Source organism: Lysobacter brunescens, assembly GCF_042677005.1.
GTDB lineage: Bacteria > Pseudomonadota > Gammaproteobacteria > Xanthomonadales > Xanthomonadaceae > Lysobacter_I > Lysobacter_I brunescens.
Map to the genome: position 1 here is coordinate 1 of NZ_JBHTIF010000007.1, position 54,330 is coordinate 54,330.

The 54,330-nt window shown below is 68.7% G+C and carries 53 protein-coding genes and 1 tRNA gene (1 of these 54 only partly in view); 12 read left to right on the plus strand and 42 right to left on the minus strand.

All coding sequences use genetic code 11. The annotated features are described in order from the left end of the window. The 6 genes from ACFQ0E_RS18720 to ACFQ0E_RS18745 form a co-directional block, all read right to left on the minus strand. The coding region (locus tag ACFQ0E_RS18720) for a sensor domain-containing diguanylate cyclase (protein WP_386826474.1) at positions 1-2,260 on the minus strand (2,260 nt) is incomplete at its 3' end. A gap of 194 nt (positions 2,261-2,454) precedes the next feature. Next, the gene (locus ACFQ0E_RS18725) at positions 2,455-5,355 is read right to left on the minus strand and encodes an EAL domain-containing protein (RefSeq protein WP_386826476.1); all 2,901 of its coding nucleotides are present in this window, start codon (positions 5,353-5,355) and stop codon (positions 2,455-2,457) included. Positions 5,356-5,629: 274 nt separating this feature from the next. Beyond that, positions 5,630-6,853 (minus strand): endonuclease/exonuclease/phosphatase family protein, encoded by a 1,224-nt coding sequence (locus tag ACFQ0E_RS18730; RefSeq protein WP_386826478.1) that lies wholly within the window; start codon positions 6,851-6,853, stop codon positions 5,630-5,632. Continuing rightward, complete coding sequence (locus ACFQ0E_RS18735; RefSeq protein ID WP_386826578.1) at positions 6,850-7,638, minus strand: arginyltransferase; 789 nt, start codon at positions 7,636-7,638, stop codon at positions 6,850-6,852. Before ACFQ0E_RS18735 ends, ACFQ0E_RS18730 begins: the two co-directional genes overlap by 4 nt. A 134-nt stretch (positions 7,639-7,772) precedes the next feature. Continuing rightward, positions 7,773-8,942 (minus strand): RNA polymerase sigma factor, encoded by a 1,170-nt coding sequence (locus tag ACFQ0E_RS18740; protein ID WP_386826480.1) that lies wholly within the window; start codon positions 8,940-8,942, stop codon positions 7,773-7,775. 10 nt (positions 8,943-8,952) lie between these two features. Next, positions 8,953-10,161 carry an RNA polymerase sigma factor gene (locus tag ACFQ0E_RS18745; RefSeq protein ID WP_386826482.1) on the minus strand — a complete coding sequence of 403 codons (1,209 nt, stop codon included), beginning with the start codon at positions 10,159-10,161 and terminating at the stop codon, positions 8,953-8,955. Positions 10,162-10,346: 185 nt separating this feature from the next. Here ACFQ0E_RS18745 and ACFQ0E_RS18750 point away from each other — a divergent pair, with 185 nt between their 5' ends. Further along, complete coding sequence (locus tag ACFQ0E_RS18750; RefSeq protein ID WP_386826484.1) at positions 10,347-11,147, plus strand: EF-hand domain-containing protein; 801 nt, start codon at positions 10,347-10,349, stop codon at positions 11,145-11,147. 281 nt (positions 11,148-11,428) lie between these two features. On the opposite strand, the gene ACFQ0E_RS18755 is transcribed toward ACFQ0E_RS18750, so the two are convergent. Together ACFQ0E_RS18755 and ACFQ0E_RS18760 are read right to left on the minus strand one after the other, a co-directional pair. Beyond that, positions 11,429-12,238 (minus strand): putative signal transducing protein, encoded by an 810-nt coding sequence (locus ACFQ0E_RS18755; protein WP_386826486.1) that lies wholly within the window; start codon positions 12,236-12,238, stop codon positions 11,429-11,431. A gap of 4 nt (positions 12,239-12,242) precedes the next feature. Further along, complete coding sequence (locus ACFQ0E_RS18760; RefSeq protein WP_386826488.1) at positions 12,243-13,145, minus strand: acyl-CoA thioesterase; 903 nt, start codon at positions 13,143-13,145, stop codon at positions 12,243-12,245. Positions 13,146-13,307: 162 nt separating this feature from the next. Here ACFQ0E_RS18760 and ACFQ0E_RS18765 point away from each other — a divergent pair, with 162 nt between their 5' ends. After that, the gene (locus ACFQ0E_RS18765; RefSeq protein WP_386826490.1) at positions 13,308-14,168 is read left to right on the plus strand and encodes a pirin family protein; all 861 of its coding nucleotides are present in this window, start codon (positions 13,308-13,310) and stop codon (positions 14,166-14,168) included. Positions 14,169-14,310: 142 nt separating this feature from the next. On the opposite strand, the gene ACFQ0E_RS18770 is transcribed toward ACFQ0E_RS18765, so the two are convergent. Beyond that, entirely contained in the window at positions 14,311-14,889 is a 579-nt protein-coding gene (locus ACFQ0E_RS18770) for an N-acetylmuramoyl-L-alanine amidase (protein WP_386826492.1), read from the minus strand. Between the two features lie 23 nt (positions 14,890-14,912). Between ACFQ0E_RS18770 and ACFQ0E_RS18775 the strand changes: the two genes are divergently transcribed. From ACFQ0E_RS18775 to rlmKL, 3 genes are read left to right on the plus strand one after another with little or no spacing between them, the layout of a single operon-like run. Further along, positions 14,913-15,413 (plus strand): MOSC domain-containing protein, encoded by a 501-nt coding sequence (locus ACFQ0E_RS18775; protein WP_386826494.1) that lies wholly within the window; start codon positions 14,913-14,915, stop codon positions 15,411-15,413. Positions 15,414-15,469: 56 nt separating this feature from the next. Further along, on the plus strand, positions 15,470-16,000 hold the full coding sequence (locus ACFQ0E_RS18780) for a YqiA/YcfP family alpha/beta fold hydrolase (RefSeq protein WP_386826496.1): 531 nt from the start codon (positions 15,470-15,472) through the stop codon (positions 15,998-16,000). An 11-nt stretch (positions 16,001-16,011) separates the two neighbouring features. Then, positions 16,012-18,198 carry a bifunctional 23S rRNA (guanine(2069)-N(7))-methyltransferase RlmK/23S rRNA (guanine(2445)-N(2))-methyltransferase RlmL gene (gene rlmKL, locus ACFQ0E_RS18785; protein WP_386826498.1) on the plus strand — a complete coding sequence of 729 codons (2,187 nt, stop codon included), beginning with the start codon at positions 16,012-16,014 and terminating at the stop codon, positions 18,196-18,198. 188 nt (positions 18,199-18,386) lie between these two features. On the opposite strand, the gene ACFQ0E_RS18790 is transcribed toward rlmKL, so the two are convergent. From ACFQ0E_RS18790 to ACFQ0E_RS18865, 16 genes are all read right to left on the minus strand, one after another. Beyond that, positions 18,387-18,947, minus strand: coding sequence for a lipocalin family protein (locus tag ACFQ0E_RS18790; protein WP_386826500.1), 561 nt, complete (start codon positions 18,945-18,947; stop codon positions 18,387-18,389). 10 nt (positions 18,948-18,957) lie between these two features. Beyond that, positions 18,958-20,031 (minus strand): SAM-dependent methyltransferase, encoded by a 1,074-nt coding sequence (locus ACFQ0E_RS18795; RefSeq protein ID WP_386826580.1) that lies wholly within the window; start codon positions 20,029-20,031, stop codon positions 18,958-18,960. Between the two features lie 14 nt (positions 20,032-20,045). Continuing rightward, entirely contained in the window at positions 20,046-20,618 is a 573-nt protein-coding gene (locus tag ACFQ0E_RS18800; protein WP_386826502.1) for a DUF2878 domain-containing protein, read from the minus strand. Between the two features lie 23 nt (positions 20,619-20,641). Continuing rightward, the gene (locus ACFQ0E_RS18805; protein WP_386826504.1) at positions 20,642-21,946 is read right to left on the minus strand and encodes a class I SAM-dependent methyltransferase; all 1,305 of its coding nucleotides are present in this window, start codon (positions 21,944-21,946) and stop codon (positions 20,642-20,644) included. Continuing rightward, positions 21,943-22,737 carry a DUF1365 domain-containing protein gene (locus ACFQ0E_RS18810; protein ID WP_386826506.1) on the minus strand — a complete coding sequence of 265 codons (795 nt, stop codon included), beginning with the start codon at positions 22,735-22,737 and terminating at the stop codon, positions 21,943-21,945. The genes ACFQ0E_RS18805 and ACFQ0E_RS18810 overlap by 4 nt, the downstream gene beginning before the upstream one ends. After that, positions 22,734-24,026 (minus strand): NAD(P)/FAD-dependent oxidoreductase, encoded by a 1,293-nt coding sequence (locus ACFQ0E_RS18815; protein WP_386826508.1) that lies wholly within the window; start codon positions 24,024-24,026, stop codon positions 22,734-22,736. Before ACFQ0E_RS18815 ends, ACFQ0E_RS18810 begins: the two co-directional genes overlap by 4 nt. 2 nt (positions 24,027-24,028) lie before the next feature. After that, positions 24,029-24,997 (minus strand): acyl-CoA desaturase, encoded by a 969-nt coding sequence (locus ACFQ0E_RS18820; RefSeq protein WP_386826510.1) that lies wholly within the window; start codon positions 24,995-24,997, stop codon positions 24,029-24,031. 156 nt (positions 24,998-25,153) lie between these two features. Next, positions 25,154-25,990, minus strand: coding sequence for an anti-sigma factor (locus ACFQ0E_RS18825; protein ID WP_386826512.1), 837 nt, complete (start codon positions 25,988-25,990; stop codon positions 25,154-25,156). Next, positions 25,987-26,574: a sigma-70 family RNA polymerase sigma factor gene (locus ACFQ0E_RS18830; RefSeq protein WP_137853632.1), complete on the minus strand. Its 588-nt coding sequence runs from the start codon at positions 26,572-26,574 to the stop codon at positions 25,987-25,989. The genes ACFQ0E_RS18825 and ACFQ0E_RS18830 overlap by 4 nt, the downstream gene beginning before the upstream one ends. Positions 26,575-26,929: 355 nt before the next feature. Further along, entirely contained in the window at positions 26,930-29,041 is a 2,112-nt protein-coding gene (locus tag ACFQ0E_RS18835) for a M13 family metallopeptidase (RefSeq protein ID WP_386826515.1), read from the minus strand. Between the two features lie 168 nt (positions 29,042-29,209). Further along, on the minus strand, positions 29,210-29,737 hold the full coding sequence (locus ACFQ0E_RS18840) for a hypothetical protein (protein ID WP_386826517.1): 528 nt from the start codon (positions 29,735-29,737) through the stop codon (positions 29,210-29,212). Further along, a complete protein-coding gene (locus tag ACFQ0E_RS18845; protein ID WP_386826519.1) occupies positions 29,734-30,915 on the minus strand; it encodes a mechanosensitive ion channel family protein in 1,182 nt (393 codons plus the stop codon). Before ACFQ0E_RS18845 ends, ACFQ0E_RS18840 begins: the two co-directional genes overlap by 4 nt. Positions 30,916-30,918: 3 nt before the next feature. After that, positions 30,919-31,419, minus strand: coding sequence for a DUF456 domain-containing protein (locus ACFQ0E_RS18850; RefSeq protein ID WP_386826521.1), 501 nt, complete (start codon positions 31,417-31,419; stop codon positions 30,919-30,921). Positions 31,420-31,624: 205 nt separating this feature from the next. Continuing rightward, positions 31,625-32,719, minus strand: coding sequence for a M35 family metallo-endopeptidase (locus ACFQ0E_RS18855; RefSeq protein WP_386826523.1), 1,095 nt, complete (start codon positions 32,717-32,719; stop codon positions 31,625-31,627). Between the two features lie 168 nt (positions 32,720-32,887). Continuing rightward, a complete protein-coding gene (locus ACFQ0E_RS18860) occupies positions 32,888-33,988 on the minus strand; it encodes a M35 family metallo-endopeptidase (RefSeq protein WP_386826525.1) in 1,101 nt (366 codons plus the stop codon). A 234-nt stretch (positions 33,989-34,222) separates the two neighbouring features. Then, positions 34,223-34,663, minus strand: a complete 441-nt coding sequence (locus ACFQ0E_RS18865) for a hypothetical protein (RefSeq protein WP_386826527.1) — start codon at positions 34,661-34,663, stop codon at positions 34,223-34,225. A gap of 89 nt (positions 34,664-34,752) precedes the next feature. On the opposite strand from ACFQ0E_RS18865, the gene ACFQ0E_RS18870 reads away from it, so the two are divergent. Further along, positions 34,753-35,568 (plus strand): tRNA threonylcarbamoyladenosine dehydratase, encoded by an 816-nt coding sequence (locus ACFQ0E_RS18870; RefSeq protein ID WP_386826529.1) that lies wholly within the window; start codon positions 34,753-34,755, stop codon positions 35,566-35,568. Between the two features lie 111 nt (positions 35,569-35,679). Next, a complete protein-coding gene (locus ACFQ0E_RS18875) occupies positions 35,680-36,555 on the plus strand; it encodes a pirin family protein (RefSeq protein ID WP_386826531.1) in 876 nt (291 codons plus the stop codon). Positions 36,556-36,634: 79 nt separating this feature from the next. Here the strand turns inward: ACFQ0E_RS18875 and ACFQ0E_RS18880 are convergent, their stop codons facing one another. The 4 genes from ACFQ0E_RS18880 to ACFQ0E_RS18895 all read right to left on the minus strand — a co-directional run bounded on the left by ACFQ0E_RS18880 (position 36,635) and on the right by ACFQ0E_RS18895 (position 39,530). Further along, positions 36,635-36,946 carry a hypothetical protein gene (locus tag ACFQ0E_RS18880; RefSeq protein WP_137852497.1) on the minus strand — a complete coding sequence of 104 codons (312 nt, stop codon included), beginning with the start codon at positions 36,944-36,946 and terminating at the stop codon, positions 36,635-36,637. 351 nt (positions 36,947-37,297) lie between these two features. After that, positions 37,298-38,020 carry an aquaporin Z gene (aqpZ, locus tag ACFQ0E_RS18885; protein ID WP_386826582.1) on the minus strand — a complete coding sequence of 241 codons (723 nt, stop codon included), beginning with the start codon at positions 38,018-38,020 and terminating at the stop codon, positions 37,298-37,300. 83 nt (positions 38,021-38,103) lie between these two features. Beyond that, on the minus strand, positions 38,104-38,574 hold the full coding sequence (locus ACFQ0E_RS18890; protein ID WP_386826594.1) for a hypothetical protein: 471 nt from the start codon (positions 38,572-38,574) through the stop codon (positions 38,104-38,106). Positions 38,575-38,741: 167 nt separating this feature from the next. Next, the gene (locus ACFQ0E_RS18895; RefSeq protein WP_386826533.1) at positions 38,742-39,530 is read right to left on the minus strand and encodes a cytochrome C assembly family protein; all 789 of its coding nucleotides are present in this window, start codon (positions 39,528-39,530) and stop codon (positions 38,742-38,744) included. A gap of 74 nt (positions 39,531-39,604) precedes the next feature. Between ACFQ0E_RS18895 and ffh the strand changes: the two genes are divergently transcribed. The 5 genes from ffh to rplS all read left to right on the plus strand — a co-directional run bounded on the left by ffh (position 39,605) and on the right by rplS (position 43,408). Next, positions 39,605-40,981 (plus strand): signal recognition particle protein, encoded by a 1,377-nt coding sequence (ffh, locus tag ACFQ0E_RS18900; RefSeq protein WP_386826535.1) that lies wholly within the window; start codon positions 39,605-39,607, stop codon positions 40,979-40,981. Between the two features lie 260 nt (positions 40,982-41,241). Next, positions 41,242-41,508, plus strand: a complete 267-nt coding sequence (rpsP, locus tag ACFQ0E_RS18905) for a 30S ribosomal protein S16 (protein ID WP_386826583.1) — start codon at positions 41,242-41,244, stop codon at positions 41,506-41,508. 53 nt (positions 41,509-41,561) lie between these two features. Continuing rightward, positions 41,562-42,074 (plus strand): ribosome maturation factor RimM, encoded by a 513-nt coding sequence (rimM, locus tag ACFQ0E_RS18910; RefSeq protein WP_386826537.1) that lies wholly within the window; start codon positions 41,562-41,564, stop codon positions 42,072-42,074. 14 nt (positions 42,075-42,088) lie between these two features. Then, on the plus strand, positions 42,089-42,883 hold the full coding sequence (gene trmD / locus ACFQ0E_RS18915) for a tRNA (guanosine(37)-N1)-methyltransferase TrmD (protein WP_386826538.1): 795 nt from the start codon (positions 42,089-42,091) through the stop codon (positions 42,881-42,883). Positions 42,884-43,021: 138 nt separating this feature from the next. Beyond that, positions 43,022-43,408, plus strand: a complete 387-nt coding sequence (gene rplS, locus ACFQ0E_RS18920; RefSeq protein ID WP_137852490.1) for a 50S ribosomal protein L19 — start codon at positions 43,022-43,024, stop codon at positions 43,406-43,408. 82 nt (positions 43,409-43,490) lie between these two features. On the opposite strand, the gene ACFQ0E_RS18925 is transcribed toward rplS, so the two are convergent. The 13 genes from ACFQ0E_RS18925 to ccmE all read right to left on the minus strand — a co-directional run. After that, complete coding sequence (locus tag ACFQ0E_RS18925; protein WP_386826539.1) at positions 43,491-44,276, minus strand: DUF3667 domain-containing protein; 786 nt, start codon at positions 44,274-44,276, stop codon at positions 43,491-43,493. 74 nt (positions 44,277-44,350) lie between these two features. Continuing rightward, positions 44,351-45,376, minus strand: coding sequence for a patatin-like phospholipase family protein (locus tag ACFQ0E_RS18930; protein ID WP_386826541.1), 1,026 nt, complete (start codon positions 45,374-45,376; stop codon positions 44,351-44,353). A gap of 122 nt (positions 45,377-45,498) precedes the next feature. Then, entirely contained in the window at positions 45,499-46,107 is a 609-nt protein-coding gene (locus ACFQ0E_RS18935) for a hypothetical protein (protein WP_386826543.1), read from the minus strand. A gap of 105 nt (positions 46,108-46,212) precedes the next feature. Continuing rightward, positions 46,213-46,299, minus strand: a tRNA-Leu gene (locus tag ACFQ0E_RS18940). A gap of 58 nt (positions 46,300-46,357) precedes the next feature. Then, positions 46,358-46,960: a cysteine dioxygenase family protein gene (locus ACFQ0E_RS18945; RefSeq protein WP_386826545.1), complete on the minus strand. Its 603-nt coding sequence runs from the start codon at positions 46,958-46,960 to the stop codon at positions 46,358-46,360. A gap of 154 nt (positions 46,961-47,114) precedes the next feature. Next, positions 47,115-47,291, minus strand: coding sequence for a hypothetical protein (locus ACFQ0E_RS18950; protein ID WP_386826547.1), 177 nt, complete (start codon positions 47,289-47,291; stop codon positions 47,115-47,117). A gap of 173 nt (positions 47,292-47,464) precedes the next feature. Then, positions 47,465-48,580: a homoserine O-acetyltransferase MetX gene (gene metX / locus ACFQ0E_RS18955; RefSeq protein ID WP_386826586.1), complete on the minus strand. Its 1,116-nt coding sequence runs from the start codon at positions 48,578-48,580 to the stop codon at positions 47,465-47,467. 97 nt (positions 48,581-48,677) lie between these two features. Further along, a complete protein-coding gene (locus ACFQ0E_RS18960) occupies positions 48,678-49,679 on the minus strand; it encodes an endonuclease/exonuclease/phosphatase family protein (protein ID WP_386826549.1) in 1,002 nt (333 codons plus the stop codon). Positions 49,680-49,689: 10 nt separating this feature from the next. Next, a complete protein-coding gene (locus ACFQ0E_RS18965; RefSeq protein WP_386826550.1) occupies positions 49,690-50,727 on the minus strand; it encodes a tetratricopeptide repeat protein in 1,038 nt (345 codons plus the stop codon). Continuing rightward, positions 50,727-51,155: a cytochrome c-type biogenesis protein gene (locus tag ACFQ0E_RS18970; protein WP_386826588.1), complete on the minus strand. Its 429-nt coding sequence runs from the start codon at positions 51,153-51,155 to the stop codon at positions 50,727-50,729. Before ACFQ0E_RS18970 ends, ACFQ0E_RS18965 begins: the two co-directional genes overlap by 1 nt. 140 nt (positions 51,156-51,295) lie before the next feature. Further along, entirely contained in the window at positions 51,296-51,841 is a 546-nt protein-coding gene (locus ACFQ0E_RS18975; RefSeq protein ID WP_386826552.1) for a DsbE family thiol:disulfide interchange protein, read from the minus strand. Then, positions 51,841-53,904, minus strand: a complete 2,064-nt coding sequence (locus ACFQ0E_RS18980; RefSeq protein WP_386826590.1) for a heme lyase CcmF/NrfE family subunit — start codon at positions 53,902-53,904, stop codon at positions 51,841-51,843. Before ACFQ0E_RS18980 ends, ACFQ0E_RS18975 begins: the two co-directional genes overlap by 1 nt. A gap of 10 nt (positions 53,905-53,914) precedes the next feature. Beyond that, positions 53,915-54,330: the 3' portion of a cytochrome c maturation protein CcmE gene (gene ccmE, locus ACFQ0E_RS18985; protein WP_386826554.1), read on the minus strand. It continues 109 nt past the right edge of the window; 416 of the gene's 525 nt are visible here — the last part of the coding sequence; the start codon falls outside the window, past its right edge; it ends in the stop codon at positions 53,915-53,917.

Below are 54,330 nucleotides of genomic sequence, written 5' to 3' on the forward strand. Positions count from 1 at the left end.
CGGCGAGCCGCAGGATCGGCTGGAAATGCGGCTCGAAGGCGTCGTGCATGATCGCGCGGCGCAGGTCGGCTTCCAGATCGAGCAGGCGCATGGCCTCAGCGCGCATCTCCTCGCCGAAGACCTCGCTGCGGTTGCGGCCGAGGCGCTTGGCGCGATACATCGCCGCGTCGGCATCGCGCAGGAGTTCCTCGCTCTTGCGGTAGCGCGGATGCCACAGGGCGATGCCGATGCTGGCGGAGGGAAAGATCTCGCGGCCTTCGATCCACAGCGGCTGTCCGATGGCGCGGAGGATGCTGCTCGCGTAGTGCCGGGCCTGGTCCGCGCTCTCGACGTTCTCGACGAGGAGGGCGAACTCGTCGCCGCCGAGTCGTGCGACGAGATCGTCGCGGAGGATGAGCTGGGAGATGCGCCGGCTGCACTCGACCAGCAGTTCGTCGCCTGCGACGTGTCCGACCGAATCGTTGATGAGCTTGAACCGGTCGATGTCGAGGAAGAGGACGGCGAAGGGTCGGGCATCCGCACTCGTGACGCGCATGATCGCGTCGTCGAGGCGTTCCTGGAGCTGGGCGCGGTTGGGCAGGCCGGTGAGCGAGTCGTGGCGGGCCTGGTGGCGCAGTCGCTGTTCGGCGCGGAGTCGCTCGGCGATCTGCTCGCGCAGCTCGCGGTTGGCGTCGGCGAGTTCGCGTGTGCGGGTCTGGACGCGGGTTTCGAGCTCGGCGTGCGCGGCGACGAGGGTGTCCTGCGCACGCTTGCGGGCGAGGGCGGCGTCGATGTGGTGGGCGACGAAAGTGAGCAGTTCCTGGTCGCGGTCGATGAAGCCGATGCTCTCCGTGTAGCTCTGCACGCCGATCACGCCGCTGACGACGCTGTCTCGTGTCAGCGGTACGCCGAGCCAGCAGCAGGCCATCGGACCGGGGCCGAGGTTGTGCACCAGTCCACGGGCTTCGAGCGTGAGGATGTCCTCGCGTCGCGCGAGCAGCGGCTTGCCGGTGTCGATCACGTACTCCGTGAGACCCTTGCCGCGCGGGCGATCGTGGACGGTGCTCGTGTCGATCTCGTCGGCGACGTAGGGAAATTCGATGCGCTTGCCGTCCGCGCTCTGCAGCGCGATGTACAGGTTCTTCGCGTAGAGCAGTTCGCCGATGACGCCGTGCAGCGCCGCGTAGAAATCCTCGAGGCTGGTCGTGCCGACCGACAGTTCGGTGATGCGGAACAGGGCCTTCTGCAGCTTCTCTGCGCGTTCGCGCTCCAGCACTTCGTTCTGCAGTTCCTGGTTCGCCTGTTCCAGCGCGAGGGTGCGTTCGCGCACGCGGCGTTCGAGTTCGACCTGGGCGGTCTTGCGGTCGAGCGCGGTGAGGATGTGCTGGCCGACGTATTCGAGCAGGGCCTGCTCCTCGCTGCCGTAGCAGTTGGGACGCAGGTAGTCCTGGACCACGATCGCGCCGCAGACGCTGGCGTCGCGCAGCAGTGGCACGCCCAGCCAGTCTTCGCTGACCGGGCCGCCGGTGCCTTCCTGGTAGGGGATACCCAGCGATTCGAGGATCTTCAGCGGTCGCCCGATCAGCGGTTTGCCGTGGCGGATCAGCACCGACGTCAGCGGCGTGAACGACAGGGGATATTCGACCTCGGGATTGGCGATGAATTCATGCCGATGATCGGCGAAATAGAGGAAGCGGATGCGATCGTGGGCTTCGACGTACTGGACGATGAAGAAGTTGTCCGCAGGCATCAGCTCGCCGACCACGCCATGGATGCGCGCGAGCATCTCGCGCATTTCCAGGTTCGAGCCGGCGAGGTCGGAGATCTCGTACAACGCGTGCTGCAGGCGCTTGGACTTCTCCAGCGCCTCGATCCGTGTATCGGCATCGGCCAGGCGCAGGCAAGCGGCGACGAGGTCGGCGGCGAGCGGCGTCCAGTGGCGATCGATCCAGTCGCTGTCGGCATCGGGGCGTCGGCGCAGGCCGATGCAGACGATCCCGTTCGCGCGTTCGAAGCGCTCGACCTGCAGATCGCCTTCCACCGCGTGGGCGTTGCCGTCGAGCGCGGCGCGCGTGCGATCGCGCAGGACATCGTCGCCGCCTTCGTCCAGTCCGCCTTCGCCCAGGACCCGGTGCCGCCATGCGATCGCCACGCGTGCATCCGGTGGCGCCGCGCGCAGCAGCGGTGCGAGTGCCGCTTTGAGGCCGCCGCCGACGGTCGGCGGCGGGACCTCGATCGCGTCCACCGTGGTGTCAACCGTTTCATTCCTGCTCAGGATCATGGTGATGTGCCCGTACGGCTGCCATGTCGACCTGCGAACGCAGAATGTCGGGAAAAAGCCCAAATACCGCCAAGGTCGCTCCCTGACAGTCGCCTGGCGCCGTCCCTGTCGCGCGCCCCTGACACGCAAGCATCATCCATGCCATTCCTGATGGCATCCCTGCCGACACCGCGTCCCGCAAGACCGGACTCCGCTCAGTGCAGCCCCTGGCGATGGCGGAAGGACGATGGGTTCCGGTCGAGCATCCGCGGCTTGCCGAACAGATAGCCCTGTCCGAACTGGCAGCCCTGCTCGACGAGGATCTCGCGCTGGGCCTCGGTCTCGATGCCTTCGGCGATCGTGTCGATGCCCAGGGTCAGGGCCATCGCCAGGATCGCGCGCACCAGCGCCAGGCTCTCGGTCCGGGTCTCGCCCTCCAGCCCCGAGACGAAGCTGCGGTCGATCTTCAGGCCCTGGATCGGGAAGCGGTGCAGGTACGACAGCGCCGAGAAGCCGGTGCCGAAGTCGTCGAGCAGCGCCTCGATGCCGTGGCCGCGCAGGTCGCGCAGCACCTTCAGCGCCCGGCTCGCGTCCTCGATCAGCGCCACCTCGGTGATCTCGATGCGCAGCCGGCGCGGGTCCTGGCCGGCTTCGTCGAGCATGCGCAGCAGCCGATCGGAGAAGTTGTCGGAGAGGAAATGCCGCGGCGACACGTTGATCGAGACGTAATCCTTCGGGTACTCGCCCATCGATGCGACGACGTGGCCATACATCAGCCAGTCGACCTGTTCGATCAGGGCGCTGTCCTCGCCGACACCGATGAACTCGGCGGGCGTGAGCAGGCCTCGTTGCTCGTGGTTCCAGCGCACGAGCGCTTCGTAGCCGACCTGCTGGCGGTCGGCCAGGCGCAGGATCGGCTGGAAATGCGGCTCGAAGGCGTCGTGCATGATCGCGCGGCGCAGGTCGGCTTCGAGGTCGAGCAGGCGCATGGCCTCGGCGCGCATCTCCTCGCCGAAGACCTCGCTGCGGTTGCGGCCGAGGCGCTTGGCGCGATACATCGCGGCGTCGGCGTCGCGCAGGAGTTCCTCGCTCTTGCGGTAGCGCGGATGCCACAGGGCGATGCCGATGCTGGCGGAGGGAAAGATCTCGCGGCCTTCGATCCACAGCGGCTGTCCGATGGCGCGGAGGATGCTGCTGGCGTAGTGCCGGGCCTGGTCCGCGCTCTCGACGTTCTCGACGAGGAGGGCGAACTCGTCGCCGCCGAGTCGTGCGACGAGATCGTCGCGGAGGATGAGCTGGGAGATGCGCCGGCTGCATTCCACGAGCAGTTCGTCGCCTGCGACATGTCCGACCGAATCGTTGATGAGCTTGAAGCGGTCGATGTCGAGGAAGAGGACGGCGAAGGGGCGGGCATCGGCACTCGTGACACGCATGATCGCGTCGTCGAGGCGTTCCTGGAGCTGGGCGCGGTTGGGCAGTCCGGTGAGCGAATCGTGGCGTGCCTGGTGGCGCAGTCGCTGCTCGGCGCGGAGTCGCTCGGCGATCTGCTCGCGCAGCTCGCGGTTGGCGTCGGCGAGTTCGCGTGTGCGGGTCTGGACGCGGGTTTCGAGCTCGGCGTGCGCGGCGACGAGGGTGTCCTGCGCACGCTTGCGGGCGAGGGCGGCGTCGATGTGGTGGGCGACGAAGGTGAGCAGCTCCTGGTCGCGGTCGGTGAAGGCCACGCCTTCGGTATAGCTCTGCACACCGATCAGGCCCTCGACGACACCGTCGCGGGTCAGCGGCACGCCCAGCCAGCACCAGGCCAGCGGCCCGATGCTGCGCACCAGTCCCTGCGCCTCCAGCGCCTGGATGCCTTCGCGCATCGCCAGCAGCGGCTTGCCGGTGTCGATCACGTATTCGCTCAGACCGCGCGCGCGCTTGCGGCGGGTCAGGGTCTTGGTCTCGATTTCGTCGGCAGCGTAGGGGAATTCGACGTAGTCGCCATCGGTCGAAAGGAGCGCGACGTAGAAGTTCCGGGCGTACAGCAGTTCGCCGATGATCGAATGCAGGTCGGCGTAGAAATGTTCGAGGCCGGTGGCGCTGACCGACAGTTCGGTGATGCGGAACAGGGCCTGCTGCAGCTTCTCGGCGTGCTGGCGTTCCAGCACTTCATTCTGCAGTTCCTGGTTCGCGCGCTCCAGCGCATGGGTGCGTTCGCGCACGCGGCGTTCCAGCTCGACCTGCGCGGTCTTGCGATCGAGCGAGGTGAGGATGTGCTGGCCGACGTATTCGAGCAGGGCCTGTTCTTCGCTGCCGTAGCAGTGGATGCGATCGTAGTCCTGGACCACGATCGCTCCGCAGACGCGGCCGTCGCGCAGCAGCGGCACGCCGAGCCAGTCTTCGCTGAGCGGACCGCCGGCGTACTCCTCGTGCGGGATGCCGAGCGATTCGATGATGTCGCGTGCCGAGCCCACCAGCGGCCGGCCGTGGCGCAGCAGCGCGGCGGTCATGCTGTGCAGGCCTTCGCCGAGCGGATACACCGTGTCGGGATCGGGGTCGAACCGGTCGCGGCTGTCCGCGAAATACAGGTATCGAATGCTGTCGTCTTCGTCGTCGTAGTGGACGATGTAGAAGTTCTCGGCCGGCATCAGGTGACCGACGACGCGGTGGATGCGCGCGAGCATCTCGCGCATTTCCAGGCCCCAGCCGGCGAGGTCGGAGATCTCGTACAGGGCCTGCTGCAGGCGCTTGGATTTCTCGAGGGCTTCGATCCGGGTGTCGGCATCGGCCAGTCGCAGCATCGCCCAGACCAGGTCGCCGGCGAGCGCGAACCAGGTCCGCTTCACCCCGGCCCGTTCCCCGCCGGCCTGTTCCGTCCAGCCTTCCGGCGGCGCATCGTCGAAGGCTACTCCGACAGCAACGCGTTCGGCGCCGCGATCGGAGCGGCCGAGCCAGGTTCCTTCACGAAGAGCGGTGTCGCCGTCGCCGGGAGCGGCATCGAGATGGGCGACCACTGCGCGCTGCAAAGCGTCGTCCGCGCCCGGGCAGCGATGGCTGCCGAGGCCGAGCTGGGCATGATGCCAGGCGATGGCGATCCGGGTCCCCGCGGGCAGTGCGCGCTGCAGCGCATCGACCACCGTGCGAGCGGCGGCTTCGGCTGTCAGAGTCCCCCCGACCCTTCCCCCCGTCCCTGCATCCACATCGTGTTTGCCAAGGATCATGGCCTGAGCATATACCCAAAACCGGGCGTTGGAAGCGCTTCGCAACGGATGCCGGTCACTTTTTTCCGCGACCGTCGGAGATGGCCGGGCGGTGCCGCGAATCGCGTCTGCGACAGGATGGGCCGTGTCCCGGGACAGTCCCGTGGACGCTGTCGTGGACCTGGCCGCGATGCGGTTTCAGCCTCCCGCTTCAGTCATCGAAGAGCAGGTCGACCCACACCGCATGATGGTCGGAGGCATGTGCGATCGCGGCGTCCGCGCTGTCCGGCGCGGGCCAGAACACACCGCCGCTGCGCCAGCGCAGCCCGGTCGAGGGCAGCACGTAATCTAGGCGCAGGTTGCCGACCCTCGGGCCGAAGTCGCCGGTGTCCTCGGCCGGGTCGCCGACGTGTTGGGTATTGGCGCCGCCGGCGCGGCCTGCGGCGATCGCCGCGCCTTCGCTGCGCGGCGCTGGGTGGCGCAGCACGCGCGGGTGGTCGATCAGGGCGCGGATCGCGTCGTGGCGGCCGTCGCCGTCGTTCGGATCGTTGTTGAGGTCACCGGCGATCACGAAGCGTTCGCCTTCGGCCAGGCCGCCGCAGCGTCCCTGGTCGTCGCAGAGCCAACTGTGGTCGGCCGGATCGTTGTCGAGGTATTCGCGCCACAGACGCAGTTCGTCGGCGTTGCGCGCGCCGTTGCGGTCCTCGGGGCCGTCGAACACCGGCGGCGTCGGGTGCGAGACGAGGAAATGCAGCCGTCCCAGCGGCGTGCGCACCGGCACGTCCCAGTGCGATTTCGACGACAGCCGCAGCTGCTGCCAGATCTCGTCGCGGTGGAAATAGCCGCGCTGCGTCGGATGGTAGGGCCGGATCGCATCTGGCATCGCGCTCCAGCGCAGCAGTCGGAAGCTGCGCACGGCATCGCGTTCGATCGGATAGCGCGACAGCACCAGCATGCCGTACTGGCCCGGGTGCAGGCCGTAGCCCCAGGCATCGTTGCCGCGGTCGCGCCCCGCGCCGCCGCTGCTGCCGTTGCCGTCCAGGTCGAGGCCGCTCGGCTCGCCGGTGTTGACCGGCGCGAAGTAGCGATGCGGATAGTGCAGGGCATCGCCGCCGCCGGTCTGCGGCACTTCGAGGTAGCGCTGCTGGAACAGGTCGGCCGCACAGCCTTCCGCGTCGTGGTCGAATTCGTTGAGCAGCACCAGGTCCGGGCGCAGGCGCTGCAGCACCGCCGCGACCTTGCGCGCGCCCTCGTCGCCGGCTTCCAGGCGGCGGATCACGCCGCCGTCGGCATCGTCGTAGAGCGAGACGTTGTACGTGGCCACGCGCAGCGGTGTGTCTGCCGCCTGCGCCAGCGTGCGCCCGGACGTCGCGCAGGCGGTGGCAAGGATGGCGGCGATGGGAAGTGCGGCGAGGCTGGCGTGGCGTGCGGTCATCGGTCGTCTGCGGGCAGGGGCGGGGCGTCGTGGAGGTCGAGCCGCCAGCGCTGGCCGTCGAAGGCTTCGAGCGGCCTGTAGCGGCGCTTGTAGGCCATCTTGTCGTGGCCGTCGATCCAGTATCCGAGATAGAGATGACGCTTGCCTTCGCGTCGCGCCCAGGCGATCTGCTGCAGGATCGCGAAGGTGCCGAGGCCGCGATCGGTCGCATCGGGGTCGTAGAAGGTGTAGACGGCGGACAGGCCGTCCTCGACGACATCGGTGACCGCCGTGGCGAGCAGCGGGCCCTGGCCGTGGTCGCGGTGCGCGCGGATTTCGAGGAAGCGCGATTCCGCCCAGGTGCTGACCAGGAACTGGTCGAACTCGGCCTCGCCGTGGCCGTCCATGCCGCCGTTCGGATGCCGCGCGCCCAGGTAGCGCTGGTAGAGCGTGAAGTGTTCGTCGCTGCGCATGGCCGGCAGCACGCGGGCGTCGAGGTCGGCGTTGCGTTCCAGGCAGCGTCGCTGGCTGCGGCTGGGCTTGAAGTCCGCGACCGGGATCCGCACCGCGACGCAGGCCTGGCAGGCGCGGCAGTGCGGCCGGTAGATCAGGTTGCCGGAGCGGCGGAAACCCCACTGCAGGGCCATCGCGTACTTGCGTGCGAGGCGGGGATCGCCCGGGTCGAACACCAGGTCGCGGGCCTTGCGCTCGGGCCAGTAGCCGCAGGGATGTTCCGAGGTGTGGAACAGACGCAGCGGTTCGTCGAGGTCGGCGCCGGAGTTCGTCACGCTGCGGTGCCTCCGCAGGTGGCGCAGTTGGACAACAGGAGGCGGAGCATCGGGGCGGATCGCGGCATGCGTGCAGGATACCCGCCAGGCCGGGAACCGAACACGCCGATCCCCGCTGCCGCCGCGCATGCCGTGCAGGACGCCGTCTGTCGTTACAGCCGTCCCGAGGCCACGAGCCCGGCGATCAGTCCGCCCAGGCCGCAGATCAGGCCGATGCCGGCGCCGAGCCAGCACTGGATGCGCTCCTTCCGCCGCTGTCGCGCGGCGCCGACGGGGTCGCGCTGCGCTTCCAGCGCATGCCGGCGCGCCAGCACGCGCGGCTGCACGACCATCGACTGGTGGAAGACCACGGCCATGAACACCAGCGTCGCCAGCACCGGCAGCAGCCAGCCGTCGTCGAAGCGGGTGAGCAGCAGGATCGAGACGAGGAAGCCCACGGTGGCCAGCGAGTTGACCACCGCGCTGCGGATCAGGCCGCGACGCTCCTCCTCGTCGATCGCGCCCTTGAGCTGCTTGCGCGTGCCCAGCCAGATGCCGGCGAATGCGGCCAGCATGCCGATGCCGATGCTGCCTGCCGCGCCGAGCGCGATCTTCGACAGGCTGTTGGCGCCGCCGACCGCGCCGGCGGTGAGGATCGCTTTCGCGGCCACCGGCGGCGCGGCGGTCGCCAGGGCGGTCGCGACCACGGCGGTGAAAGCCGCGCCCGGTGCGCTGGACGCGGCGAAGTCGCCGAAGCGCCGCAGCAGGTCGTCGCGCAGGCTCTGTCGCGCGCGCGACAGGCGCTTGCGCACGGCGGCATCGGACAGGCCCAGCAGCATCGCCACCTGCTGCGAACTCTGGCCTTCGCGGTAGTACAGCAGCAACACCTCGCGGCTGTCCTCGGGCAGGCTGGAGATCAGATCGGCCGCCGCGCGCTCGCGCTCGTCCGCTTCCAGCCACTCCGACGGTGTCGGCGACGGATCTGCGGCCAGTTCGATCGCCAGTTCGGCGCCTTCGCCGTCCAGCGGGCGATGCCGTCCGGCGCGCAGGTGGTCGCGGGCGAGGTTGCGGGTGATCTGCCGCAGCCAGGGCAGGAAGCTGGCGGGATTCTGCAGGCGCTTGATGTGCTGCCAGGCGCTGAGGAAGGCATTCTGGGCGATGTCCTCGCTGGCCGGCACGTCGCGGGTGATCGCCAGCGCGACGGCGGTGACGGTGTTCTGGCAGGCGGCGACGATGCGACCGTAGGCGACGCGGTCGCCTGCGCGGGCGGCCGGCAGTTCGCGGCCGATCAGGGCATCGATGGCGGTGAGGTCGGTCATGGCGATGCCGGTGTCGTTCTGCATGGCGGCCACCTCAGGAGAACACGCGCCACAGGGCCTGCACGGTGGTCGCCATGCCCGATCCGCCGTAGTGCAGGGCGATGTGGAACAGCGGCATCGACAGCACGTAGAAAATGCCGGTCCACACGATCGCGGTCGGCCCGTAGCTGTAGTCGTAGGCCTTGTAGCGCTTGGCTGCGCCGTCCGGGTCGCGGCCCCTGTCGCGTGCGATCAGCGGCAGCAGCGTGCGCCGGATCGCCAGCAGGGTGCGCAGCGAGACGGCTTCGGCCACGATGGTCAGCAGCGTGGTCAGGGCGAGGCTGTAGCCCCAGATCGCGACCGCGAACACGATCGTCATCCACAGCAGCGTCCAGCGCAGGTAGCGGTGGTACGCCGCGAGGATCGCGTCGCGTTCTTCCAGGGTTTCGGCATAGGCCAGGATGAACCGCCGGGTGAGGTGCGCCGCCAGCCAGCCGCCGGCGATGCTGCCGCCGATCACGCTGCCCACGCCGAGCATGCCGGCCAGGCTCTTGCCGGCGACGCCGCTGCCGACCGCGCCCGCGCCGAGGGTGGTCGCGGCCACGGCCGCCGCCGGCTTGGTCGCGATGCCCAGCCCGGTGATGACCGCCGCCGTGAACGCGGCCGAGGGCGCGGAATTGCGCGCGAATTCGCCGAAGCGTGCGAGCAGGTCGTCGCGGATCTGCTGGCGTGCCCGCGACAGGCGCTTGCGCACGGCGGCGTCGGTGATGCCCAGCAGCGTCGCTACCTGCTGCGAACTCTGGCCCTCGCGATAGAACAGCAGCAGGGTTTCGCGGCTGTCCTCGGGCAGGGCGGCGATCAGCTCGGCGGCGGCGGCCTCGCGTTCGCCGTCGAGCACGTGGTCCATCGGCTGCGGGCCGGGGTCGGCGGCGACCGCCAGCACCAGTTCGGCATTCGCGCCGTCCAGCGGCTGGTCGCGGTAGCGGCGCAGGTGGTCGCGGGCCAGGTTGCGCGCGATCTGGCGCAGCCAAGGCAGGAAGCTGTCCGGGCTGTGCAGGCTGTCCAGCCGCTGCCAGGCGTTGAGGAAGGCCTCCTGGGCGATGTCCTCGCTGGCGGCCACGTCGCGGGTGATCGCCAGCGCCACGGCGGTCACCGTGTTCTGGCAGGCCGAGACGATGCGGCCGTAGGCCACGGCGTCGCCGCCCCGGGCGGCGGGCAGGTCGCGCTGGATGAGTTCGTCGAAGGTGAGGGCGGCGGCGCTCATGGTCGGAATGGTCTCAGTCGTCGTGCAGCAGGTTCAACCCATGACGCGGCAGCGCGGCGGATGTGACCAGGGCGCAGATCGCGACCTGCCGCCGGTCAACCCGGGCGCCCGGCACGCGTTGATCCGGATGTGCGCATGCATGCAGCATCCAGACATTCACTCCCGACTCCTACACAGGAACCCTCATGAAACCCATCGTACTGCTCGGCACAGCGCTGATCGTCGCGACGACCGGCATGTCCGTCATTGCCCAGACCGGCCCGGCCGGCCAGCGCGGCGAGCGCATGGCCCAGCTCGACACCAACAAGGACGGCGCGATCGACCGCAGCGAAGCGGCCAAGGCACCGAAGCTGCTGGAACACTTCGACCGGATGGACGCGAACAAGGACGGTCGCATTTCCGCCGAGGAACGCCCGCAGCGCGGGCGCCAGGGTGGTCGCCAGGGCGGCCGGGGCGGCGATCGCATGGCCCAGCTCGACGCCAACAAGGACGGCGCGATCGACCGCAGCGAAGCGGCCAAGGCACCGAAACTGCTGGAACATTTCGACCGGATGGACGCCAACAAGGACGGGCGCATTTCCGCTGAGGAGCGCCCGCAGCGCGGCCGTCACGGCGGCCGGGGCGGCGAGCGCATGGCCCAGCTCGACGCCAACAAGGACGGCGCGATCGACCGCAGCGAAGCGGCCAAGGCGCCGAAGCTGCTGGAACACTTCGACCGGATGGACGCCAACAAGGACGGTCGCATTTCCGCCGAGGAGCGTCCGCAGCGCGGTCGTCACGGTGGCATGGGCGGGAAGGGGGGCCGTGCGAAGCTCGACACCGACGGCGACCAGCGCGTGAGTCGCCAGGAAGCCGCGCAGCGGCCGCAGCTGAGCGAGAAGTTCGCCGCGATCGACGGCAACAGCGATGGCTACCTCAGCCGCGATGAAATGCAGGCCTACCGCCGCGAGCACGGCAAGCGCCCGCAGGGGCCCGCCAAGCCGTAAGCGGATGCCTTCGCAGGCGGCGGATGCGTTCGAAGCCCAAGCCCCCTTTGGAAAAGGGGGCGGCGTCAGCGGGGGATTTGCTTTGCAGGCATGACGGGGCCGCGACTTGTGTCTCTCCCGCAAGAGCAAATCCCCCCGCCGCGCGGTGCGCGTCGGCCCCCTTTTTCAAAGGGGGCGAACCGGCATGCGCGGGCGAACCGGCAGGGCGGATGTCAAAGAGGCTGAGCTGCGTAGCTCAGCCCGTACATGCACTCGGGAAGACGAAACGATCAAGCCTCCGCTCAGAGCACGATCCGCTTCACTTTCCACACGGTGTCGTCGCGTTGCACTTCCAGCGTGCGCACGTCCTCGCGGCGCGTGCCGTCGGGCCCCTGGTCGGCGATGACCAGGCGCACGGTGCCGGTGCCCCAGCCGTCGGTGCGGTAGTCCGACACGTCGATCGACAGCAGCGACATGGCATCCGCGCCGCCGCAGGTCGAGGCCGGGCGCAGACGCTTGCGGTCGGCCTTCAGCTGCTCCAGGACGCGTTCCGGCGGATCCTTGCCGTCCACCGACAGACAGGCTTCCGCGCCGTCGTGGGCGCGCAGTTCGACATCGATCAGCATCGCCGCCAGCGCGCTGGGCGTGTCGACGACGTGGGTGTTGGCTTTCGGGGCCGGTGCCGCAGCGGCCGGCGCGGGCGTGGCGGTGGGCGGTGCCTTTCGCGACGACAGGAAACCGATGCCCATCGCCACGGCGATCGCCAGCAGCAGCCCGCTCTTGATGCGGAAGGCCTTGCGCTTGCGCGCCGCGATCTCGTCCTCGCCGCGCGCGTCGTGCGGCGTCGGCAGGTAGCTGGTCGGCGAGCGGCCGGAGTCGAGCAGGCCCATCTCGCGCAGGATCTCGCGCGCCTTCGGCTGGTCGTCGGAGGTGACCACCCAGACCGCAGGGCGGACGTCGCCTTCGGGGCTTTCGCGATAGCTGAAGCTGCCGCGCCGGCTGCCGCGATACGAGCGGCCGTTGGTCACGCGGGTCTCGATGCCGTGCTCGTTGAGCAGGGCGGCGACGCGCTCGACGTTTTCGAGGCGGGGACTGCTGAATACCTGGCGCATGGGATCAGTGCCCTGCCTTGTCGTTGTCGAGGACGCGAATCATGCCTTCCTGCGAGGTGCTGGCGATCAGATGGCCGGCGCGATCGAAGATCTGCCCGCGGGCCAGGCCGCGCGCGTTCTGCGCGCTGGGGCTGTCGATCGAATACAGCAGCCAGTCGTCGGCGCGGAACGGGCGATGGAACCACATCGTGTGGTCGAGCGAGGCCATCTGCACGTTCGGCTGGTAGTAGCTGATGCCATGCGGGAAGGTGGTGGTGCCGAGCAGGTGGAAATCACTGGCGTAGGCGAGCAGGGCGCGATGCAGCTCCGGCGCGTCGCCGACCGGCTCGGACAGCTTGAACCACACCTGCTGGAAAGGCGGGCGCTTCGGCGGATTGAGTTCGTCGCGCGGATAGATCGGACGGAATTCGAACGGACCCATGCGGTTGAGCCAGCGCTGGATCTTGGTCGGCAGCTGCGCCAGCTTGTCCGGCGGCAGCGGCGCGGTGGGCTCCACGTCCTCGGGCATCGGCACCTGCGGCATCGGCAACTGGTGCTCGGCGCCGACTTCGTGGACCTGGAACGAGGCAGCGCAGACGAAGATCGGCTGGCCGTGCTGGATCGCGGTGACGCGGCGCACCGAAAAGCTGCCGCCGTCGCGGGTGCGGTCGACGTCGTAGACGATCGGGTGTTCGATGTCGCCGGCGCGCAGGAAGTAGGCATGCAGCGAATGCGCGTCGCGCGCGCCCTTGGCCGGATCATCCTTCGTCAAATCCAGCGTCGCCTGCGCGGCGGAGAGTGCCTGGCCCAGCACCTGGCCGCCGAAGACATATTTCGTGCCGATGTCGCGGCTCTGCCCGCGGAACAGATTGTTTTCCAGCCGCTCCAGCGACAGCAGTTCGATGAGTTCGGAGACGGGCGAGGTCATGGGAAAGCCGGTGGGGACGTGCCGCGATTATAGGCCGGCCCGGTGCGGACCGCCCGTGAACGCGGGCCTGCGAGGCGGCAAGACGCATCGTTGCCCGGATGCGTTCTCCGCCCCCGGGTGCTGCGTGCGACGCTGGCACCGTTCCCGCGACAGGTTCCTGCCATGACCACCCTCATCGCCCCGCGCGTCCACGACATCGGCGGTTTCGACGTCCGCCGCGCCGTGCCCTCGATCCAGGCCCGCAGCGTCGGCCCGTTCGTGTTCGCCGACCACATCGGCCCGGCGGTGTTCGCCCCCGAGACCGGCATGGACGTGCGCCCGCACCCGCACATCGGCCTGGCCACGGTGACCTTCCTGTGGTCGGGGCGGATCCACCATCGCGACAGCCTCGGCACCCGCCAGGACATCGGCCCGGGCGATGTGAACTGGATGACCGCCGGGCGCGGTATCGCCCACTCCGAGCGCACGCCGGCCACGCTGCGTCCGTCCGGCCACGCCCTGCACGGCCTGCAGACCTGGGTGGCGCTGCCGAAGGCGTACGAGGAGGTCGAGCCGGCCTTCCATCATCATCCCGCCGACACCCTGCCGCGCGCGGAGACCCCAGGTGCGCTGCTGCGCGTGGTCGCCGGCCGCGCCCATGGCGAGGAGTCGCCGGTGCAGGTCTTCGCCGACACCCTGTACGTCGCCATCGACCTCGACCCCGGCGCCGAGGTCGAGCTGGACGCCACGCATCCGGAGCGTGCGCTGTACGTGCTCGAAGGCGAGACCCAGCTCGATGGCACGGACATCCCGCCGATGCACCTGGTCGTGCTCGATCGCGGCGCGCGCCACCGCCTGCGCGCGAAGACGCCGGTCAAGGCGATGCTGCTCGGCGGCGAACCGCTCGACGGCCCGCGTCATCTCTGGTGGAACTTCGTGTCTACGTCGAAGGACCGCATCGAACAGGCCAAGCGCGACTGGATCCTCGGCAATTTCGGCCACGTGCCCGGCGAGACGGAGTTCATTCCGCTGCCGGTCCGCTGAGTCGACATCGAAGTCTGCTCTTGTGGGAGCGACGCAAGTCGCGATGCTCTTCCGGCGGGCTGTCGCGACTTGCGTCGCTCCCACCAAATCCCTCCCTCTTCTTTGCGTCTTTCCTGCAAAACCCGGAATTTCCAGCGCCGCCTTACGGCGTCAACCGCTCCCATCGCACGCCCTGCATGATGCGTTCCCATGGGAACAGCGGCCCGGGGTCGCGCTTGCGCGGCACCTGCACGGTCGGGTCGTCGAGGGCCTGTTCCATCTCGCGGTCGAGGTCCTCGTGGCCGGCGATGAATTTCACCGAGGGGAACTGCGCCTGCAGGTGGGCTAGCAGCGCGATCAGCGCGGCGATCTGCGCCTCGGGATAGGGCTCGTCCATCGCCTGGTGCTTCGAGTCGCGCCAGTGCGGGTAGCGGCCGGTGTTGACCAGTTCGATGCCGATCGAGCGCGGGTTGTAACCGCGCACGTGGTGGGCGATGCGGTCCGGGCGCACGTACAGCAGCACGCGGCCGTCGCGGTCGATGTAGTAGTGGCCGCTGTTGCCGGTGCCGCTGCCCTCGTAGAGCACGCGCTCGCCGAACTCGCGGGCGGACGCCAGCGTCGGCGTTTCGGTGCAGTGGACGACCACGAGGTCGATCTGCGACAGCGGGCGGGCGTCGAGTTTCTGCTCGTAGGGCAGGGGATCGATTTCGACGGGCGGCATCGGCGGCAGGTCGGGCAGCATGGGCCGGATGCTAGCATCTGCGCATGTCGCTCCCGCTCCCCGGTTCCGAACTCCACGCCCTGATGACGCAATTCCCCCGCGCCGGCACCGTGCGCTGGATCGGCCTGCGTCCGGCCCGCGACGTGCCCATGCGCGAGGTCGACAGCGCCGAGGCCATCGCCGGCAAGGGCCTGCGCGGCGACCGCTACGGCAGTGGCAGCGGCAAGCGCGGCATCACCCTGATCCAGGCTGAACACCTGCCGGTGATCGCGGCCCTGGCCGGGCTGGACGGCATCGCGCCGGCGACCCTCCGTCGCAACCTGGTGGTCTCCGGCCTGCCGCTGATCGCCCTGAAGGGCCGGCGCTTCCGGATCGGCGAGGTGCTGCTGGAAGGCACCCAGCCCTGCGATCCCTGCTCGCGGATGGAAGCCGCGCTCGGGCCCGGCGGCTACAACGCGATGCGCGGCCATGGCGGCCTCTGCGCGAAGATTCTCGAAGGCGGCACCCTGCGCATCGGCGATGCGGTGACCTGGGTCGAGACCTGATCGCTCGCCTTTCTTTTCCTTTTTCACGCTGCATCACTTTCCCAGAGGCTTCCCGCGTGCCCGGACACTGCATTCTTTCCCATGGCTTCGAGAGCGGCCCGGACGCCACCAAGGTGACCGCGCTGGCCGAGGTCGCCGAGCGTTTCGGCTGGACCCACGAGCGCCCCGATTACACCGACCTGGACGCGAAGCACGAGGTCAGCCCGGTGGGCGACGTGGTGGCCCGGCTCGAACGCCTGCGCGGGCTGGCCCATGCGGCGGCCGCGCGCGGCCCGCTGGTGCTGGCCGGCTCCAGCCTCGGTGCCTACATCTCGGCGCAGATCGCCTTCGAGGTCCCGGTGCGCGCGCTGTTCCTCATGGCACCGCCGCTGACCATGGGCCCGCTGCCGGCGCTGGATGCGCCCGCCGTGCCGGTTTCGGTGATCCACGGCTGGGATGATGAACTGATCCCGGCGATGGCGGTCGCACAGTGGGCGCAGTTGCGCCGAGCGCGCTTGCTGCTGGTCGATGACCAGCACCGTCTTTCCTCGCACGTGCAGGCCTCGGCCGATGCCTTCGCTGCGCTGCTGGCGGAGGTGGCGGCATGACGGCGGGCAGGATGAAATTCTTCGTCAGCTGCGCCAAGGGCCTGGAATACCTGCTGGCCGACGAACTGGTCGCGCTCGGCTGCGCGCACGCCACCGCTGCGCGCGCCGGCGCCAACGTCGAAGGCTCGCTTGCCGACGCGCAGCGCGCCGTGCTGTGGTCGCGCCTCGCCAGCCGCGTGCTGTGGCCGATCGCCGAATACGACTGCCCCGACGAGCGCGCGCTGTACGCCGGTGCCGCCGCGATCGACTGGTCGCAGCACCTGCGCGTGGGCATGAGCCTCGCCGTCGATGCGCACGTGTCCGGCGACGTCATCACCCATGCGCGTTACGCCGCGCAGCGGATCAAGGACGCCGTTGTCGACACCCTGCGCGGCCCGGACGGCGAGCGGCCGAGCGTCGATCTCGAACAGCCCGACCTGCGCCTGAACCTGGTGGTGAAGACCAACAAGGCCGGCGCCTCGAAGGCGCTGCTGTCGGTCGATCTGGGCGGTGGCCCGCTGCACCGGCGTGGCTGGCGGCAGATGCAGGGCGAAGCGCCGCTCAAGGAAAACCTCGCCGCAGCCGTGCTGATGCGCGGTGGCTGGCCGGCGCTGTACCACGAAGGCGGCGCGCTGCTCGATCCGATGTGCGGCAGCGGCACGCTGCTGATCGAAGGTGCGCTGATGGCCGCCGACGTGGCGCCGGGTCTCGCGCGCGAGGGCCTGCCGCTGCAGACACCGTCGCGCTGGCGCCAGTTCGACGTGCTCGCCTGGCGCGCACTGGTCGAGGACGCCGAGGCGCGCGCGCAGGCCGGCCTGGCCGCGCTGCGCGATGCCTTCCACGGCAGCGACCTCGATCCGCATGCGGTCCGTGCCGCGCGCGAGAACGCGGAACGTGCGGGCGTCGCCGACCGGCTGCGCTTCGAGGTGCAGGATGTCGCGCAGTTGTCTGTGCTCGACGCGCCGCGAGGGCTCGCGGTCTGCAATCCGCCGTACGACGCGCGCCTCGCCGCCGATCCGATGCTGTACCGCGCGCTCGGCGATGCGCTGAAGCGCGCAGTGCCGGGCTGGAAGGCCAGCCTGCTGTGCGGCGACGCCGAGCTGGCGCGCGCCACCGGACTGCGCGCGGCGAAGAAATACCAGGTGTTCAACGGCGCGATCGAATGCGCGCTGATCGTCTGCGACCCGGTGCTGCCGCCGCAGCGCGAGCGTCCGGTCGATGCGGCGCCGCAGCCACTCAGCGAGGGTGCGCAGATGGTCGCGAACCGTCTGCGCAAGAACCTCAAGGCCTCGAAGTCGTGGCGCGAGCGCGAAGGCATCCACTGCTGGCGCGCCTACGACGCGGACATTCCGGAATACGCGGCCGCGATCGACGTTTACACCGCTCTCGAAAGCGGAGCCGACGACACCGGCGAACGCTGGCTGCACGTGCAGGAATACGCCGCGCCGGCCGAGATTCCCGAGGCGACCACGCGCAAGCGCCTGCAGGACCTGCTGGCCGGCGCGCGCGAAGCCTTCGACGTGCCGCGCGAGCGCGTCGCGGTGAAGACCCGCGCGAAGGGCAAGGGCGGCAGCAAGTACGCCGACAGCGGTGTGTTCAAGCGCGGCGAGACGCTTGTGGTGCGCGAAGGCGCGGCGAAGCTGAAGGTCAATCTCTTCGACTATCTCGACACCGGCCTGTTCCTGGACCATCGCCCGATGCGCCTGCGCCTCGCTGCGGAGGCGAAGGATGCGCGCTTCCTCAATCTCTTCGCCTACACCGGCGCGGCGACCGTGCATGCGGCCGTGGGCGGCGCGGCGCGCACGACCACGGTCGACCTCTCCGCGACCTACCTGCAGTGGTGCTCGGACAACCTGCGTCTCAACGGCTTTGGCGGTGAACGTCATCGGCTGGTGCAGGCCGACGTGCTGCAGTGGCTGCTCGCCGATCGCGGCGAGTACGACCTGGTGTTCTGCGACCCGCCGACGTTCTCCAACTCGGCGCGTGCAGAGGATTTCGACGTGCAGCGCGACCATGTCCGCCTGCTGCAGGCGGCGATGGCGCGGCTCTCGTTCGGCGGCACGCTGTACTTCTCGAACAACTACCGTCGCTTCCGCTTCGACGAGGCCGCGATCGCCGCGTTCGCCGAGGTGGAGGAGATCTCGCCGCAGACGATCCCGCAGGATTTCGCGCGGAATCCGCGCATCCACCGGGCGTGGCGCTTGCGGGGGATTGGCTGAGCCTAACTTGGGGACGATTCGACGCTGTCATCCCGAGCCGCAGGCTAGGGACCTGCTTTCCGCTTGATCGCGGTCAGGAAATCAACGTCATCCTCGCGCAAGCGAGGACCCACGCTTGATCGCAGGTGATACCTGGGTCCTCGCTTGCGCGAGGATGACGGGTGTTTTTCAGCAGATGCCTTGTTGCGTCAAGGCGCCACTGCGCGCTGCGGCACCTTGCGCAGCTTCGAGACGTCGTAGCCGAGGTCGCGCAGGCGGGCGACGTGGAGGTCGTAGTCGGCGTCGGAGATCGTGGGCGTGCGGGCCATCACCCAGACGTAGTCGCGGGCGCTGCGGCCGATGATCGTCTGCTGGTAGGCCTCGTCGATGTACACGATCACGTACTCGGCCTTGATCGGCCAGACGAACTGCATGCCCCAGACCGCGTTGCCGGTGCCGGGGCGCACGGTGCCGACCGGATGCATGGTCTTCACCGGGGCGTCGAAGCTGCCCTTGCGCTGGCGGTAGGTGGTCTGCACCTTGCCGTCCTCGCGCATCGCATAGGTTTCGATGGCGTCGTAGGCGTCCTTCTCGATGAAGGTCGGGATATGCGCGATGACGTACCAGTCGCCCATGAAGCGTGGCAGGTCGACCTGCACGACCGGCGGAATGGTGGGCGCGTCGCGGCCGCCGAAGGCGTAGACCGCGCCGGCGGCCAGCGCGCCGAGGGATACCGCGCCGAGCGCGATGGCGAACAGTCCGGTCTTCATGGCGTCGTCCTCACGGTTTCACGAAACGGTAGTGCGCGACCAGCCATTCGCGGCCGTCGGCGTAGCCGAACAGTTCGGCGCAGGCCATCCAGAACATGCGCCAGCGCTGGAACCACAGGCCGGCGTGTGCACCGTAGGCCTCGCGCAGCACGGCCATGACCGCGTCGCGGTTCGCATCCTGGTTCTGCAGCCAGTGGTTCGAGGTCTTCTCGTAGTGCGTCCCGTCGACATGCCAGCGCTGTTCGATGCGCAGGTCGCGCTGGAACCACAGCAGGGTGTCGGTCGCCGGCATCAGGCCGCCGGTGAAGAAATGCCGACCCATCCAGTTGTCCTCGCCGGCGGTCTCGAACGGGTACATCAGGTTCAGGTGCGCGAAGATGTGCACGAACATCTTGCCGCCGGGCTTCAGCCAGCCGGCGATGTTGCCCAGCAGGATCTCGTAGTTGCGCATGTGCTCGAACATCTCGATCGACACGCAGCGGTCGAATTCGCCGGCCGGCAGCTGCAGGCGGTTGACGTCGCAGGTCAACACTTCGACGTTGGCGAGGCCGCGTTCGCGGCACTGGCCGAGGATGTGCTCGCGCTGCGGACGCGAGTTGGACACGGCGGTGATGCGCGCGTTCGGGAAGCGTTCGGCCATCCACAGCGTGAGCGATCCCCAGCCGCAGCCCAGCTCGAGGATGCGCTGGCCGTCGGCGAGTTCGGCGCGTTCGCCGTAGAGCGCGAGCATCGCCTCCTCGGCCTGGTCCAGGGTTTCGTCGCCACGCGGGTAGTAGGCACAGGAATACTTCAGGCGCTTGCCGAGGCACAGCTGGAAGAAGGCCGGCGGCAGTTCGTAATGCTGCGTGTTCGCGGCCTCGGTGTGGATCGCGACCGGGCTGGTGCGCAACTGTTCGATGCGGCTGCGGTAGCGTTCGGCCAGCGCCTGTGCGCCACCGACCGATTCCGAGCGGAGCCGTGCTTCGCACTGGCGGCGGATGCCCAGGCGCAGCAGCGCATCTGGCAGCAGGCCGCGCTCGGCCAGGCCGATCAGACCGGGGCCGGGCCGGTCCTGCGGCAGTTCGGCGGCGTCGTTCGAAGACATGGCGGTGGTCCGGGTCATGGCGATGTTCCTTGGGTCGGAAGCGGTGCGGAGAGTGAAGCGCGTGGCTGCAGTCGCGTCGCGAGCAGCACGAGCAGGGGCAGGGCGAGACTCCAGGCCAGTGCGAGCAGGGCCAGGCCTTGCCAGCGTGGTTCGGCGAATGCGATCGACTGCCAGCCGCGCGCGGCGCCGAGGTAGGCCAGCGGGCCGCCGATCGCGCCCAGCGCCAGCGCGGCGAACGGCCGGCCGAGCAGGAAGCGCATCGAGCGACGCAGGGTGAGCGCGAAGCAGGCCCAGATCGCAAGCAGCCACAGCGGCGCGCCGCCGGGCAACGCCGGTGCGGAAGCGGCGTACTGCGCCAGCCCGCTGCTCGCCATCGCGCCATCGACGACCACGCCGCAAACCAGTGCAGCGACCAGCAGGCGCAGGTCGACATCGCGTTCGCGCGAGACCCAGAGCTGCACGGTGACGAAGACCGTCGCCGCTGCGGCGCCGGGCCACCACGCGCCGCTGCCCGCGCCGATCACGGCCGCGAACCACACCGTCTGGTAGGCGATGGCGTTGGTCCAGAAGTCGGCGCGGTCGCTCATGACGGTGTGTGTCCCGAATGGGCTCAGGCCTGCAGCTGCGCGGGATGCGCCAGCTCGGGCATCGGCGCGCTGCCGCGATGGCCGGGGCGCGCCATGAGCAACTGCGCGACGCCGATCGAACGCTCGCGGAAGCCGCCTTCGCAATAAGCAAGATAGAACTGCCACATCGCGATGAAGCGGTCGTCGAAGCCCTGTGCGCGCACTTCGGGCAGTGCGGCGAGGAAGCGATGGCGCCAGGCTTCGAGCGTGCGTGCGTAAGACAGTCCGAAATCCTCCAGCTGGATCAGCGCGAGATCGCTGGCGCGCGACTTGGCCTGCACCATGGCCGCGATCGACGGGATGAAGCTGCCCGGGAACACGTGGCGCTTGATGAAGTCGACCGAGCGCAGTGCCTGCTCGTAGCGGTGGTCCTCGATGGTGATGGCCTGCACCAGCGCCAGGCCGTCGGGCTTGAGCAGCCGGCCGAGCGTGGCGAAATAGGTGTCCAGATACTCGGCGCCGATCGCCTCGATCATCTCGATCGACACCAGCTTGTCGTACTGGCCCTGCAGGTCGCGGTAATCCTGCAGCAGCAGTGTGACGCGATCTTCCAGCCCGGCTTCGGCGACGCGCTGCGCGGCGAGCGCGTGCTGTTCCTTCGAGATGGTCGTCGTGGTCACGCGGCAGCCGTAATGCTTCGCGGCGTGCACCGCGAAACCGCCCCAGCCGGTGCCGATCTCGATCACGTGGTCGCCCGGCTTCAGGTCCAGTTTGCGGCAGATGCGGTCGAGCTTGCGCGTGGACGCATCCTCCAGGCTGTCCTCGTCGCCCGCCCAGATGCCCGAGGAATACATCAGGTCGGGCGAGAGGAACAGCCGGAAGAAATCGTTGCCGAGGTCGTAGTGCGCGGCGATGTTGCGGCGGCTGCCGTCGCGGGTGTTGCGGCGCAGGGCATGCCAGGCGCGCATGGCCAGGCCGCCGAGGCGCGCGGCGCCGGTTTCCATGCCGTCGAGCAGGTCGCGGTTGCGCACCAGCAGGCGCACCAGCGCGACGAGGTCGCTGCAGCGCCAGTGACCGTCCATCCAGGCTTCGCCGGCGCCGACGCTGCCGTTGCCGGCGATGGCGCGGTAAAAGCCGGGGGAATCGATATCGATGCGGATGTCCAGATCGGTCGCGGCCTGCGGAGGCTCGCCGAGGACGACGGTGCCGAGCGTGTCGTGGAGGGTGAGCCGGCCGTGGCGCAGGCCCGCCATGCGATCGATCAGGCGCCGGCGCAGGAAGCGGTCGAGCGCGCTGTACTCGGCGTGGATCGCTTCGGTGGCGGGGGCGGTTCGGGCGATCTCGTTCATGAGGGGCTCCGGGAAGACAGGGAAGGGTGGTCGTGCACCGGCACGCGCTTGAGCCACAGGCGCAGCGCGTGCCAGTGGATCGCGCCCATGACCTGCGCGGTCATCAGCGGATAGCGCCACAGCACGCGGCGCAGCGACGTGGCATCGAGCGGGCGACGCTGCAGACCGAGGGTGGCGTCGAAGCTGCGCTCGCCGTCGCGCATCACGTCCATGTGCACGCGCAGGTCGTCGCCGGGCACGGTGAAGCGCCAGTCGTAGTCGTGGTCCATCGCCATGAACGGCGAGACGTGGAAACGCTTGGCGAAGGTCCAGCGCAGCGCGCGGCCGCTGGCCTGCGCGCCATCGACCGGCAGCACATAGGCGTGGCGTTCGGCCCAGGGGGTGTTGGTGATCTCGGCGACGATCGCGTCCAGCGTCTCGCCATCGGGCCGGAAGCAGTAGTAGAAGCTCACCGGGTTGAAGACGTAGCCGAAGTAGCGCAGATGCGTGAGCAGGCGGATCGGTCCGGTGGGTTCGCGTCCGAGCACGCGGGCAGCCTGCCGGCGCACCGCATCGGCCAGCGGCAGCGCGGGGTCGCCGAGGTAATCGCCGAGGTAGTCGCTGCGCCTGAATTCGGCCACGTTGCGGCGGTCCACCGACCACAGCGGCCGGTCACGGAACAGCTGCGGCAGTTCGTCGAGGTCGAGGTAGAGCTGCGCCATGCGATAGCGGAAGGCGTGTGCGCGCGGCGCGTGGCGGCGATGGCGCACCACGCCTTCGTAGACCGCGCTGCGCAGCGCCGGTGCGGTCATGCGCGCAGTTCCACCGGCGTGGCGGCGTCGCGCTTCGATGCGCGCGGCGTCCAGTTCGCGCCCAGCGCGTTGGCCACATCGACCGCGCTGCGCATGCCGTCTTCGTGGAAGCCCCAGCCCCAGTAGGCGCCGGCGAACCAGGTGTGGCGCTGGCCCTGGATCTCGGCACGACGCGCCTGCGCGGCGACCGAAGCGTGGCTGTAGACCGGATGCTGGTAGCGCATGCGGCGCACGATGCGCGCGGGGTCGATCTGGTCGGTGCGGTTCAGGGTGACGATCAGCGGCTCCGGCGCGTCGAGCCCCTGCAGCAGGTTCATGCAGTAGCTGACGGTGCAGACGTCGCTGCGTTCGCGCGGCACCAGCGCGTTCCATGCCGCCCAGGCCTTGGGATGGCGCGGCAGCAGGCGCGCATCGGTGTGGAGGACGGTGTCGTTGTCCTGATAGGCGATCGCGCCGAGCACCGAGCGCTCGGCATCGCTGGCATCGCCGAGCAGCTGCAGCGCCTGGTCGCTGTGGCAGGCGACGATGACCTGGTCGAAGTGCTCGGCGCCGTCATCGGTCATCACCGTCGCGCCCGCGCCGCTGCGCAGCAGCATGCGCACCGGCGTGGACAGGCGCTCGCGCACGCGCCAGCGGGCGCGCATCGCATCGATGTAGCGACTCGATCCGCCGCGCACCACGCGCCACTGCGGGCGGTCGGTGACCTGCAGCATCTGGTGGTTGGCCATGAACTGCACAAGGTATTTCGCCGGGAAGGCGAGGATGCGCGTCGATGGCGACGACCACAGCGCGGATGCCATCGGCACCAGGTGTTCGTCGCGGAACATCGCGCCGTAGCCGTGCGCATCGAGGTACTCGCCCAGCGTCGGGCCCTCGCCGGACACCTCAAGCAGTGCTGGCGCTTCGCGATAGAAGCGCGTCAGGTCGCGCAGCATGTTCCAGAAGCGCGGCGACAGCAGGTTGCGGCGCTGGCAGAACAGCGAATCGAAGTCGGTGGCGTTGTACTCCAGTCCGGTGGCCTCGCTGCGCACCGAGAAGCTCATCGTCGTCGGCTGCGATGCCACGCCCAGTTCGTCGAACAGCGCGGTCAGCAGCGGGTAGTGCTGCGGGTTGTGGACGATGAAGCCGGTGTCGACCTCGTAGCTGCGTCCGCCCAGTTCGATGCGATGGGTATGCGTATGCCCGCCGAGCCGGTCCGCGGCTTCGTACAGGGTCACGTCGTGCTGTTTCGACAGCAGCCAGGCCGAGGCCAGCCCGGCGATGCCCGATCCGATGACGGCGATGCGCATGCTCAGCTCCTTGCCTTGGCGAAGACCCAGACCGGCACCGGCTTGAGGTCGCGGACCAGCCCGAACAGCGCGAGCGTGCGCAGGCCGTAATAGGTCAGGTCGATTTCCCACCAGCGGAAGCCCTGCCGCGCGCTGCCCGGGAAGAAATGATGGTTGTTGTGCCAGCCCTCGCCGAAGGTCAGCAGCGCCAGCCAGAGGTTGTTGCGGCTGTCGTCGCGAGTCTCGAAGCGGCGCTTGCCGAAGCGGTGCGCGAGCGAGTTGATGGTCACGGTGGCGTGGAACAGGACGATCGTGGACACGAAGAAGCCCCAGACCAGCAGCTGCGGGCCATCGGTGCCCAGCCCGGGCGCAGCGGTTTCGAGCCAGGCGCCGATGGCGTACAGCGCGACGGCGAGCAGCACCGGGACCACGATGTCGAAGCGGTCGAGCCAGCGCAGTTCGGGGTAGCGGACGAGGTCGGGGATGCGCGACCAGTCGGTGCGGAAGCCGTGCCGGGTCAGGAACCAGCCGACGTGGCTGCGCCAGAAGCCGTGCACGGTCGGCGAATGCACGTCGCGCTCGGTGTCGGCATGGCGATGATGGTTGCGATGGTGCGCGGCCCACCACAGCGGGCCGCGCTGCACGCAGGACGCGCCGATCAGCGCGAACAGGAACTGCACCGCGCGCGAGGTGCGGAAGGTGCGATGGGAGAAATAGCGGTGGTAGAAGCCGGTGATCGCGAACATCCGCACCGCGTACAGCGCGACCGCGACGCCGACCGCCGTCCACGACACACCGACCACGAACACCGCAAGGCACGCCAGGTGCATGCCCAGGAAGGGAATCGCGCGCAGCCAATCCACGCCGTCGCCGTCGGTGCCCTCGTCCGCAGGCACCGCGCTGGTGTCGAACCAGCGGGCGAGGGTCGCGAACAGGCGATTCGTGGCGGTGGGCCCCGCTGGGGTGGGCGGCAGGGTGGGCGAATCCGACATGCACGTCTCCTGGAAGTCGTCACCCGATACGTGCATCCCGGCGCTGCGGATGCACGCGTCCTGCGCAGCCGCGCCCACGAGCCCAAGAAGAAAGGCGCGTCCCTGCGGACGCGCCTTCCGTTGTCGTGCGATCGGGCCTCGGGCCCGGCGTGCCGGTCAGAGCACCACGATGTCGCCCTTCGCGATGATCGGGCCGGTCGCCACGCCCTGCGGCGCACCGCCCTTGGGCTCGAGCGTGATCGCGAGGACCGCGCCCTGGTCGAGCGCGTTGCGCAGCGTGTCGGGCACCTTCACCGTGTGCGAACGGTTGATCGACACGATGCCCAGCGACTGCGCCTTGCCGCCCGGCGGGATGATCCACAGTTCCGGCTCGCGGCCCTCTGCATCGGCGGCAGCCGGCACGGGAACCATGAGCACGGTGCCTTCCGTCGGATCGACCGAGGCCAGCCAACCGGTGCTGCCGTCGTCGCGCAGCAGGGTACTGACCGGCTTGGGCGCGTCAGGGTCTTCCACCGGCGGCGTGGTGTCGGGTGTCGGCGGTGTGGGGGGCTGCACGACGACCCGGGTATCGGGCGTCTCGGGCTTGAGCAGGCCGAGCGGACCGATCGCCACGGCGGCCAGTGCTGCCGCGACGGCGAGGCCGGCGACGCCCTGCCAGAAACCGGCGCTCTGCCACAGTCCGGCCTTGGGCACGGTGGCCTGTGCGACCGGTGCGGCGACATCGCCTACCGATGGCCAGCCGAGACGGCTGCGGATGCGCGGCCAGACGTGCGACGGGATCTCGGCGCCTTCGAACTCGGCCAGCAGGGGCGCAAGCCGCTGCTCCCATTCGGCGACGAGACGCGCGAAGGCGGGGTCCTGTGCGACCCGTGTTTCGGCCTCGCGGCGCTGTTCGGCATCGAGCACGCCCAGCACGTACTCGCCGGCGAAGAGATCGGCCGATGGCGGCTGTGCGCCCTCGAAATCGCGGTCTTCGATGTGTTCGATGTTCATGCTTCCAGGCACCCACGCAGTTGCAGGAGGCCGCGGCGGATCCAGCTTTTCACCGAGCCCAGCGGAGACGAGATCCGGTTCGCCAACTCCTCGTAGGTGGAGCCTTCGAAGAACGCGGCGCGGATGAGCGCCTGGCGACGGGCGTCGAGCTGGCGCATGCACGCTTCCAGGCGCGAGCGGTCGTCGTCGGACATCGCACTCTGCAGCGGCGTGGCGCCGGCGTCGGGCACGTCGTCCGCCCATTCCATCGGCGCCAGGGTCCCGCGCGCGGGCGCGGCACGCAGGCGGTCGATGGCGCGGTTGCGCGCGATCATCGACAGCCAGGCCATCGCGCTGGCGCGTTCGGCGTCGAACTGGTGCGCCTTGTGCCAGATGGTCGTGTAGACCTCCTGGACCACGTCCTCGGCCTCGGCACGGTCGCCGAGCACCCGCAGGCAGATGCCGAACAGGCGGGAGGAGGTGGCACGGTAGAGGCTTTCAAACGCGTTGCGACTGCCGCTGGCGATGTCGCGGAGCAGCGAGTCGAGTCCTCGGATGTCCTGAAGGTCGTCCTGCAGGTCGGGGCTCGGGCGGATTTCGGGCATCCGGGGTCCTTGGTGGGGGGAGGCGAGGCGCGCCCTGGACGAGCGCGGACCGATGTTCGCGGAGAATGCGCCGGGCGGCAACCCGTCATCATGGGTTCCGTGACCGGGGCGCGGGTTGGGGTGCCGGCTGGCAGGGCGCGAAACGTGCGGATTCCCGGCCGACGGGCCGTCTCCGGAGGCATGCCACTGACGCGGTCGTTCGAGGGTGTCGTTCATGGCCAGTGCTACGGCCCGCCCGTCCGTGCGGATGCAGGACGGCGAGGCCAAGCACGCATGCGACAAAGGCCCGGGTCGCTCCGGGCCTTCGTCGGTATGGCGCCATGGACCCGTCGTGGACGGGTCCGGCGACGCTTGCTTACCAGATCGCGATGCGGTTCTCGCCGTCGCGCACCATCGGATCGCCCGCCTTGCACGAGAACGCAGCCGCGAACGCCGGGTGGTTCGACGGTGCGCCGATCGCGCGGAAGTTCGCCGGCGCGTGCGGATCGGTGACCAGGCGCGTGGCCAGCTCCTTCTCGGTGAAGTTGCGGCGCCACACGGTGCCCCAGTTCAGGAAGAAGCGCTGGTCGCGCGGCAGGCCTTCGACCATCGCGTCCTTCTGGCCTTCGCTTGCGCGCTTGAAGGCGTCGTAGGCCACGGCCAGGCCCCCGAGGTCGGCGATGTTCTCGCCCAGCGTCAGCTTGCCGTTGACGCGCTTGCCCGGTGCGGCCTCGTAGGCGTCGAACTGCGCGATGAGCTTGCCGGTCAGGCCCATGAAGCCCTTCATGTCGGCCTCGGTCCACCAGTTCTCGAAGTTGCCGGTCGGCCCGAAGCGGCTGCCCTGGTCGTCGAAGCCGTGGATCATTTCATGGCCGATCACCGCGCCGATGCCGCCGTAGTTCAGCGCGTCGTCGGCCTTGGCGTCGAAGAACGGCGGCTGCAGGATGGCGGCCGGGAACACGATCTCGTTGAGCTGCGGGTTGTAGTAGGCGTTGACCGTCTGCGGGCTCATGCCCCATTCGGTGCGGTCGACCGGCTTGCCGATCTTGCCGAGGTTCCACTTGTAGTTGAACTCGTTCGCGGCCAGCACGTTCTCGATGTAGCTGTCGCGCGAGGTGTCGAGGCCGGTCCAGTCGCGCCACTTGTCCGGATAGCCGATCTTCGGCGTGAACGTGGCCCACTTCTCCAGCGCCTTCTTCTTGGTGTCCGGGCTCATCCAGGACAGCCCTTCCAGGCGTCCCTTCAGCGCTTCGCGCAGGTTCTTCACGAGCAGTTCCATGCGCGCCTTCGATTCCGGCGGGAACGCGACCTGCACGTACATCTGGCCCAGGGCTTCGCCGCTCTGGCCCTCGATGGTTTCCAGCACGCGCTTCCAGCGCGGCTGCTGCTCCTTCTGGCCGCGCAGGGTGGCGCGGTAGAAGTTGAAGTGTTCGTTCGCGAAGGCGTCGGCGAGGTAGGGTGAGGCGCCGTCGACGGTATGGAAGCGCAGGTAGCTCTTCCATGCCGCGACCGGGGTGTCGACCAGCATCTTGTCGAACTCGGCGTGGAACGCCGGGATCGCCATCGAGAACATCTTCGGTGCGGCGATGCCCTGCGCTTCGAAGAACTTGCTCCACGGGAAGTTCGGCGTGGCCTTGTCGGCGGCTTCGATCGTCACCGGGTTGTAGTACAGCGACACGTCGCGCGAGAGTTCCTCGCTCGACTTCGAGACCTTGGCGAGGCGGGTCTCGAACGCGATCACGTCCTTGGCCTGCTTCGCGGCCTCTTCGGCAGCGACGCCGGACAGCGTCAACACCTTCGCGATGTGCGCCTCGTAGGCCTGCAGGTCCTTTTTCTTGTCGGCGTCGAAGTAGTAGGCCTTGTCGGGCAGGCCCAGGCCGCCCTGGGCGACGTAGGCGATGTTCATCGACGAGTCCTTGAAATCCGCGCTGGGGCCGAAGCCGAACAGCGCCTGCTCGCCACGCGAGAAGCTCTTGCGCAGGTGCTCGGCGACCGAGGCACCGTCGGTCAGGGCATCGATCGCGTCGAGACGGCCCTTGAGCGGCGCGATGCCCTGCGCGTTGATCTTCGCCTCGTCCATGCCGGTGGCCCAGAAGTCGCCGACGATCTTCTGCACGCCGGTCGCGCCCTGCATCGCCGCTGCCTGCTCGGCCAGCTGACGCTGCACGCCGGTGGAGCGCTCGTCGAGCATCTCGAACGCACCCCAGGAGGTGCGGTCGCCCGGGATCGGGTTCGCGGCCAGCCACTTGCCGTTGACGAAGCCGCCGAAGTCGACGCAGGCGTTCTTGGTGGCGTCGAGGTCGCTGGCCATGAAGCGGTTGACGCCCGGCAGCTTGCTCTCGTCGAGGGTCAGGGACGGGGCGGACTTGGGCGCCGGGGCGGCGGCCTCGGGGGCCGGGGCGTCCTTGTTGCAGGCGGTCAGGGCGGTGGCGATCGACAGCGTCAACAGCAGCAGGCGCGGTTTGAGGGACGGGGCGATGGATTTCACGAACGGTCTCCGGAAAGTCGGAACGATGGCGGTGCGAGGCATGCACGAAGGCAGGCGACCCCCGACTGTACTCCCGCCCGCCGTTCCCGGCGGGTGTCGAAGGTCACGCCGGGCTGCGATGCCTCGTGGTTCGCCGCCGGCCCGTCGTCGCACCCGTGGGCGGCCCGGTCAGATCCCGCGGAAATAGACGTCCACGTAATCCGTGGCGCTGTCGCAGGGGTTGTCCATTTCCTGCAGGCGCCAGTACCGTCGCTTGCCGGTGGCCTTGAAGGTGAAGGTGCCGCTGCGCCTGCATTCGTTGCCGTTCGCGATGTGGTGCACACGGGTGAAGATCTCGCCCTCGAACACGAAACCGTCGCGGCTGGCGGCGACGATCCGACCGTCGATGCGCACGTAGTCGTCGGCGTTTTCGCCGCTGCCGCGCTGTTCGCCGCGCATCGGCAGCGTGTCGCCGGCCTCCTCGACCACGACCTTGCCGGCGCCGGAGAGGTCGCCCCAGCCGAGCCACTGCAGGGTCAGCATGTGCTCGCCCACCAGGCGTGCGCGGGCGGCTGCGTCGAGGCCGTTCGCGGTCTTCTGCGCGGATGTTGCAGCCGCTGATCCTGCGGACACGGGCATCGAGACGCCGAGCAGGCCCGACAGTGCGAGGACGACGCAGGCGCTCATGGCGACGGTGTTCATGGCGAAGCGCGTCATGGCGGCGTCGATTCCGGGTCGAGCAGGTTGGTGTTGGTGTCGTTGCGGATCGCGTTCGCGACCTGCACGTCGAGTTCGTGGTTCACCGAGGTGTCGACGCCGTTGTGCGCGGGCTCGATGGTCGCGTCCAGCGCATCCGCATCGCGGTTGCGCGTGGCGACGATGTGGTAGGTGGTGCGCGGGCTTTCGATGTCCGCGCGCTGGTAGGCGGCCTTGACCTGGCGGATCGCTTCGCTGCGCACCTTGCCCAGGTCCGCTGCGCGCTGGTCGACCCAGCCGAAGAACTTCAGCTGGATGCCGTTCGCGCCGAACTCGACCACGGTCCAGGCGGGCGCCGGGTCCTCGAGGACGCCTTCGATCTTCGAGAGCGCTTCGATCGCGAGCGTCTGCGCCTCGCGGATCGACTGGCTGCCGTCGATCAGCATCGTGAAATCGAAGCGGCGATTCGGGTTCTTGCTGTAGTTCAGCACCACCGACTTGAAGACCAGGCTGTTCGGCAGCTGCAGGTGGTTGCCGTCCATGGTCATCAGCACGGTCGCGCGCGAATTGACCGCGATGACCTTGCCTTCGCGGTTCTCGATCATCACGTGGTCGCCCGGCTCGAACGGACGGCGCACGCTGAGCAGGATGCCGGCGATGTAGTTCTCGGCGATGTCGCGGAACGCGAAGCCCAGGACCAGGCCGACCACGCCGGCGGAACCGAGGACCGCGCCGACCACCGTGGTCAGCCCGACCACGTCCAGCGCGATCAGGATGCCGACCAGCATGATCGCGGTGCGCACGACCATGCGCACCAGGCCGCTCATGTACGGGTTCTGCGAGCGGATGCGCAGCAAGTGCAGGCGGTTGCCGACGAAACGCGACAGCCAGTGGGTCAGCAGGATGACCAGCGCGCCCAGCACGAGCAGCGGCAGTTTCTGGAACAGCCGCGCCAGTGCGAGGTTGGCGGTGTCGACCAGGGTTTCGACGCAGTCGCCGAGGTGGCGCACGTCGCAGCGCAGGGCCGCCGCTGCCGGTTGCGGCGCGGCCGCCGGCTTGGTCGACGCGACCTTGCCGGTCAGCAGCTGCGTCCAGGCATCGCCCGAGGCGTTGGCCATTGGCACGGCGATGGCGAACAGCAGCAGCGCGAACAGCGCGACGAAGCCGAGACGACGGAACGGGAACGCGAAGCGATGCATCGATCAGAAATACCAGGCAAGGACGAACAGGGCCAGCATGGCGAAGGCCAGCGCCATCTTCAACGCCACGCCGAGCACGATGCCCATCCACGTCGCCACGCCGACCTTCGTCGCCTGGCCGAAGCCGTCGCGGTCAAGGCGGCGCAGGTGGATCAGTTCACCGGCCAGGGCGCCGATGAAGGGGCCGACGAACAGGCCGATGGGCATGAAGAACAGGCCACCCAGCGTGCCGAGCACGGCGCCGACGATCGCCTTGCGGCTGGCGCCGACCCGCTTGGCGCCGATCGCGGTGCTGAAGATGTCGATGGCGAACGAGAACAGCGTCATCACGCCCAGGGCGACGAGGGTCCAGACGCCGATGGCCTCGAATCCGTTGTTCCAGGCTGCGATCAGCATGCCGGCGTAGACCAGCGGCAGGCCGGGCAGGGCGGGCAGCACGATGCCGAGCAGGCCGACGACGATCAGGACGCCGGCGAGGACGTACCACAGTGTCGAAAGATCCATGGAACGCGTGATCCGTTGCTGTGAGAGACGGCGCGGATCATGGCACGGCCTGCCTGAGCCCCGCATGTGCGTTGAGGCAGGGCTTGAAAAGCCGTCGACCGGGACCATGCCCGCCCGCGCTTCGGGCATGCCGCCCCCGGAACGACGACGGCCCGCCGGAGCGGGCCGTCGCGATCGCCCGGTGCCGGGCTCGGGTCATGCGGATTCAGTTCTGGAACGGCGTGTTTTCCGCGAAATACTCGTGGTTGTCGGCGTTGTCCACGGCATTGGTCGGATTGGTGTTGGCGAGGTTCTTCGCCGCCGTATGACCATAGGCGTGGTCGTCGGTGTCGGCGACCACGGTGAAGTGGCTCATCTCGTGGATCAACGTGCCGGCCTTCGAGTCGGTACCGATGAGCGGCGCGCTCCAGAACGCGTTGCAGACCCAGATCTGGTAGGGCTGGTTCTTGTAGACGTAGGCGAAATAGCCTTCGTTGCAGCCGCAGTTGATGGTGACCTGGCCGCCGGTCTGGTCGAGCGCATTGTCGATGTTCACGAAGTGCTGCTTGGCATCGCCATAGCGGGTGGCCGAATAGGCACCGAACCAGGTCGTGTAGCGCGCGCCGGTGGCGCCGCCGTTGAGATAGCCCTTCGAATTCTCGGAATAGCTGCGTGCCGAGAGCACGGCCTGGTTGATCTGGCTGATCTGCGAGCTGCTGCAGCTGACGGTGCTGATGCCCACCACGTCCGACAGCGTCGGATTGGCTGGCAGGACCGGCTTCACCCGGCTGCCGGCGGCGATGGCGCGGTCCAGCGAAATGCGGATCGGCGCGGCCTGCGCGACCAGAGGTGCGCCGTTGCCGGCGCGCAGCTGCGGCCCGCCGGACAGCGAGGCGTACTGCAGCGAAGTCGCGTAGGTGACGGTGTACAGGCCGGGCTTCGAAAGGTCGTACATCTTGCCCAGCTCGACCACGCTGCGCTGCGAATGGCCCGGGCGCAGCACGGTGAAGTCGGAAACCGTCGGCGTCGTGCGCTTGATCATGCGGCCGTGGAAGCGGACTTCCTCGCCCTCGCGGCTGATCCGGAACAGGTTGGAATCGAAGGCGGCCGACGGCAATTGCCACTTCGGGATGCGCAGGGTCTTGCGGCTGGTGTTGGTCACCACGACCTCCACCCGGTCCTGGCCCAGGGCCTGGACGCTCACGCGTACCGGGTTGGCGGCCAGCCGCGGCGGCGCGGCGGTGACCGAAGCGAGGGTGCCTGCGGCGACGACGGCGATGGCGAGGCTGCCGCCGAGGAGGGATTTGGACGAAAAGCGCATGTGCGGATCCGGAGTGCGCGCCAGGTCGGCGTCGATCCAGATGATAAGCGCGACCGGGGGCGTACGCCTATGCCTGCCCTGTGACTGCGGGGACAGGCGTATCGGGAAGGCTGCCCCGGAACGACGACGGCCCGCCGGAGCGGGCCGTCGTGGTCGGCTTGTACGCGATCAGTTCTGCGACGGGGTGTTTTCCGCGAAGTACTCGTGGTTGTCGGCGTTGTCCAGGGCGCGGGCCGGATCGGTCAGCGCCAGGTTCTTCGCCGCGGACTGGCCATAAGCGTGGTCGTCGGTCCCGGCCACCACGTTGAAATGGCTCATCTCGTGGATCAGCGTGCCTGCGCGCGAATCGGTACCAGTGTTGTTCGCGCTCCAGAACGCCTTGCAGACGAAGATCTCGTACGGGCGGGTCGGATACACGTAGGCGTAGTAGTTCTGGTTGCAGCCGCAGTTGATCGTGATCTGGCCGCCGCTCTGGTCCATCGCGGTATCGATGTTCGCGAAGTGCTGCTTCGCGGTGGAATAGCGCGACGAGGTGTAGGCGCCGAACCAGGTGGTGTAGCGCGGGCCGGCCGTGCCGGCGGTGAGGTAACCCTTGGCGTTCTCGGAATAGTTGCGCGCGGCGGTGACCGCGTTGCCGGCGCCGCTGATCTGGGTGCTGCTGCAGCCCTTGTAGGTCACGCCGCCCACCACGCTGCCGCCGGCGCTCGGCTTGGCGCGATTGATCGCCTGCGCGCCCGCGATCTTCGCCGACGAACCGTCCACCCACAGGCGGATCGGTGCGCCCTGCGCGACCATCGCCCGGCCGTTGGCATGACGCAGCTGCTTGCCGTCGGACATCGAGGCCCACTGCAGCGGCGCCGCGAAAGTCACGGTGTAGTCGCCGGTCTGCGACAGGTCGTACATCGCGCCGAGATCGACGACGGCGCGATGGCTGCGGCCCGGCCGCAGGATCGTGTAGTCGGTCGCGCTCGGTACGCCGCGCTTGATCATCCGGCCTTCGAAGCGCAGCGCCTCGCCATCGCGGCTCACCGCGAACAGGTTCGATTCCGCAGCGGCCGACGGCAGCTGCCAGTTCGGGATGCGCGCGGTCTTGCGGCTGGTGTTGGTGACGGTGACCTCGACCTGGCCGCCGCCTAGCGCCATCACGCTGACGCGCAGCGGGTTGTTGCGCTCGAAGCGCGATGCCGCGTCCGTCGATGCGAACACGCTGGAAACGGCGGCGGCGAGCACGGTGGTCGCGCCGATGGTGGTGAGTACGTTGAACTTCATCCAGTTGCCCCCGGAAAGTTGAAGTGATCGGAACGTCCGCCATCTGCGGACGGCCGATCATGGGCGCCGGATGCCGATCGCGCACGCTGCGATGCAGCAGTCGCGATCGTTCGGAAGGCTGAAAATGCAATGGCCCCGCGATGCGGGGCCATTGATCGATGCGTATCCGTGCTGGATGTATACGTTATGTCGTGTCGCGTTATCTTGTATCGCTGCGAGCGACTCGAACGTCGCTCACTTGAAATCCTGGTGGCAGCCCTTGCAGCTCTCGCCGATCTTCGCGGTCACCGCGTTCACGCCTTCGCAGTTGAGCGGCGGAGAACTCAGCGCGGCGTCGAGCGTGGCGCGCATGCCGCTGGCCTGCTTGACGAAGCGCTCGTCGTCGGCGAGATCCGGGAACGCGCGTTCCAGGTCGTCTGCCATCGTGCGCAGCGCCTTGAGGTGCGGGATGACGTCGGTGGCGTTGCAGCGGTTCTGCGCGGCCTTGCCGCCGAGCTGCTTCATGTGCCACTCCTGCACGTACATCACGCTCTCGTGGAAGTGATCCTTCCGGGCATTGAGCGCGTTGAGCACCATCACGGTGGCGATCGCGCCGACCACGATGCCGATCAGCAGCATGAAGAAATAGCGCTTGAAGGCGGAAGGCGCGGTGGTGGTTTCCGGGGTGGTCGACATGCCTGAGGCTCCTTTCTGGATGGCGGAAAACATACCATGCCCGGCGGACAGGACCGGTCCGCGCCGTTCGACGCGGTAAAATCCCCGGCATGACGACCCCAGCCCTCGACGACACCTGGACCGAACGCTTCGCCGGCATCGACCGGCTCTACGGCGCCGGCGCACTGGCGCGCTTCTCGCGCTGCCATGTCGCCGTCGTCGGCCTCGGTGGCGTCGGTTCCTGGGTGGTCGAGGCGCTGGCGCGCAGCGGGGTGGGGCGGTTGACCCTGGTCGATGCGGACGACCTCTGCGTGTCCAACACCAATCGGCAGCTGCCCGCGCTCGCCGGCCAGTACGGGCGCGGCAAGGCGCAGGCGATGGCCGAGCGCTGCCGCGCGATCAACCCGGCGATGCAGGTCGACGAGATCGCCAGCTTCCTCACGCCATCCAACCTCGAAGAGATCCTCGGGCGCGGCTACGACCTGGTCATCGATGCCTGCGACAGTTTCCGCACCAAGGTCGAGGCGATCGCCTGGTGCCGGCGCCGCAAGCTGCCGATCCTCACCGTCGGCGCGGCCGGCGGCAGGCTCGATCCCACCCTCGTCCGCGTGCGCGATCTCTCGCGCACCGAGCACGACGCCATGCTCGCGCTGATCCGCAAGAAGCTGCGCGCCGAATTCAATTTCCCGAAGAACCACCAGCGCTATTTCGGCGTGCCCGCGATCTATTCGCTTGAGAACGTGCAGTACCCGCAGGCCGACGGTACGGTCTGCGGCCTGCGCCCGAAGCTTGGTGCGGACGCCGCGCTCAAGCTCGACTGCGGCGTCGGCCTCGGCGCCGCGACCCACATCACCGGTGCCTTCGCCTTCGCGGCTGCCGGCAAGGCGCTGGAGATGCTGCTGAAACCGAAGAAACCGGACGCCTGACCGGGCCGTCCGGTCGGACGCATCGCTCGCAACGGTCCATCCCAGTCGTGCGGCTGGGATGGCGGAGGGCGGCCCCGCATCTTGCGGCAGTCCCATTCCGAGGAGCGTCCCATGTCCCATCCCGCCACCGCGCCTGCAGCCCGCGTCATCCGCACTGTCCAGGGCATGCCCACGTCCGATGGCGCCGGCGTGAAGCTGCGTCGCGTGATCGGCACGCCGCAGCTGCCGGACCTCGACCCGTTCCTGATGCTGGACGAGTTCGGCACCGACCGCGCCGAGGACTACATCGCCGGCTTCCCGGAGCATCCGCATCGCGGGTTCGAGACCGTCACCTACATGCTCGACGGCCGCATGCGCCATCGCGACAACCGCGGCAACGAAGGCCTGCTTGTGCCGGGTGCGGTGCAGTGGATGACCGCCGGGCGCGGCGTGGTGCATTCGGAAATGCCCGAGCAGCAGGAGGGCCGCATGCGCGGTTTCCAGCTGTGGGTGAACCTGCCGGCGCGGCTGAAGATGAGCGAGCCCGCCTACCAGGAATTCGCGCCCGACCGCATCCCGGTGGCGCATCCGGCCGAGGGCGTCTCGATCAAGGTGATCGCCGGCCGTGTCGCCGATGCCGGGGGCGGCGATGTCGTCGGCCCGATCGTGCAGCCGGCCACGGATCCGCTGTACCTGGACATCGACCTCGCGCCCGGCCGGACTTGGTCGACGGCGCTGCCGGAAGGTCACAACGCCTTCGTCTTCGTCTTCGAGGGCGCGCTGTCGGTGGGCGAGGGCGCTGAAGCGCGACCGCTGGCGCTGCACACCCTCGGGGTGCTCGGTGGCGGCGAGCGGCTGACGCTGACGGCGGGCGCTTCGGGTGCCCGCGCGATCCTGGTCGGCGGCAGGCCGCTGCGCGAACCGGTCGCCAAATACGGGCCGTTCGTGATGAACACCAAGGAGGAACTGATGCAGGCGTTCGTGGACTACCAGGAAGGCCGGTTCTGAGCGCCGCTTTCTGAAACGACGACGGCGCCACAGGGCGCCGTCGTCGGGAAGTACCGGATCGGTGTAGGGAGCGACGGGATCAGTTCCCCGCCAGCGCCGGATTGAACTGCAGGCCCTGCACCATGTCCTTGTAGCGGCCGAGGTTTTCGGCGTTGTCGGTCCGGATGAACACGTGCGCGACGTTGTTCGGTGCGACCTTCACCAGGGTCTCGCGGATCAGCTCGTTCGGCCGGGCGGCGATCTCGCTGCGGTACCAGTAGGTTTTCTGCCCGTCGATGACGCTTTCGCCGTCGCGCAGGGCGCTGTTCGGTTTGAAGGGCGAGCTGCGGCCGATGGTCACGGCGAACGCTTCCTTGCCGTCGTCGCTGCGCATCGCGCGGCACAGCAGCATGTCGGGGGTTCGGAGGACCTGCCAGGAGAGGCTGTCCGCGGCCTCTTTCGGCAGATTCGGACACTCAGGGGCAGCATTCTGCGCATTCGCGCCACAGGCCCAGAACGCTGCGACCAACGACAAACACAAGGAAAACTTGGTTTTCATGGCGACCCTCACTGAACTTACGGGGGAGATGCCGGCCGATGTCGTGCCGGCTTACCATAAGTCCAAGCAGATTGCATGCCAATTTTTCGGACTGGATCGTTGCATCTGCAACGGTTTCCGAGCTGCTGCTTCCATGTTGAGACCGGATGGCACGACGCCGCACCTTTCGGTGCGGCGCCTGAAGGTCAGGGGATCGCTTTCGGCTCAGTCGCCGTCGTTGCCCAGCCAGCGGTACAGGTAGCCGCCGATCAGTCCGCCGAGGATCGGGGCCAGCCAGAACAGCCACAGCTGCTGCAGCGCGCCGCCGCCGACGAAGACCGCGACGCCGGTGGAGCGGGCCGGGTTCACCGAGGTGTTCGTCACCGGGATGCTGATCAGATGGATGAGGGTGAGCGCCAGGCCGATGGCGATCGGCGCGAAGCCCGCCGGTGCGCGCTTGTGGGTGGCGCCGAGGATGACGATCAGGAAGAACGCGGTCAGCACGACCTCGCAGAGGAATGCCGCCGCTGCCGCATAGCCGCCCGGGGACAGCGCGTCGTAGCCGTTGGTGGCGAATGCGCCGGGCGACGCGGAGTCGATGACGAAATCCGGCTGCCCGCTGGCGATCTGGAACAGGACGAAGCCGGCCGCGATGGCGCCCGCCACCTGCGCCCCGATGTAGGCCGGCAGGTCCTTCGCCGCGAAACGGCCGCCGGCCCACAGCCCGAAGCTCACCGCAGGATTGAAGTGCCCGCCGGAGATGTGTCCCAATGCATAGGCGCCGGTCAGCACGGTCAGGCCGAAGGCCAGCGACACGCCGAGCAGGCCGATGCCCAGGGGATTGCCGTCTCCACCGAAGTTCGCGGCCAGCACCGCGCTGCCGCAACCGCCGAACACAAGCCAGAACGTGCCGAGGAACTCGGCGCTCAATCGCTTCAGCATGTCGATCCTCCTGTCGGGTGGTGCAAGACCGCCCGGGATGGGCGGCGAATTGCGGTGCGGATCGCCTGCCGGTGCCGGCGCCGGATCGGTCAGTCCTCGTAGTCCGGGAACGGCAGGGTCACCACGTACTCCTGGTACTTCGCGAGGGTCGCGGCGTCGTTCGCGCGCAGCGAGACGTGCACGACGCGGTCCTCGGCGACCGGGATGAGGGTTTCGCGGATCAGCACATTCGGTTGGCTCGGCAATTCGCTGCTGTACCAGTACAGCTCGCGGCCGTTGAGCATCGATTCCTCGGCGCGGTCGGCCCGGCGCGGCTTGAACGGCGATTCGCGACTGATCGTCAGTGCGAACGCCTCGGCGCCGCCTTCCTGCATGATCGCGCGGCAGACCACGAGGTCGGGAAGCCGCATCGCTTCCCAGCGGAGCGCCTCGGCGGTCGCGGGCGGAAAGCCGGGGCATTCCTCGAAATTGGTCCAGGGGGCGGACTGGGCCTGCGCATTGCCTGCCCAGAAGCCGGCCAACAGCAGCAGACAGGCCGGTGTCCTCAGGATCGGTGCCATCGAATTCACTACGGGGTCTCCATGGTGGCGAACGAAATTGCGTCCCTGCGCGTGGGCGGTCCTCCACTCCCGACCATAAGCCACCCCGGCCCGCGTGACCAGTCGTTCCGGGAAATTTCGTTGTCCGCAGCCGGCCCAGGCGGCGCCGACGCCGCCGGGGGCCTGGCTCAGCGCCGCCCCAGGATCAATTCCAGTACCAGGTTGCTGCCGAAGTAGGCCAGGACCAGCAGGATCATCGCGCCCAGGGTCCAGCGCACCGCCTTCGCGCCGCGCCAGCCCTGCAGGCGGCGTCCCAGCAGCAGGGCGCCGAAGGCCAGCCAGGACAGCACGCTGAACACGGTCTTGTGCGCCAGGTGCTGGGCCAGCAGGTCCTCGACGAACAACACGCCGGTCAGCAGGGTCGCCGTCAGCAGCGCGAAGCCGACCGCGATCGTGCGGAACAGCAGGGTTTCCAGCTCCACCAGCGGCGGCAGCGCGCGCAGCCAGCCGCGCAGCCGGCGCTGGCGCAGTGCGCGCTCCTGCAGCAGCGACAGGATGGCCAGCACCGAGGCCAGGGCGAGCGTGGCGTAGGCGAGCAGGGCGCACCAGGCATGCAGCTGCAGGCGCCAGTCCATCTGCTGCGGATCCTGACGGCCGACGAGGCCGTAACCGATGGCGACGACCGCCGCGATCGGAAAGACGATCACGCCCAGCGCCGCCATTCGCCCGCGCACCCCGACCAGCACGGTCAGCAGGGCCATGCCCAGGCCGACCAGGGACAGCGCCGAGAAGAAGTGGAGATTCGCGCCGCCGGCCTCGTGCCAGGCGCGCAGGTGCGCGGTGCCATGCACCATCACGGCCGCGAGCGGCGTCAGCCACAGCGGTGTCGGCACCGAGGGACCGAGGGTCGCCAGGCGACGGAACAGCAGCCCGGTCGCGGTCAGGTAGAGGGCGGCGGCGATGAGAACGAATGTCATCCGGGCAGTGTCGCACAGGCCGGTCGCCCGGCGCAGGGCCTATAATCGCGCTTTTCCACCTGCGGCGGCTCCCCATGTTCGAATCCCTCACCCAGCGTCTGTCCGGCACCATCGAGCGCCTCCGTGGCCGCGGCCGGTTGACCGAGGAGAACATCCGCGAGGCCACGCGCGAAGTGCGCATCGCACTGCTCGAAGCCGACGTCGCGCTGCCGGTGGTGCAGGCGCTGATCGAGCGCATCAAGGTGCGTGCGGTCGGCCAGGAAGTGCTGAAGTCGCTGACACCGGGCCAGGCCCTGATCAAGATCGTCCGCGACGAACTCACCGCCGTCATGGGCTCGGCCGCGTCCGACCTCAATCTCAATGTCCCGGCGCCCGCCGTCATCCTCATGGCCGGCCTGCAGGGCGCGGGCAAGACCACCACGGTCGGCAAGCTCGCCAAGCACCTGAAGGAAAAGCGGAAGAAGAAGGTGATGGTGGTGTCCGCCGACGTGTACCGTCCGGCCGCGATCGAACAGCTGAAGACGCTCGCGCAGCAGGTCGACGTGCTGTTCTTCCCGTCGGACCCGTCGCAGAAGCCCGAAGCGATCGTGAAGGCCGCGATCGACGACGCGAAGAAGTCCTACGTCGACGTGCTGATCGTCGACACCGCCGGCCGACTCGCCATCGACGAAGCGATGATGGCCGAGATCAAGGTCCTGCACGCGGCGGTGAATCCGGTCGAGACCCTGTTCGTGGTCGACTCGATGACCGGCCAGGACGCCGCGACCACCGCCAAGGCTTTCAGCGAGGCCCTGCCGCTCACCGGCGTCGTGCTGACCAAGACCGACGGCGACGCGCGCGGCGGCGCGGCGCTCAGCGTGCGCTACATCACCGGCCGTCCGATCAAGTTCATCGGCGTGGGCGAGAAGCCCGACGGCCTCGACGTGTTCCACCCCGACCGCGTCGCCAGCCGCATCCTCGACATGGGCGACGTGCTGTCGCTGGTCGAGCAGGTCGAGCAGCAGGTCGACAAGGACAAGGCGCAGAAGCTTGCCGAGAAAGTCGCCAAGGGCAAGAAGTTCGACCTCAACGACATGCGCGACCAGCTCGAACAGATGCAGAACATGGGCGGCATCGGCGGCCTGATGGACAAGCTGCCGGGCATGGGCCAGATCCCCGACGCGGTGAAGAACCAGGTCACCGGCAAGGAAGTGCCGCGCATGATCGCGATCATCAATTCGATGACGAAGAAGGAGCGCCGGCATCCGGACATCCTCAACGGCTCTCGCCGCGCCCGCATCGCCCGTGGCGCCGGCATGACCCCGGCGGACGTCAACAAGCTGATGAAGCAGTACCAGCAGATGGAAAAGATGATGAGCAAGCTCAGCGCCGGCGGCATGAAGGGCCTGATGCGGGGCATGCGCGGCATGATGGGCGGCGGCATGGGCCGGGGCGGGATGCCGTTTCGGTGATCGGGCTGCGCCCGATCACCCCAAAGTTTGCTTCGCAAAACTTTGGGCCCCAGTCGGTGCGCCTCCACACCCCATTCGTGCCTTCGGCACGAATCGCCCCTAACTTAGGGGCTTGGGGGCTTCCAGGGTCGCTTGGCTGCCCCTCGATTACTGTCGTGAGCGGTTCGCCATTGATGGGCAGGGTTTCCCTGCCCGGATCGGCCCGCTATAATCGCCGGCTTACCCTGCCATCCCGGCAGCTGGGCAACACCGAGAACCTCATGGTCAAGATTCGCCTTACCCGTGGCGGCGCCAAGAAGCGCCCGTTCTACCACATCATCGTCACCGACAGCCGCAGCTCGCGTGACGGTCGCAACATCGAGCGTCTGGGTTACTACAACCCGATCGCCACCGGCAACGAGAAGCGCGTTGAGCTCGATCTCGATCGCACCAAGCACTGGGTCGGCCACGGCGCTCAGATGACCGACAAGGTCGCCGATCTGTTCAAGCAGGCCCAGAAAGCTGCTGCCGCCCAGGCCCCGGCCTGAGGCACCCCGGCCGCGCGGATCGCGCGGCCGACTTCCGAATACCCGATTCCCGCATGACCGACCCGACGCGCCGCATCCTGATAGGCAGGATCCACGGCGCGTTTGGCGTTCGTGGGGAAGTGAAACTCGAATCCATGACCGAGCCCCAGGGCAACCTGGTGCGCTACCAGCCGTGGATCCTCCGCGATGCGGCCGGCCGCGAGCGCGAGGTCTCCGGCGCGAAGGCGCGACCCGGCGGCAAGGGCCTGATCGGCACGCTGCCCGGCATCGAGGATCGTGATGCTGCCGAGGCCCTGCGTGGCGCCGAACTCTTCGTTCCGCGCAGCGCGCTGCCGCCACCGAAGGATGGCGAGTTCTACTGGATCGACCTCGAAGGCCTGCGCGTCGAGAACCTCGACGGCGTGGACTTCGGCAAAGCCGCCTTCGTCTTCTCGAACGGCGCCAACGACGTGCTGGTGGTCCGCGGCGACCGCGAGCGCATGATTCCCTGGCTCCGCCCCGACTTCGTCCGCGAACTGGACTTCGGCGCCGGCCGCATCCTGGTCGATTGGGAGGCGGACTTCTGACGCCGCCGTCCTCCATGCGCATCGACGTTCTCAGCCTGTTCCCTGAATTCGTCTCCCAGGTCGCCAGCCACGGCGTGGTCGGGCGCGCGCAGGAGCGCGGGCTGCTGTCGATCCATGGCTGGAACCCGCGCGACTACGCCGAGGGCAACTATCGCCGGGTCGACGACCGACCGTTCGGTGGCGGTCCCGGCATGGTGATGATGATCGAGCCGCTGCGCACTGCGCTGGCGGCCGTGCGCGCGGTCGATCCGAGGCCGACTCGGGTCATCTACATGAGCCCGCAGGGCGCGCCGCTGACCCAGGCCAAGGCCCGCGAGCTGGCCGGGCTGGAGCGGCTGGTCCTGCTGTGCGGCCGCTACGAGGGTGTGGACGAGCGCTTCCTCCAGGCCGAGGTCGACGAGGAGCTGTCGATCGGCGACTACGTGCTGTCCGGCGGCGAGCTGGCGGCGGCGGTGGTCATCGATGCGACCGCGCGACTCCTGCCCGGCGCCCTGAACGACGCCGAGTCCGCCGCCCAGGACAGTTTCGAGGGCGAGGGCGGCCTGCTGGACTGCCCGCACTACACCCGGCCGCTGGAGCACCCGTTCGGGGCGGTGCCCCCGGTGCTGCTGTCCGGCAACCATGCCGAGATCGCGAAATGGCGCCGCAAGCAGTCGCTGGGCCGGACCTGGCTGCGCCGGCCGGAACTGATCGATCGCGACCAACTGTCCAAGGCCGACCGGGCGCTGCTGGAGGCCTTCCTGACCGAGCAGGCCGCGCCCGCATCGTCCCCGGAGCCGGGTCCGGGTGGTCCCGGCGAACAGGGCTAAGCCCTAGCGCCACAAGGCTTTTTCTGCCTATAATGGCCGGCTTGCGTTTGCAGGCAGATCCATCCCGATGCCATGACGCGGGTCCACGTGCACTCGCGCAACAACATGCCTCTCGAAGGCACCAACAACAGGCCCACCATGAACAAGCCCTCGATCCACACGCTGCTGCAGCAGTTCGAATCCGAACAGATCCAGCGCCAGCTCCCGAACTTCGGTCCGGGCGACACCGTCATCGTCAACGTCAAGGTCAAGGAAGGCAATCGCGAACGCGTCCAGGCCTACGAAGGCGTTGTGATCGGCAAGAAGAACGCAGGCCTCAACTCCTCGTTCACCGTCCGCAAGATCTCGCACGGCTACGGCGTCGAGCGTGTGTTCCAGACCCACAGCGCCGCCATCGACTCGGTCGAAGTGAAGCGCCGCGGTGATGTGCGTGCGGGCAAGCTGTACTACCTGCGCAACCTCACCGGCAAGAAGGCCCGCATCAAGGAAGACCTGTCGATGCACACCAAGACCAAGGCCCAGTAACAGGCTTGGTATTGGCGGCCACGCCAACGAATATCGAAACGGAACGGCCACCTTCGGGTGGCCGTTCTGCATTGGAGGCGCCTCAAGCGAGGATCTCGCCCGCCAGTGCGATGACGATCCCGATGGCGAGGCTCAGGATGCCGATGACGACGAAATAGCCGATGGAAGTGGCCAGCGCGCGCAGCAGCGGGCCGATCCAGTGTCCCGGCGTGCGGAACGCGTCCCACAGCGCGAACACCTGGTAGACGAGGAAGAAGAGGGTCATCGCCAGCATCAGCGGTCCGAACAGCGGGCCGCCGTTGACCAGCATGTGCACGGGAATGAGCACGAGGTTGATGACGCACATGAAGGCGAAGATGAAGGCATTGATCGCGAGATGCTCGCCGTAGCTGCGATGCCGTCCCATGATCAGCCAGCTCATCAACGCGATCAGTGGCAACTGCGCGACCAGCCCCAGCGAGTAGTTCTGCAGCAGCGCCTTCATCGTCGCCGTGGCGCCTTTGGTCTGCTCGGGCGTCATGCCGGCGGTCATCGGCGTGAAATCGAAGTCGAACTTCGCGTAGGCCAGCGCGCACAGGCCCGCGAGGATCATCAGCAGCGTGAGCGGGTTGAAATAGCGGACGCGGTGGCCGTCGAGATAGGCGTTCATCGTCCGGCCGGGGCGTGTGGCGAGCGCGAAGATCGTCACCAGGAAGCCGCGATCGACATGGAACACCGCGTGCGGGATCTCATGCAGCAGGTGCGGCAGGGTCAGCCGATGGGTCTCGATGCGCTGTCCGCAGGCGTGGCAGTAGGCGCCTGCGGCCGTGGTGCCGCAATTGGCGCACGCAGCACCGATGTGCGGCGCGGATTGGTTGTGCTGGCTCATTCCACCTGGTCCGGACGTGCGATTCCCCGTCCCGGACTATAGCCGATCGTCCAGTCCGGATCGTTCGGAGTCGATCAGCGCCTGGGTTCGCAATCGGCCTGCTCGTCGCGACCGAACAATCCACCGAGGAAGCCCTTGTCCTCGCAGGGCGGTTTCTTCGGCTGCGGCGGTGGCGCGCGCCGCGCGAGCGCCGCCTGCTTCGCCTGCCGGGCCTGAGCGTACTTCGCGCGCAGTTGCGGCAGCATCGCCAGCGCGGCCTTCTCGCCTTCGACGATCGCGCGAGCGCGCTGTTCGAAATCCGCCGGGCCGATGTCGTTCACGCGCGGGCGGATCACGATGTCGGCGCGCGACAGTTCCTGCTCGCCGAGCTTCTGGCCCATGATCGTGATGGTCTGGTTGACCACGCCGAGCATGCTGTCCGGCGTCTTGCCGGTGACGCGGGTGGAGATGTCCACCGCGATGACGAAGTCCGCGCCGAGCTGGCGCGCGGCGTCCACGGGAACCGGGCTGACCAGGCCGCCATCGACATAGAGCGCATCGCCGATCTTCACCGGCTCGAACACGCCGGGAATACTGCACGAGGCGCGCACGGCCTGGCCGACATTGCCGCGCACGAAGATCGTGCGCTGCCCGGTGGCGAGCTGGGTAGCGACGGCCGCGAACGGTTTTTTCATCCTGTCGAACGGGCGCTGCCCGATCGTGCGGTTGACGTAGTCCTGCAGCGCCTGGCCCTTGAGCACGCCGCCGGAGAACAGGCTGAGGTCGCGGATGCTGGCTTCGTCCAGCGCAACTGCGTGCTGCTGCATCTGGAAGGCGTCCATGCCGCTGGCGTAGAGCGCGCCGACCACGCTGCCGGCGCTGGTGCCGGACACCACTTCGGGTTTGAAGCCATTGGCTTCGAGCATCTTGATCACGCCGATGTGCGCGAAGCCCTTGGCCGCGCCGCCGCCGAGGGCGAGGCCGATGCGCACCTTCACTGGTTGCGGTGCGGGCGTCGGGCTCGCGACCGGTGCGGGAGGCGTCGGGCGGGTGTTGTCCTGGCCGCAGCCTGCGAGCAGGGTGAGCGAGAAGGCGAGGGCGAAGCAGCGCAGCGAGGTCATGCGAACGGAGCGGCCAGCGGACGGGGGAGGGTTATCATCGCAGCCCGTGGGCAACCCCGGAACTGCCGGCAGGCGCCACCGCCGTCTCCCTGTTCATGCGGCTTGCGCCCGATCGGGCCGTGTCAGGACGCCATCAGCGCTTCGCGGATCGCCGCCGGCAGCTGGATCGCGCGGGCGAAGGCGTCGGCATTGTCGTTGAAGGCGCTGCAGGTCTTCGCGGGGCTCATGCCGCGCACCTGGGCGATGTCGCGCATGTCCTGTTCGACCATCCGCTGCATCGCGGGGCCGAGCAGCGTGGCGAATTCCTCCGGCGAACGTCCCTGCTCGGCATAGATCGCCTTTGCCTTCGCGAACTCTTCGGCATGGATGCGCTCGTAGGCGGCGCCGAAACCGGTGATCTCGACGCCGAGCTGTCTGCAATGCGCCGGTCGCACGCGGGTATTCATGAAATAGGCGCCGAACACCGCCTCGGCGGCGACCCGGGAGCGCTGCCCTGGCGCGGTCTCGCGCATGGTGTCCGCAGCCTTGGCCGCAGCGACCCGCTTCATCGCATCGGTCTGCGACAGGCCCGGATGTTTCTGCGTCGCTTCGGCGCGCACGTTGTCGACCTGCTGCGTGACATCGGCAGACGTGGGCTGGTTCCGCTTCTCCAGCCATTTCAGACCTTCGTATCCGGAGAATCCCGCCACGGCGATGCCGACGAGGATCACGGTGATGCCTGCGCTTTTCATGGAGTGCCTCTTGCGGTGCCCGGCTGGAGTGTAGCAACACGTCCGGCAGCGGCATGGCGGATCGCGAAAGCAAAAAAGCCAGGCCGCATGGCCTGGCTTTTCGACTGGTGCCGGAAGTGGGACTCGAACCCACACGCTTTTAAGGGCGGCGGATTTTGAGTCCGCTGCGTCTACCGATTCCGCCATTCCGGCGCGGAGGCGAAGTATAGCCGAGGCGGAGCTTCCCGCCGAGGGCAGCTTGCGGAGGCGCTCAGGCAGCCTTGTCGAGGCTCAGCTGCTTGCAGGCGTAGACATGCCAGCCGTCGCCGAGGTCGTTGAAGATGCCGCAGCGGGTCATCGTCTGCTGGTAGATGTGCAGCGAGACCGCGATGTCGGTGTCGCTGGCGTTGCGGATGACGTGGTACTCGTGCGGCGGGATCAGGCTGCCGGCAGAACCGGTGCCGGCGATCAGGCTGCCGACTTCGACGAAGCGGTAGCGGTCGCCGTCGCGCTGGCCGAGGTCGTACTGGGTGATCTCGAGCTGGCCGTGCCAGACGCCTTCGACGCACCACAGCCCGGAATGATCATGGATGGGCGTGCCCTGGTTGGGCGCCCAGGTCATGGCGATGACGCCGTAACCGTGTTCGGGGCTCACGTACAGCTCGCGGCGCGCGTAGTGGCCTTCGACGGTCTGCAGCACGCAGTCGGGCAGGCGCACGGACTGTTCGCGCATCATCCGGCAAAGCGCGCTGCGCAGCGCCTGCACGGTCGCGGCATCGTCCTTGAGTGCGACAGCGGCGTCGATGGCGTCGATCAGGATCTGTCGACCGTGGAAATCGAGGGGAGCGTCCGGAACGGGAGCGTGCATGGGCATGACGAAATCCTATTTCGGCATTCTGCCGGGTTATGAGGCAGTTTAGCAGTCGAAACAGGCATCGCTGGCGTGACGAACCCGATCATCGTTGCTGCATTGCAACGATGCCGCGGCGTATGCAGGCCGCGTGGCAGGGCGCTTGTCGCGAGGTCTTTCAGCGGCAGCGGAAGCGCACCTGGCCCCAGTCCGAGGTGTAGCGGCGGCTGGCGGCATAACCGCTGGAGCGGCCGTAGCCGGTGCCGGTGGTGCGTTCGTTGTAGCGGCGCGTCGTGGCCGGCGGGACGACCGTGTTGCGGGCCGGGGCGGTGTGCGTGGTCGGGAAGATGTTCATGGTGTGTTCCGGGTTTCTGCGTCTTGGTGTGCTGGTAAAGTACAACACCAATTCAAAAGCTGAACGTGCCGGAAGTCACCCCGCCTTCGTCATGTGCCCAAGCGGTTGATTCACGTGAAAAAGCCCCGGTGCGAACCGGGGCTTGTGTCTCGGCGGCGCTTGCAGTGCGAGGCTCAGAGCGCGTCGAGGAAATCCCGGACGGCCGGCCCGAAGCGGGCGATGTCGACGAGGAAGGCGTCGTGACCCTGCGGCGAGGGCAGTTGCAGGCACCGGGCATCGGTGCCGCCAGCGAGCAGGCCGTCGGCGATCTCCTGCTGCTGCTGCAGCGGGAACAGGATGTCGGTATGCACGCCGATGGCAAGCGCGCGGTTGACGCGCAGCTTCGCCAGGCCGGCCTCGCAGGTGCCGTGGCAGGATTCGCCGAGATCGAACCAGTCCATCGAGCGGCTGAGGTAGAGGTAGCAGTTCGGATCGAAGCGGCGCACGAAGCGGCGTGCGTGGCCTTCGAGGTAGCTCTCGACCTCGAATTCCAGGCCGAACGGGTCTTCGCCGATGCGGCGGTCCGAATCCAGGCGCACGCGGCCGAAGCGGCCGTCCCATTCCAGCGCGGAGCGATAGGTGATCACGCCGAGCTTGCGCGCCATGCGCATGCCGGCCTCGGGATAGGCCTCGTCGCTGTATTCGCCGTTGTTCCAGTTCGGGTCGAGGCGGATCGCCTCGCGCTGCAGCGAGCGGATCGCGATCGAGAACGGCAGCGCGCGCGCGGCGCCGGAGATGTTGATGTGGGCATGGGCGATGCCCGGGAACTGCTGCAGGAACGACAGGGCGACCATGCCGCCCATCGAGTTGCCGATCACGCAGGCCAGGCGCTCGAGGCCGAGGCTGCGCAGGACGTGGGCGGCGGCGACCGCGCAGTCCTCGACCGACAGGTCGGGGAAGCGCAGCCTGTACGGCGTGCCGGTGGCCGGGTCGATCGACGCCGGGCCGGTGGAGCCCTTGCAGCTGCCGAGCGTGTTCACGCAGAGCACGAACCAGCGGTCGGTGTCGATCGGCTTGCCCGGGCCGAGCATGGCTTCCCACCAGCCGGGCTCGGGATTGCCGGCGTTGCTGGCGGCATGGGCGTCTGGCGAGAGTCCGGTGAGGATCAGGATCGCGTTGTCGCCGTCGGCATTGAGCTCGCCCCAGGTTTCATAGGCCATCCGGGCGCCGTGGAGGGCGCCGCCGCGTTTCATCGCGAAGGGCGAGGGCAGGTCGACGAAGCGGCTGCCGGCGGGAATGAATTCGGTCATCGGCGCAGTGTAACGGCCGGGCGTGTCGTCACGGGACACGCGACCATGCCCGATGGTTGTTTCCTTATCGTGTGACGTCCATGTCATGTCGATGTGCCTACTGGCTGCCGCGCAGTGCGACGCGGATGGGGAGATGGTCGGAGCCGATGTCGGGTCCGCGCTCGGCGTGCACGCGCTGCCAGTGAGGCGAGGCGAGCACATGGTCGATGGGCAGGCCGAACACGCGGCCGCCGAAGGGGCGCCAGGTCGGCGCGAAGCCGGTGCTGCGGCGCAGGTCGCGCGTGCGCGGCGAGAGCAGCGCGGTCGACCACGGCGTGGCGTTGAGATCGCCGACGACCAGGGTCGGCAGTTCGCGGCTGTCGCGCGCGGCGACCTCCAGCAGCAGGTCGCGTTCATGTCGCCAGTGCGGCTGCAGCGGCGGCATCGGATGGACCGCGATCAGCCGTGTCTGGCCCTGTGGCGTGTCCAGCATCGCGAGCAGGAAGGGGATGTCGTCGGCGCTGGCATGGGTCTCGAACCCCGCCAGCGGGCGGCGCGAGAGCAGGCCGATGCCGAACGGCGAGTCGTCCGGCAGCAGTTCGCGGTGGGGATAGTCGGGTGCGGCCCTGGCGAGTGCGTCGGCATAGGCCGGCGAGAGTTCGAGCAGGACGACGACATCGGCCGGCGCCGTGGCCAGCCAGTCGAGCAGCGGGCGTGGATCGCGATTGCCGGCATGGACATTCGCGACGACGACGGTCAGCTCGGGCGTGGCCTTGTCGCTGGCGTCCGGCAGCACCGGACTGGCGGTCCACAGCGGCAACGCTGCGAGCGGGATCAGCGCCCACCAGCGCCGATCGCGATGCGCGGCCAGGCCGATGACTGCGCACAGCACCACCAGCAGGATCGCGAACAGCCATTGCCAGTGCGCGGCGAGGTCGAGCAGCCACAGCAGGGCCGAGACGGCGGTGGATTCCGTGCTGTCCCCGGTCTCCGGCAGCACCCGGAACAGCAGCGGCAACGCGAGCACGGCGACGCAGCCGAGCGCGAGCAGCCGCGCCAGGCGGAGGCGACGCAGGCGCTGGCGCCGCCGGTCTCCGGATGCGGTGGGCTGGACGATCATGGCACTGGGCTCAGGGCGTGCCGAGGGTCAGCGTCACCGGCGCGGTCGACGGCAGGCGCACGCGCTGCGGCGCGGATTCGATGTCGCCGTCCTCGCGCATGGCGTTGCCGGTGGCAGAAATGCGCGCGATCACTTCGACCTCCTGCAGCGCGGACAGCTTCGCGGTCGGCATCGGGCCGTCGGCGTCGTCGAGGTTGACGGTGAGCGGCAGCGACGACAGCGGGTGCTTCTCGACCGCGACCGGCATCGGCGGCCCGCCCACGGCGCGGGCGATGACGAAGACGGTGGCATCGCCGCGCAGGCGAACGCGCGCGGCGAAGTCGGGATCGAGCGCGACTTTCACGACGAGCGCGTCCTTCGACGGCGCGTCCTGCGTCGATGCGGCGGCATCCTCGGGCAGCGGCGCCAGGCCGGCATCCGCGCGCGCGGCGTCGATTTCGCTGCGCAGCGTGTTGCGGGCATCGCCCTCGGTGCTCGCGAGCAGCGGCATCCAGGCCTCGGCCGCTTCGGCCGGCTTGCCCTGCTGGCGCAGGGACACGCCGAGGAACAGGCGTGCGCGCTGGTGCTTCGGATTGAGCTTCAGGGCGTGGCGCAGGTGTTCGACCGCCCGTGCGTCGAAGCGCTGCTGCGGATGCGCGCGGGCGCGGGCCTCGGCGGTGGCGGCGCGCAGGTCGGCGTCGTCGGGCGCCATCGCGACCGCCTTTTCCCAGGCGTCGCGTGCCTTGGTCGCATCGCCCATGCGTGTGTAGGCGTTGGCCAGCATCACCCAGCCCTGGTGGTCGGCGAAACGGTCGCTGTTCCTTTCGAGCTGGGCGACGGCTTCCTCGATGGTGTCCGGGCGTTCGACGGCAGCGGCATCCAGCGCGGCGGGCGTGCCGACGACGCGATAGAGCGCGGCCGATCCGAGGGTCAGCATCGCGATCAACACCAGCGCGGTGCGCGGCCGGTCGCGCCACAGCGGGCGCAGCACGGTGGCGAAGACCAGCAGCGTCGCCGCGGCGACGATCAGCGAAAACACGAGGGCCGGGGACGGGAACGAACCGGACATCACCACTCCTGGGAATCGTCGGCGGGCGGAGGCGCCGCGCCGGCATTGCGGCGCAGCAAGCGCCAGACCACCACGCCGCCGAGCAGCGCGAACAGCAGCGGCCCGAACCACAGCAGCCAGGTCTTGGCTTCCACCTGCGGACGATAGAGCACGAATTCGCCGTAGCGCGCGACGAGGAAGTCGCGGACCTCCTGGTCGCTGCGGCCCTCGCGCATCAGTTCGAGCACTTCGCGGCGCAGGTCGACGGCGATCTGCGCATTGGAATCGGCCAGCGACTGGTTCTGGCACATCACGCAGCGCAGCTCGGCGACCAGCGCGTGGAAGCGCTTTTCCTCCGCCGAATTGGTGAACTGCAGCGGCGCGGGATCGGTCGCCTTCTGCGCGAACGCGGCGGTCGACGCGAGCAGGGCGATCAGCAGGCCGAGGATGAGGGAAACGCAAATTCCCCTCGATCCCCCTTTGGCAAAGGGGGAAGACAAGCGGGACGACGTGTCGTTCTTTCCGACGCGGTCCCCCCCTTTGCAAAAGGGGGGCAGGGGGGATTTGCCTTTCACCACGACATCGATGCTCATCGCCCCTTCTCCACGGCGTCCAGCGCCGGCAGCAGTTCGTCGCGAACGATCGCGTCGGTCATCGCGCCAACGTGCTTCCAGCGCACGATGCCCTTGCCGTCGACCAGGAAGGTCTCGGGCGCACCGTAGATGCCGAAGTCGATCGCGACCTGGCCTTCCTCGTCGGCGAGCACCAGCCAGTACGGGTTGTTGAAGCGCTCCAGCCAGGCCAGCGCGTCGGCGCGCTCGTCCTTCCAGTTGTAGCCGATCACGCGCACGCGCTTGGTCTCGGCGAAACGGGTGATCACCGGGTGCTCGGTCACGCACTCGGGGCACCAGCTGCCCCAGACGTTGAGCAGGTAGGGCTGCCCGCGCAGTTCCTTCGAGGTGACGATGCGGCCGGGTTCGTGCAGCACCGGCAGCGCGAATTCCGGCGCCGGCTTGTCAATCAGCGGCGACGGCAGCGCGTCGCGGTCGCTGCGACGGCTCATCCACACGCCCGCAGCCATGAGCGCGGCGATCAGCAGGAAGGCGACGAAGGGGAGCCAGCGTTTGGCGGCCATCAGTCGCTTCCTCCGTCGCTGCCGGCGAAGCAGGTATCGGCATCACGGGCGAAATCCCCGTGCTCGGACGCAAGGCCAACACCTGCAGCGGCAGGCGCTGCGGTCTTCAGCGCGCCAAGGACCTGTGCGTGGTCGTCGGGTCGAAGCCGTCGGAACCGCCGATCCACCGCCGTCACGAATGCACCCAGCGCCATCAGCAGCGCGCCGATCCACACCCAGCGGATATACGGTTTCACATGCACGCGCACCGCCCAGGCGCCGCCGCCCAGCGGCTCGCCGAGGGCGACGAACAGGTCTCGGGTCACGCCGGGGCGGATGCCGGCTTCGGTCATCACCTGGCCGCCGCTGGCGTATTCGCGCTTCTCCGGATGCAGGGTGGTCACGCGGCGATCGTCGCGGAACACTTCGACGGTGCCGCGACTGGCCATGTAGTTCGGGCCCTGCAACTGCTGCACGCCGTCGAAGCGGAAGCTGTCCCGGCCGAGGGTGAGGGTCTCGCCGGGCTTCATCGCGATCTCGCGCTGCTGCACCTGCGCTTCGACCAGCAGCGCGCCGACCAGGAACACCGCGATGCCGAAATGCGCCAGCGCCATGCCGGCCATCTCGGCGGTGAGTCGCCCGCCCGCGCTGCGCAGTCGCTGCCAGACGAAATGCAGGGTGCCCAGGCCCACCCACAGCGCACCGGCGACGCCGGCGGCGGTCTTCAGCGGGCCCTGCGGTGCCTGGACGTACGCGATCACGCCGCAGACCAGCGCCAGCCCGAGCCACGGCAGCAGCAGGCGCAGCGGTTTCCCCACCTGGTCGCGCTGCCACTTCACCAGCGGGCCGAGCGGCACCAGCAGCACGATCGGCAGCATCAGCACGATGAACAGCAGCGAGAAGTAAGGCGGACCGACCGAGATCTTGTCGTCGCTGCCGATCGCGTCGAGCAGCAGCGGATAGAGCGTGCCGATCAGCACCATCGCGCAGGCGGCGGTGAGGAAGATGTTGTTGAGCAGCAGCAGCGTCTCGCGCGACTGGCCGGCGAACGGCTTGCCGGGCGCATCGTCGGCGCGCAGCGCGTAGAGCAGCAGCGAGGCACCGACGACCAGGCCGAGGAAGATGAGGATGAACATGCCGCGCCCCGGGTCGGAGGCAAAGGCATGCACGCTGGTCAGCACGCCGGAACGCACCAGGAAGGTGCCCAGCAGCGACAGCGAGAACGTGGCGATCGCCAGCAGCAGGGTCCAGCTGCGGAAACTGCCGCGCTTCTCGGTGATCGCCTGCGAATGCAGCAGCGCTGCGCCCGCGAGCCACGGCATGAAGCTGGCGTTCTCGACCGGATCCCAGAACCACCAGCCGCCCCAGCCGAGTTCGTAGTACGCCCACCAGCTGCCCAGCGCGATGCCGAGGGTCAGGAAGGCCCAGGCGACATTGGTCCACGGCCGGGTCCAGCGCAGCCAGCCGGCGACCATCTCCGGTTTGGACGCATTGCGGTCGAGCAGGGCCGCGATCGCGAACGCGAACGGCACCGCGAAGCCGACGTAGCCCATGTACAGCATCGGCGGATGCACGATCAGGCCGAAGTCCTGCAGCAGCGGGTTCAGGTCGCGGCCTTCGGCGGCGGCCGGGAGGATGCGCTCGAACGGATTGCTGGTGAAGATCATGAAGGCGAGGAAGCCGATGCTGACCACGCCCATCGTGCCGAGCACGCGCGCGACGACGACCTCCGGCAGCGCGCGCGAGAACATCGCCACCGCCGCCGTCCAGGCCGCGAGGATCAGCGCCCACAGCAACAGCGAACCCTCGTGCGCGCCCCAGACCGCCGAATAGCGGTACATCATCGGCAGCAGCGAATTCGAATTCTCGGCGACGTAGCGCAGCGAGAAGTCCTGGCGGACGAAAGCCCAGGTGAGGATGGCGAAGGCGACGCCGACCGTCGCCAGCTGCGCCCAGGCAGCGGGGCGCGCGACGGCCATCCACGGCTTGATGCCGCGCTGCGCACCGATCAGCGGCAGCGCCGCCTGCAGCACCGCGACCAGCAGCGCGAGGACGAGGGCGACCTGGCCCAGTTCCGGAAGCAGATGCACGGGCTCAGTACCCCTTCGTCGGCGCGTCGGCCGGTGCGGCGGCGGGCGCCTTGCCATCTACGGACGCGTCAGGCTCGGCCACGCCGTGCTTCTTGTGCGCCAGGCCCATCTTGTCGGCCACTTCCTTCGGCACGTAGGTTTCGTCGTGCTTGGCCAGCACCTGCTCCGCGACGAAGGTGTCGCCCTGCATGCGCCCGGTGGCGACCACGGCCTGCTTCTCGCGGAACAGGTCGGGCAGGATGCCGGTGTAGCGCACCGGCATTTCCGCATCGCCGTCGGTGACGCGGAAATGCGCTTCCATCGAGCCTTCCGCGCGCTTGAACGAACCGGCCGCGACCATGCCGCCGAGGCGGAACACGGTGTCGCCCGACGCGACCTTGTCGCCGGCGGCGCCGCGCAGCACTTCGGCCGGCGTGTAGA

Excerpts from the sequence above, each read along its gene's own strand:
- ACFQ0E_RS18730 (WP_386826478.1), bottom strand. The coding sequence starts at position 6,853 with ATGACCGCACGCCACGCCAGCCTCGCCGCACTTCCCATCGCCGCCATC.
- ACFQ0E_RS18740 (WP_386826480.1), bottom strand. The coding sequence starts at position 8,942 with ATGCAGAACGACACCGGCATCGCCATGACCGACCTCACCGCCATCGAT.
- ACFQ0E_RS18745 (WP_386826482.1), bottom strand. The coding sequence starts at position 10,161 with ATGAGCGCCGCCGCCCTCACCTTCGACGAACTCATCCAGCGCGACCTG.
- ACFQ0E_RS18750 (WP_386826484.1), top strand. The coding sequence starts at position 10,347 with ATGAAACCCATCGTACTGCTCGGCACAGCGCTGATCGTCGCGACGACC.
- ACFQ0E_RS18755 (WP_386826486.1), bottom strand. The coding sequence starts at position 12,238 with ATGCGCCAGGTATTCAGCAGTCCCCGCCTCGAAAACGTCGAGCGCGTC.
- ACFQ0E_RS18760 (WP_386826488.1), bottom strand. The coding sequence starts at position 13,145 with ATGACCTCGCCCGTCTCCGAACTCATCGAACTGCTGTCGCTGGAGCGG.
- ACFQ0E_RS18765 (WP_386826490.1), top strand. The coding sequence starts at position 13,308 with ATGACCACCCTCATCGCCCCGCGCGTCCACGACATCGGCGGTTTCGAC.
- ACFQ0E_RS18770 (WP_386826492.1), bottom strand. The coding sequence starts at position 14,889 with ATGCTGCCCGACCTGCCGCCGATGCCGCCCGTCGAAATCGATCCCCTG.
- ACFQ0E_RS18775 (WP_386826494.1), top strand. The coding sequence starts at position 14,913 with ATGTCGCTCCCGCTCCCCGGTTCCGAACTCCACGCCCTGATGACGCAA.
- rlmKL (WP_386826498.1), top strand. The coding sequence starts at position 16,012 with ATGAAATTCTTCGTCAGCTGCGCCAAGGGCCTGGAATACCTGCTGGCC.
- ACFQ0E_RS18790 (WP_386826500.1), bottom strand. The coding sequence starts at position 18,947 with ATGAAGACCGGACTGTTCGCCATCGCGCTCGGCGCGGTATCCCTCGGC.
- ACFQ0E_RS18795 (WP_386826580.1), bottom strand. The coding sequence starts at position 20,031 with ATGTCTTCGAACGACGCCGCCGAACTGCCGCAGGACCGGCCCGGCCCC.
- ACFQ0E_RS18800 (WP_386826502.1), bottom strand. The coding sequence starts at position 20,618 with ATGAGCGACCGCGCCGACTTCTGGACCAACGCCATCGCCTACCAGACG.
- ACFQ0E_RS18805 (WP_386826504.1), bottom strand. The coding sequence starts at position 21,946 with ATGAACGAGATCGCCCGAACCGCCCCCGCCACCGAAGCGATCCACGCC.
- ACFQ0E_RS18810 (WP_386826506.1), bottom strand. The coding sequence starts at position 22,737 with ATGACCGCACCGGCGCTGCGCAGCGCGGTCTACGAAGGCGTGGTGCGC.
- ACFQ0E_RS18815 (WP_386826508.1), bottom strand. The coding sequence starts at position 24,026 with ATGCGCATCGCCGTCATCGGATCGGGCATCGCCGGGCTGGCCTCGGCC.
- ACFQ0E_RS18820 (WP_386826510.1), bottom strand. The coding sequence starts at position 24,997 with ATGTCGGATTCGCCCACCCTGCCGCCCACCCCAGCGGGGCCCACCGCC.
- ACFQ0E_RS18825 (WP_386826512.1), bottom strand. The coding sequence starts at position 25,990 with ATGAACATCGAACACATCGAAGACCGCGATTTCGAGGGCGCACAGCCG.
- ACFQ0E_RS18830 (WP_137853632.1), bottom strand. The coding sequence starts at position 26,574 with ATGCCCGAAATCCGCCCGAGCCCCGACCTGCAGGACGACCTTCAGGAC.
- ACFQ0E_RS18840 (WP_386826517.1), bottom strand. The coding sequence starts at position 29,737 with ATGACGCGCTTCGCCATGAACACCGTCGCCATGAGCGCCTGCGTCGTC.
- ACFQ0E_RS18845 (WP_386826519.1), bottom strand. The coding sequence starts at position 30,915 with ATGCATCGCTTCGCGTTCCCGTTCCGTCGTCTCGGCTTCGTCGCGCTG.
- ACFQ0E_RS18850 (WP_386826521.1), bottom strand. The coding sequence starts at position 31,419 with ATGGATCTTTCGACACTGTGGTACGTCCTCGCCGGCGTCCTGATCGTC.
- ACFQ0E_RS18855 (WP_386826523.1), bottom strand. The coding sequence starts at position 32,719 with ATGCGCTTTTCGTCCAAATCCCTCCTCGGCGGCAGCCTCGCCATCGCC.
- ACFQ0E_RS18860 (WP_386826525.1), bottom strand. The coding sequence starts at position 33,988 with ATGAAGTTCAACGTACTCACCACCATCGGCGCGACCACCGTGCTCGCC.
- ACFQ0E_RS18865 (WP_386826527.1), bottom strand. The coding sequence starts at position 34,663 with ATGTCGACCACCCCGGAAACCACCACCGCGCCTTCCGCCTTCAAGCGC.
- ACFQ0E_RS18870 (WP_386826529.1), top strand. The coding sequence starts at position 34,753 with ATGACGACCCCAGCCCTCGACGACACCTGGACCGAACGCTTCGCCGGC.
- ACFQ0E_RS18875 (WP_386826531.1), top strand. The coding sequence starts at position 35,680 with ATGTCCCATCCCGCCACCGCGCCTGCAGCCCGCGTCATCCGCACTGTC.
- ACFQ0E_RS18880 (WP_137852497.1), bottom strand. The coding sequence starts at position 36,946 with ATGCTGCTGTGCCGCGCGATGCGCAGCGACGACGGCAAGGAAGCGTTC.
- ACFQ0E_RS18890 (WP_386826594.1), bottom strand. The coding sequence starts at position 38,574 with ATGGCACCGATCCTGAGGACACCGGCCTGTCTGCTGCTGTTGGCCGGC.
- ACFQ0E_RS18895 (WP_386826533.1), bottom strand. The coding sequence starts at position 39,530 with ATGACATTCGTTCTCATCGCCGCCGCCCTCTACCTGACCGCGACCGGG.
- ffh (WP_386826535.1), top strand. The coding sequence starts at position 39,605 with ATGTTCGAATCCCTCACCCAGCGTCTGTCCGGCACCATCGAGCGCCTC.
- rpsP (WP_386826583.1), top strand. The coding sequence starts at position 41,242 with ATGGTCAAGATTCGCCTTACCCGTGGCGGCGCCAAGAAGCGCCCGTTC.
- rimM (WP_386826537.1), top strand. The coding sequence starts at position 41,562 with ATGACCGACCCGACGCGCCGCATCCTGATAGGCAGGATCCACGGCGCG.
- trmD (WP_386826538.1), top strand. The coding sequence starts at position 42,089 with ATGCGCATCGACGTTCTCAGCCTGTTCCCTGAATTCGTCTCCCAGGTC.
- rplS (WP_137852490.1), top strand. The coding sequence starts at position 43,022 with ATGAACAAGCCCTCGATCCACACGCTGCTGCAGCAGTTCGAATCCGAA.
- ACFQ0E_RS18925 (WP_386826539.1), bottom strand. The coding sequence starts at position 44,276 with ATGAGCCAGCACAACCAATCCGCGCCGCACATCGGTGCTGCGTGCGCC.
- ACFQ0E_RS18930 (WP_386826541.1), bottom strand. The coding sequence starts at position 45,376 with ATGACCTCGCTGCGCTGCTTCGCCCTCGCCTTCTCGCTCACCCTGCTC.
- ACFQ0E_RS18935 (WP_386826543.1), bottom strand. The coding sequence starts at position 46,107 with ATGAAAAGCGCAGGCATCACCGTGATCCTCGTCGGCATCGCCGTGGCG.
- ACFQ0E_RS18945 (WP_386826545.1), bottom strand. The coding sequence starts at position 46,960 with ATGCCCATGCACGCTCCCGTTCCGGACGCTCCCCTCGATTTCCACGGT.
- ACFQ0E_RS18950 (WP_386826547.1), bottom strand. The coding sequence starts at position 47,291 with ATGAACATCTTCCCGACCACGCACACCGCCCCGGCCCGCAACACGGTC.
- metX (WP_386826586.1), bottom strand. The coding sequence starts at position 48,580 with ATGACCGAATTCATTCCCGCCGGCAGCCGCTTCGTCGACCTGCCCTCG.
- ACFQ0E_RS18960 (WP_386826549.1), bottom strand. The coding sequence starts at position 49,679 with ATGATCGTCCAGCCCACCGCATCCGGAGACCGGCGGCGCCAGCGCCTG.
- ACFQ0E_RS18965 (WP_386826550.1), bottom strand. The coding sequence starts at position 50,727 with ATGTCCGGTTCGTTCCCGTCCCCGGCCCTCGTGTTTTCGCTGATCGTC.
- ACFQ0E_RS18975 (WP_386826552.1), bottom strand. The coding sequence starts at position 51,841 with ATGGCCGCCAAACGCTGGCTCCCCTTCGTCGCCTTCCTGCTGATCGCC.